Here is a 55,768-nt window from a genome sequence, read left to right on the forward strand (position 1 = left end):
GGCGGAGACGTGTCTCGCCGGCGCCGGTCGATCACGGCCTCCCCGCAGGGGCCCGCCGACGGGGTCCTTCCATGGCGGGGGGCAGGGAGGTCCTCTCTCAGGCGTTCTGCGGGAAGCCCAGGTTCAGGCCGCCGTGGCTGGGGTCGAGCCACCGGCTGGTCACGACCTTGCCGCGGGTGAAGAAGTGCACGCCCTCGGCGCCGTGCGCGTGGGAGTCGCCGAAGAGGCTGTTCTTCCACCCGCCGAAGGAGTAGTAGGCCATCGGCACCGGGATGGGGACGTTGATGCCGATCATCCCGACCTCGACCTCGTTCTGGAACCGCCGGGCCGCGCCGCCGTCGTTGGTGAAGATGGCGGTGCCGTTGCCGTACTCGTTGCGGTTGATCAGCTCGACGGCGTGCTCGTAGGTGTCCACCCGCAGCACCGACAGCACCGGGCCGAAGATCTCGTCGGTGTAGACGCTCATGTGCGGCTCGACGTGGTCGACCAGGGTGGGGCCGAGCCAGAACCCGTCCTCCCCGCCGTCGGGCTGCACCCGGCGGCCGTCGACGACGATCTTCGCGCCCTGCTCCTCGCCGGCGTCGACGTAGGACGCCACCCGGTCGCGGTGCCTCCGGCTGATCAGCGGGCCCATGTCGCAGCCCTTGCGGCCGTCGCCGGTGCGCAGGGTGTGGGTGCGCTCGGCGATCCGGGCGACCAGGTCGTCGCCGATGCCGCCCACGGCGAGCACCGCGCTGATGGCCATGCAGCGCTCGCCGGCCGAGCCGAACCCGGAGTTGACGGCCTGGTCGGCGGCGAGGTCGAGGTCGGCGTCGGGCAGCACGACCATGTGGTTCTTCGCCCCGCCGAGGGCCTGCACGCGCTTGCCGTGCCTCGTGCCGGTCTCGTACACGTAGCGGGCGATCGCGGTGGACCCGACGAAGGACACCGACTTGACGTCGGGGTGCTCCAGCAGCCGGTCGACGGCGACCTTGTCGCCCTGGACGACGTTGAACACGCCGTCGGGCAGCCCGGCCTCCTGCCACAGCTCGGCCATCCACAGCGCCGCCGACGGGTCCTGCTCGCTGGGCTTGAGGACGACGGTGTTGCCGGTGGCGATCGCGATCGGGAAGAACCACATCGGGACCATCGCCGGGAAGTTGAACGGGCTGATGATCGCCACCGGGCCCAGCGGCTGGCGGATGGAGTGCACGTCGACGCCGGTCGAGGCGTTCTCGGTGAACCCGCCGCGGACCAGCGAGGGCACGCCGCAGGCGTACTCGACGACCTCCTGGCCGCGGGAGACCTCGCCGAGGGCGTCGTCGAGGACCTTGCCGTGCTCGGCGGTGATGATCGCGGCCAGCTCCGGCTTGCGGGCGTTGAGCAGCTCCCGGAAGCGGAAGAGGACGGCGGTGCGCTTGGCCAGCGAGGTGTCGCGCCAGCCGGGGAAGGCGGCGGTGGCCGCGGCGACGGCGGCGTCGACCTCGGCGACGTCGGCGAGCGCGACCGCGCCGGTGACCTCGCCGGTCGCGGAGTCGGTCACCTCGCCGGTGCGGCCGCCGGCGCCGTCGCGGCGGGCGCCGTCGATCCAGTGGGGGATGTGCTGGGGCATGGTGCTGCCTCTCAGGGAAGGGTGCTGTCGGGGAAGTGCTTGGTCACCAGCTCGCGGATGGCGGCGAGCATCCGGGTGCCGGACTCGCGGGCCTGGTCGTCCCAGCCGAAGACGCAGGTGGTGAGGACGCCGTCGAAGCCGGCGCCGGCCAGGGCGGCGAACGCGGCGTCGAAGTCGACGTCCCCGCGGCCGATCTCCATGTGCTGGTGGACGCGGATCGGGTTGCCCGGCGGGTTGGTGATGTAGCGCAGCCCGTCGGAGGCGGTGTGGTCCATCGAGTCGGCGACGTGCACGTGGGTGAGCAGGTCGCCGGCGTGCGCGATGATCCCGGCCGCGTCGTCGCCCTGGTGGAAGGTGTGCGGCAGGCAGTACAGGAAGGAGACGTTCGGGCTGTCGATGCCGCGGACCATGTCCACGGCCGGGTGCCCGAGCTCGATGAAGTCGTCCGGGTGCGGCTCGAGGGCCAGTTTCACGCCCTCCCGCTCGAACACCGGCAGCAGGTCCTCCATCGACCGCCAGAACATCGCCTCGGCGAGCTCGGGTGCCTCCGGGCGGCCGTTGAACTCCGAGTTCATCGTGTCCACGCCGAGCTCGACGCAGATCTCGATGGCCCGGCGCCAGTACCGCACCGCCGCCTGCCGCTCCACCTCCCCGGGGCCCGACCAGCGCATCACCGGCAGCACGGAGGTGACGCCGACGCCGGCGGAGGAGAGCCTCGAGCGGAACGCCCGGACCGTGGCGAGGTCGACCCGCGGGTGCTTGAAGAACGGCACGAAGTCCTCGCGCGGCGAGAGCTCCATCCACTCGTAGCCCATCGAGGCGACGACGTCGGGCAGCTCCAGCAGGGGCGTGGCCCGCAGCATCTGCGGGTCCAGGGCGATCCTCATGACGCCCCGCCCTCCCGCGCGGCCAGCCGCACCTCGGTGCGCCGTCCGCTGCGCAGCGCCTCGACACCGGCGGCGCACACGGCCGAGGCGGCGTAGCCGTCCCAGACGCCGGGGCCGTCGATCGTGCCGCGGCGGGCGGCGTCCACCCAGCGCTGCAGCTCGATGTCGTAGGCCCGGCCGAAACGCACCCGGAAGTCGGGGGCGATCGCGGTGCCGCGGGCCGCGCCGCCGGACCCGCCGGAGTGCCGGACCAGGCCGAGGTCCAGCCCGATCGTGGCGCTGCCGTCCTCGGCGACGACCTCGGTGCGCACCTCGTAGCCGACGCCGGTGCTGACGAAGCACTCGACGTCGACGACCCGGCCGCCGGTGGTCTCGAACAGCACCAGCAGCGGGTCCGACAGCCCCTCCCGCGCGTGGCGGGTGGCCCGGGGCTGCAGCACGGTGACCGCCGCGATCTCCTCGTCGAGCAGGAAGCGGGTGACGTCGACCTCGTGCACCACCGAGTCGGTGATCATCATCTCGGTGGTGAAGTGCGGGTGGACGGCGGCGTTGCGGTGCGCGCAGTGCACGACCAGCGGCTCGCCGATCTCACCGGACCCGATGAGCGCCCGCAGCTGCGCGTACTCGGGGTCGAAGCGCCGCATGAAGCCGACCTGCACCAGCCGCCGGCCGGTCCGCTCGGCGTAGGCGTCCTCGGCGCGGGCGACGGCCAGCGAGCTGTCGGCGTCCATCGTCAGGGGCTTCTCGCACAGCACCGGCTTGTCGTGCTCGATGCAGGCCAGCACCTGCTCCTGGTGGAATTGGCCGGGGGTCGCGATGACGACGGCGTCGACCTCGGGGTCGGCGATCGCGGCCAGCGGGTCGCCGACCACCCGGCAGCCGGGCACGGTCGCGGCGACCTCCTCGGCCTTGTCGGCGAAGGCGTCGCTGACGACGGTCACCCGTGCGCCGGAGATCCGGCTGTGCAGGCGGGCCACGTGGTCGGCGCCCATGAGGCCGACGCCCAGCACGGCGACGCGCAGCTCGGCGGCGGGGACCTCGGCCATCTCGGGCAGCACGCCGGCGGCGGTCTCGGTGGTGGTCATGCCCGGGTCTCCTCGACGGTCGGACGGCTCTACGGGGCGCCCAGCTCCAGCGAGGGGAAGCCGCAGGAGCCGATGTAGCGGTGGGTGCGCTGGGCGATCGGGAGGGGCACGTCCGGCGCGCAGGGGTACAGGTCGTGCTCGACGATCGCGAAGACGTCCAGGCCGAGCTCCTCGATCGCCTCGAACAGCGGCGGGTACGCGGGCACGCCGCCCGGCGGTTCGGTCATCGCCCCCATCCGCACCGCCTCGGGCCAGACGATGTCCTCGGCCAGCACGCGGTCGATCACGGCCGGGTCGACCTGCTTGAGGTGCAGGTAGCCGATCCGCTCCGGGTAGCGGCGGATCAGGTCCAGGTTGTCGCCCCGGTAGTAGCTGACGTGCCCGGTGTCCAGGCACAGCGGCACGTACCGCGGGTCGGTGTCGGCGAGGAACCGCTCGATGTCGGCCTGGTACCCGACGTGGGTCTCCGCGTGCGGGTGGAAGGCGATGGACAGCCCGTACTCCTCCTGCACCGCCCTGCCGAGCTGGGTCACGCCGCTGGTCTTCGCCGTCCAGGCCTCGGGGGTGAGGTGGCGGGACTCCACGTCGGCGCCGGTCTTCTGGTCGCGGAAGGTGTCGGGGATGACGACGACGTGGGTGCCGCCCATGGCCGCGGTCAGCGCGGCGACGTCCTTGACCTGGCCCCAGACGGCGTCCCACGAGTCCGGCCGGTGCAGGTGCTCGAACACCGTGCCGGCCGACACCCGCAGGCCGCGGGAACCCAGCTCGTCGGACAGCCGCTCGGGGTCGGTGGGCAGGTAGCCGTAGGGGCCCAGCTCGATCCACTCGTAGCCGCAGGCGCTGACCTCGTCGAGGAACTGCTGCCAGGGCACCTGCTCCGGGTCGTCCGGGAACCAGACGCCCCACGAGTCGGGCGCCGATCCCACTCGGATCCGGGCGCGGCCAGCCGCGGGGTGCTGCGCGGTCATGTCTTCTCTCCTCCGGGGGCGGGCGGGTGGATCAGGGCTGGGGGGTGCCGGTCTCGGACGGCGTCAGGTAGGCCGGTCGCTGCACCGACTTCCAGCGGTCGTAGACGGCGCGGGCGTCCTGCGTGCTCTGCAGCGTGGCGACCTCGCTGACCGGGACGTCCCACCACGACTCGCTGGACGGCGCGTCCACCAGCGGGTCGGTCTCGACGTGCACCACGGTGGCCCGGTCGCCGGCCTTGGCCTTGCGCAGCGCCGCCTCCAGGCTCGGGCCGTCCTGGGCGACCAGGACGTCGACGCCGAGGCTGGCGGCGTTGGCGGCGAGGTCGACCGGCAGGACGTCGCCGTCGAGCCGGCCGGACGCCGACCGGTAGCGGTAGCGGGTGCCGAAGCGCTGGGAGCCCAGCGACTCCGACAGCGCGCCGATCGAGGCGAAGCCGTGGTTCTGCACCAGGACGACGATGATCTTCACGCCCTCCTGGACGGCGGTGACCAGCTCGGTCGGCATCATCAGGTAGGAGCCGTCGCCGACCATCACGAAGACGTCGCGGTCCGGGTCGGCCATCCGGACGCCGATGCCGCCGGGGATCTCGTAGCCCATGCACGAGTAGCCGTACTCGACGTGGTAGCCCTTGCGGTCGCGGACCCGCCACATCTTGTGCAGGTCGCCGGGCATCGAGCCGGCGGCGCACACGACGACGTCCCGGGGGCCGGACACCTCGTTGACCACGCCGATGACCTCGTTCTGGGTCAGCCGGCCGCCCTCGCCCGCGCTCGGGGTCTCCGGGTGGTAGGCGGCCTCGACGGTGGCCTCCCACGCGGCGGCCAGCTCCGCGGTGCGCGCGCGGTACGCGTCGTCGACCGACCAGCCGGCCAGCGCCTCGGCCAGCGCGGTGATCGTCTCGCGGGCGTCGGCCTGCACGGTCACGCCGGCGTGCTTGGCGGCGTCCATCGCGGCGACGTTGACGTTCACGAACCGCACGCCGGGGTCGTTGAACGCGGTGTGCGAGGCGGTGGTGAAGTCCTGGTAGCGGGTGCCGATCCCGATGACGACGTCGGCCTCGCGGGCCAGCGCGTTGGCCGCCGTCGTCCCGGTGGAGCCGATCGCGCCGACCGACTGCGGGTGGTCGTAGGGGAGCGCGCCCTTGCCGGCCTGGGTCTGGCCGACCGGGATGCCGGTGGCCGAGGCGAGGGCGTCCAGCGCCCCGGTCGCGTCGGAGTAGACGACCCCGCCGCCGGCCACGAGGAGCGGCCGGCGGGCGGAGCGGATCACCTCGACCGCCCGCGCCAGGGCGGCCCGCTCGGGCAGCGGCCGGCCCACGTGCCAGGTGCGCTCGGCGAACAGCTCCACCGGCCAGTCGAACGCCTCGGCCTGCACGTCCTGCGGGAAGCAGAGGGTGACCGCGCCGGTCTCGGCCGGGTCGGTGAGCACCCGCATCGCGCCGAGCAGGGCGCCGGGCAGCTGCTCGGGCCGCCAGATGCGGTCGAAGTAGCGCGACACCGGGCGGAAGGCGTCGTTGACGGTCACGTCGCCGCTGTCGGGACGCTCGAGCTCCTGCAGCAGCGGGCCGGCCGAGCGGGTGGCGAAGGTGTCCGCCGGCAGCAGCAGCACCGGCAGCCGGTTGATGGTCGCCAGCGCCGCGCCGGTGAGCATGTTGGTCGAGCCGGGGCCGACGCTGGGGGAGACCGCCCACGTCTGCAGCCGGTCCCTGGCCCGGGCGTAGGCGACGGCGGTGTGCACCACGGCCTGCTCGTTGCGGCCCAGCACGTAGGGCAGGGCGCCGGGCTCGTCGATCTCGGCCTGCAGCAGCGCCTGGCCCAGGCCCGCGACGTTGCCGTGGCCGAAGATGCCGAAGCACCCGGCGAACAGGCGCTGCCGCTGCCCGTCGCGCTCGGTGTGCTGGTTGGCCAGGAAGCGGACGACGGCCTGGGCCACGGTCAGGCGCACGGTCTCGGTCCGTGCCGGCGGCGGGTACTGGCTCACGGTCGGGGGGCTCCGTTCTGCTCGGTGCCGGCGGGGGAGTGCAGGGGCAGGCGGGGGTCGACCGGCTCGTCGTCCCAGGTGCCGCGGATCCAGGCGTGCGCGGGGTCGTCGACGATCCGCCAGGCCCGCTCGGGGCCGGGGCCGGCCATGACGTTGAGGTAGTAGAGGTCGTGGCCGGGGGCGGCGATCGACGGCCCGTGCCAGCCGTGCGGCACCAGGACGACGTCGCGGTCGCGGACCTCGGCGAGGACGTCGATCGGCCGCTCCGGCGTGCCGTAGACCCGGTGGTAGGCCAGGCCCGGCCGGCCCTGCGGCCCGGGGGCGACCTCGAAGTAGTAGATCTCCTCGAGCTCGCTCTCCACGTCGGAGCTCTCGTCGTGCTTGTGCGGCGGGTACGACGACCAGTTGCCGCCCGGCGTGATGACCTCGCAGGCGATGACCGCGTCGGCCGCGAACACGTCCGCGGTGGCGAAGTTGTTGACCTGCCGGCTGCACCGGCCCGCGCCGCGCAGCTCGACCGGGACGCCGGCGGCCGGGCCGTACCGCACCGGGAGCCGGCGCCGCGCCCGGGCGCTGCAGAGCGCGAACCGCCCGCCGTCCCGGCTGGACAGCTCGGCGGTTCCCCCCAGGGGCAGGTAGGCGAAGTCGGTCGGCCGGGCGAAGACGCTGCTGCGCCCGGCCAGGGTCAGCACCTCGCCCTCGCACGCGACGGTCAGCCCGCCCTCCAGCGGGACGACGACGACCTCGTCGGGGCCGGTGTCGAGGGTGTGCCGGCCGCCCGCGGGCAGCTCGAGCACCCGGAGGCCGGAGTGTCCCCAGCCGGCGGACTCGGGGGTCACCTCGAGGGCGTAGGGGCCGGCGGCGGCGGTGCCGGCGGGCAGGTGCAGCGACTGGGTGGTCGCGGTCATCGGCTGGCCCTTCTAGTGGACGAGGGCGACGGCGGTGTCGACGGCGCCGGCCACGTCGTCGTCCGGCGGGTAGAGCAGGGTCCGGCCCACGACCAGCCCGCGCACCGACGGCAGGGCCAGGGCCGCCCGCCAGCCGGCGTAGGTCTCCTCGGGCCTGCGGGAGGGGTCGCCGCCCAGCAGCAGGGTGGGCAGCGTCGTGGCGTCCATGACCCGCTCCATCTCGGCCACCACCGGGAGCTTGAGCCAGGTGTAGGCGGAGGTGGCGCCCAGGCCCTGGGCGATGTGGACGGACTTGATGACCGCGTCGGGGCTCAGGTCGTTGGTCACCCGGCCCTCGACCCGGCGGGACAGGAACGGCTCGAGCATCGCGACGACGCCGGCGCGGGCCAGTTCGGTGATCGCCCGGCCGGAGGTCTCCAGCATCGCCACGGTCCCGGGGTCGTCCAGGTCGATCCGGTTGAGCATCTTGGCCGCGTCGAAGCGGGCCTCGACGACGCCGGCCACGTCGTAGCCGGTCATCCGGTCGTCGAGCTCGAACGTGGCGCCGGCCAGCCCGCCGCGGTTCATCGAGGCGACGACGACCTTGTCCTCCAGCGCCCCGAGGAGCAGGAGGTCCTCGGCGACGTCGGCGGTGGCGAGCAGCCCGTCCACGCCGGGCCGGGCCAGGGCGGTGCGCAGCCGGTCGAGCATCTCGGTGCGGCTGTTCATCGCCGTCGGCCGTCCCTGCGCCGAGAGCGCCCCCCGGGCGGGGTGGTCGGCGGCGATCAGCATCAGCTGCCCGTCCTCCGGCAGGAACGCCGGCCGCCGGGACCGGGCGGCCAGTGCGCGGCGGATGGCCTCCGGGTCGCGGCTGCGCAGCTCGGTCACCTCGGCGTAGCTCCGGCACGGCGCCCGGCGGCCCAGCACGTCGGGAGGGGACAGGGTGGTGTCAGACACGGGTTCCCTCCAGGACCGCCGGGGCGGCGGCGACGTGGGTCTCCACCTCGGCGGCGGTCGGCATCGCGGTGGAGCACTCCAGCCGGGAGGCGACGATCGCGCCGGCGGCGTTGGCGTTGCGGAGGATGCGTTCCAGCGGCAGCCCCGTGAGCAGCCCGGAAGCCAGGGAGCCGCCGAACGCGTCGCCGGCGCCGAGGCCGTTGACCACCTCGACCGGCGTGGGCGGGACGACGACCCGCTCGGACCGCGTCTTGCCGAGCACACCCTTCGGGCCCTGCTTGACGATCGCCAGCTCCACCCCGGCGTCGAGCAGCGCGTCCGCGGCCCGGTCCGGGTCGGTCTCCCCGACGGCGACCTCGCACTCCTCGCGGTTGCCGACGGCCACGGTGACGTGGGGGAGCGCGGCGCGGACCTGCGCGGTCGCCTCCTCGCGGGAGGCCCAGAACACGGGCCGGTAGTCGAGGTCGAGCACGGTGTGCCGGCGGCGCCCGCGGGCCTCCCAGGCAGCGTGGTGCGCCGACCGGCTGGGTTCCTCCGACAGGCCGGTCACCGTCGCCCAGAACAGCCCGGCGTCCCGGATGGCGGCGCGGTCGAGGTCGGCAGGTGTCAGCTGCAGGTCGGGGGCGGTCGGCCGGCGGTAGAAGTACAGGGGGAAGTCGTCGGGCGGGAAGATCTCGCAGAAGGTGACCGGGGTGGGGTGCTCGGGGTCCACGACGACGAACCGGTCGTCCACCCCGAGGTCGCGCAGGGCGCGGCGGACGAACCGTCCGAAGGGGTCGTCGCCGACGCCGGTGACCAGGGCGGTGGAGCGCCCCAGCCGCGCGGCCGCGACCGCGACGTTGGCGGCGCTGCCCCCGAGGAACTTGCCGAAGGTCTCGACGTCCTCCAGTCCGACGCCGACCTGCAGGGGATAGACGTCCACCCCGCTGCGGCCCATCACCACCATGTCGAGGGCGTCTGCCACGGCGCTCCATCCCCTGCGTCGTCGGTCGGTGTCCCGAGAACTGTGCTCCGGGCCACACACGGCTGTCAACACTTTGTCAGGACATACGGGCAACAGGACGTGGCGATGACGTCATGCCCCGTCGAGGTGAGGACAGGGCGGGGGGTGGAGGTGCGACCATGGGCAGGCGGGCGGCCGGCCGGATCCCCTCGGCGCCCGATCCGAGGAGGGACCGGTGGCACCCGTGCTCACGTTCGACATCGACCGTTCCAGCCCCACGCCGCTGTACTTCCAGCTGGCGCAGGCGATCGAGGGCGCCATCGCCGGCGGCGCCCTGCCGGCCGGCTCCCGGCTGGAGAACGAGATCCTGCTGGCCCAGCGGTACGGGCTGTCCCGCCCCACGGTGCGGCGCGCGGTGCAGGAGCTGGTGGACAAGGGGCTGCTCGTCCGCAAGCGCGGGGTCGGCACCCAGGTGATCCAGCCGCACGTCCGCCGCTCCGTGGAGCTCACCAGCCTCTACGACGACCTGTCACGGGCCGGGGAGGCGCCGACCACCGAGGTCCTGTCGCTGGAGCGGCTGCCCGCACCGGCCGACATCGCGGAGGAGCTGGACGTCGCCGAGGGCGACGACGTCGTCGTGGTGCGCCGGCTGCGCCGCTCCCGGGGGGAGCCGCTGGCGCTGCTGACCAACCACCTGCCCGGCCGCTTCCACCCGACGATCGAGGACCTCACCGAGCGCGGTCTCTACCAGTACCTCCGCGCGCAGGGGGTGCACCTGCGGGTCGCCCACCAGCGGATCGGTGCGCGGCTGGCCCGCGCCGAGGAGGCCCGGCTGCTGGACGAGCCGCCGCGGTCGGCGCTGCTCACCATGTCGCGCACCGCGTTCGACGACCAGGGCGTGGCCATCGAGCACGGCCGGCACGTCTACCGCGCCTCCCGGTACGACTTCGAGACGACGCTCGTCGGCCGCTGACGGGTCTCCGTCGGCACGAGTTGCGGACGCCGGGGCGGCACCGGTGGGGTGGCCCCGGCCACATGTGCCAACGGGAGGTGGGGACTCTCACACCGCGGCGACGAGATCTGCCAGTCAGGATGTCAGAACATGGGAGTGCGGCCGGACGCCGCGCACCCACCTCGTACGGAGATCCACCATGACCCTCGCCGTCGCCCTCGGGCGCCCCTCCGCCCTCGGTCGCCGCTCGTCGCTGGGCCGCACCTTCCGCGCCCTCGAGCGGGAGCTCGCCGACTACGCCACCGTCGCCGACCGCGACGAGCTGGCCGCCCTCCTCGACGGCCGCGGCGCCGGCGAGAGCCTGGCCGCCGACATCCTGAGCCGCCAGGCGCAGCGGGACCTGTTCCGCGCCTCCTGACCGCCGCCGCCCGGCCCCTCGCGGGGCGCGGGCACCCGGCACGGCCGCATCACGTGAAGGGGTTCTCGCCGGCCTCGATCAGGGTCGCGAACTCCCGCAGCGCCGCCGGGTCCGGTGTCGCGCCGACCTCCCGCACCGCGGCCGCCAGCGCGGCGAACACCTCGTCGGCGGGGCGGCCGGCCAGGGCGTCGCCGATCTCGGCCAGCCGGGGGGCCACCCGCTCACTGAGCAGCTCGGCCCGCCGGGGCACCGGTGGCTGGAGCAGGCGGAGCAGCTCCTCCTGCACTCCCGTCCTCCGACGCGGCATCGACGTCCTCCCTCGGCCTGCGGACGGAGCCCCGGCGGACCGGTGAGGCTCGGCGGAGGCGACCACGGGGCGCCTCCGCCAGTGGACACCCGGGCCGCCGGCACCGGCAACCGCGCCCGGGTCAGCTCAGGGCCTGCTCCCGGCACCGCGGGCACACGTCGTCGGAGCCCAGCCCCCGCCGCCCGCTCCAGCTGCCCTGAACGACGGCGACCGGCGTGCCGCAGACCGCCACCCACGGCGGCGGGCCGTCGGCGTCGGCGCGGGGGACGGCGTGCGCCCGCATGGACTCCTGCTCCCGGCCGGCCACGTGGTCGCTGCTCGTCATGACGCCCAGCATGACCGGCCACCGAACGCGGTCGACGCGGCGCCCGGCCGCGGGTCACGGTGGGCGGGTGGAACACCGCATCCCCGTGGACGACGGCGTCGAGCTCTGGGCGGACGAGCGCGGCGACCCCGCCTCCAGCCCGCTGCTGCTGGTCATGGGCGCCAACGCCAGCGGCCTCACCTGGCCCGACGCGCTGGTCGACCGGCTGGCCCGGCAGCACCGCGTGGTGCGCTACGACCACCGCGACACCGGCCGCTCCACCCGCGCCTTCGACGCCCGGCCCTACGCGATCCGGGACCTCGCGACCGACGCCGTCCGGGTGCTCGACGCCCTGGGCATCGAGCGGACCCACGTCGTGGGCATGTCGATGGGCGGCATCCTCGTCCAGCTGCTGCTGCTCGACGCCCCCGGCCGGCTGCGCAGCGCCACCCTCCTGTGCACCTGCGCGCTCGGCACCGGCCTGGCGGGGGAGAGCGACCTGCCCGGGCCCGCCGAGCACGTGCTCGCGTACTGGGCGTCGATGGGGCAGGAGCGGGACGCCGAGGCCGAGCTCGCCTGGCGGGTGGAGCACTGGCGGCTGCTCAACGGGAACGGCGTGCCGTTCGACCCCGCGGAGTTCCGCGCGCTGGAGGAGCGGGTCCTCGCCCACAGCGGCACCGCCCGCGGCCCGGTCGCGCACGCGCTGGCCGACCGGTCCGGCCTCGACCGGGGCGCGGAGCTGGCCGCCGTCCGGGTGCCCACGCTGGTCGTCGAGGCGCCGGAGGACCCGGTCAACCCGCCGCCGCACGCCGCGCACCTGGCCGCCGTCCTCGGCTCGGCCCGGCTGGTGACCGTGCCGGGGATGGGGCACGCGCTGCCGGCCGCCGTCGTCGGGCCGCTGGCCGAGCTGATCGCCGGCCACACCGCCGCCGTGGACGCCGGCGGCGGGTGACCCGGGTCCCACAGCCGCCTGGGAGACGACCTCGTCGCCACCTGCACCGCGGCGAAGGACACCGCCTCGCTCGTGCACTCCTCCGCCGCCGTCGAGAGCGGCGCCGCGTACACGGTGTCCACCGGCGGGACGGCGTCCGGGGACGACGTCGGTGGCCTCGCGGCCGGCATGGGCTTCGAAGGCGGCCGCCCCGGCGACCCCGCGGCGAACTGACCGCCCTCCCCACAGCCGGGCCGGGGGTGCCTCCCAGCACCGCCACAGCCGCGCCCCGGACGCTCGGGACCACCCCCACCGACGAGGAGATCCCATGCGCAGGAAGTTCGTCATCACCACCACCACGGCCGGCGCCCTGGCGCTGGCCGGCCTGGCCGTGGCCGTGCCCGCACTGGCCGAGACCGACGGCACCGCGACGGCGTCGTCGTCCGCGGCGGACCGGATCCGGGACGCGCTGTCCGGGCTGGTCTCCGACGGCTCCCTCACCGAGGAGCAGGCGGACGAGGTCGCCAGCACCCTGGGCGAGGCCGGCCTCGGTAGCCGTGGCGACCACGGCGGCCGGCTCGGCCTCTCGGCGGCCGCCACGGCGCTCGGCCTGACCGGGGAGGAGCTGCGCACCGCCCTGGCGGCCGACGGCGCCACGCTCGCGTCGGTCGCCGAGGACCGCGGCGTCGCCCGGGACACGCTGGTCACCGCGCTGACCGAGGCGGCGCAGGAGCGCATCACCGCCGCCGTCGAGGAGGGGCGGCTGACCCAGGAGGAGGCCGACGAGCGGCTGGCCGGCCTGGCCGAGCGCATCGACCAGCAGGTCGACAGCACCGGCCCGGCCTCCCGCGGCGGCCACCGGTCCGGCGGCTGACCGCGCCGGCCGGGCACCCTGTTGCGGTGTTCCGGGTGCTCCTGCGGTCGTGCAGCGCCGCGGGAGCACACGGAACGCCGCGAGAGCGTCAGCGGCTCTGCGAGCCCGCCGCCGGCCGGCACCGGCGACGGCACCGGGCGGCGTCACCCCCCGCGGGGGCGGCGCCGGGCGGCGTCCCGGCGGACGCGTACTGCTCGCGGACCAGCTGGAGGAACGCCTCCAGCCCCGGCGGTGGGCCGCCGGCCCACCAGGCCAGCCACACCTCGACCGGTGGGGCGTCCCGGACGGCGCGGTAGACCACCCCGGGGCGGGGGTGCTGGCGGGCGGTGGCCTCGGCGGTCATGCCGACCGCCTGGCCCGCGGCGATGACGGTCAGCCACTCGTCGACCCCGCGGACGGCGCGCGCCCCCGCCGGGGCCCCGGGGCCGGGCCACAGCTCGCCGGTCGTCGTCCCGGTGAGGGTGTCGAGGGCCACCGTGCGGCCGGCGAAGTCGCCGAGGGTGACGCTGCGGCGGCCGGCGAGGGCGTCGTCGGCCGCGACGGCGGCGTAGCGCCGCTCGGTGCCCAGCAGCGCGGTCGCCAGCCGCCGGTCGGCGACCGGGCGCCGCAGCACGCTGACGTCGGCGGCGCCCTCGGTCAGGCCCGCGGTCGGGCTGTTGGACTGGACGAACACCAGCGCGGCTCCGGGGTGCGCCTCCGACCACCGCCGCTGGACGACGGTGGTGTGCCGGCCCAGCGCCGCCCACGCGTACCCCACCCGCAGCTCGCCGCGGGCCTCGTCGGTGGCGCGCCGCATCGCGGCCACCTCCTCGAGCACCCGCCGCGCGTGACCGACGACGCGTGCCCCCACCGGCGTGAGGGACAGCTCCCGCGTGGTGCGCCGCAGCACCCGGGCCCCGAGGACCCGCTCCAGCGCCGCCACCGTCCGCGACACCGACGCCTGCGAGGTGTGCAGCACCGCGGCCGCCCCGGTGAACGTGCCGGCGTCGACGACGGCGAGCAGCGTCCGGAGGTGCCGCAGCTCGAGATCCATACGCCGACCGTATCGACGGTGCCGGCATCGGCATTTCCCTCGCGGCCGGCGCGTGCCCAGACTCGGTCGGGTGGGTGCGGAGGGCGGGACGCTGCGCGGCGTCGCGACGATGACCGGGAGCGCGCTGAGCAACCAGGTCGGCGCCGGGGTCGGCGCGCACGCCTTCGACGCCGTCGGCCCCGTCGGGGTGGTCGCGGTGCGGCAGGTGGTGGCCGCTGCCGTCCTCCTGCCCGTCGCCCGGCCGCCGCTGCGCCGGATGACCCGGTCGCAGTGGGCGCCGGTGCTCGCGCTGGCGGTCGTGTTCGGGACGATGAACCTCGCCCTGTACACGGCGGTCGACCGCGTCGGCCTGGCGCTGGCGGTCACCCTGGAGTTCCTCGGGCCGCTCGGGGTGGCGCTGGCCGGCTCGCGGTCCCGCCGCGACCTGCTGATCGCGGTCGCCGCGGCCGCCGGGGTCTACGTGCTGGTCCTGCCGGGGTCCTCCAGTGACGTCCCCGGGCTGGCGGCCGGCGCGCTGGCCGGCGCCTGCTGGGCGGCCTACATCCTGCTCAACCGGGTCGTCGGCGCGCGCCTGCCCGGGCTGCAGGGCCCCGCGGTGGCGGTCTCGGTGTGCGCACTGGCCTCCGTGCCGGTGCTCGCGGTGCTGGCCGTCCGGGGGCAGCTCGCCGGGGCGCCGCTGCTGTACGCCGTCGCGGCCGGGCTGCTGTCCTCGGCGGTGCCCTACGCCGCCGACCTGGCCGCGCTGCGCGTCGTCCCGCCGCGGTTCTTCGGGGTGTTCATGAGCGTCCACCCGGTCCTCGCGGCGCTGGTCGGCATCGTGCTGCTGGGCCAGCTGCTGGAGCTGCACGAGTGGATCGGCATCGCCGTGGTCGTGCTGGCCAACGCCACCGCCGTCGCCACCCGCCGGGACCGGGCGCCCGCGCCGCCGGCCGGGGAGGCGCCCGCGCCGGCGACCGGGCTGGTGACCGTGGCGGGACCGTAGCCTCCGCGCATGCCACCCACGGAACTGCAGATCCCCTCGGCGCACGACGTCGCCGTCACCGCCTACCGCTGGGATCCCGCCGGCCCGCCGCGCGGGATCGTGCAGCTCACCCACGGCATGGGCGAGCACCTGCTGCGCTACGAGCCGCTGGCCGCCGACCTCACCGTGGCGGGGTTCGTGGTCGTCGGCCAGGACCACCGCGGGCACGGCGCCACCGCGCGCGACGGCGGGTGGGGGCAGCTGGGCCCCGGCGGCTGGGACGAGCTGGTGCGCGACATCGGCCGGGTCGCCGACCGCGCCCGGGCGGACCTCCCCGGCCTGCCGCTGGTGCTGCTGGGCCACAGCATGGGGTCCTTCGCCGCGCAGCAGTACGTGCTCGACCACGGCGAGGAGCTGGCCGGTCTGGTCCTCACCGGCACCGCGGCCCTCGACCTGCTGGAGCCGGCCCTGGACCTCGACGCGCCCCTGGACCTCGCGGCGTTCAACGCGGCCTTCGCCCCGGCGCGCACCGACTACGACTGGCTCTCCCGGGACGAGGCGCAGGTCGACGCCTACGTGGCCGACCCGCGGTGCGGCTTCGGGCTGTCCCAGGAGGACGGCCGGCAGATGTTCGTCTCGGCGCGGCAGCTGGCCGACCCGGCGCGGCTGGGCGGGCTGCGCGGGGACCTGCCGGTGTACGTCGCGGTCGGTGACCAGGACCCGGTGAACGGCGCCCTGGCCCTGGTCGACGGGCTGGTGCAGCGGCTGCGGGACGCCGGACTGACCGACGTGACGCTGCGGGTCTACGAGGGCGCCCGGCACGAGGTGTTCAACGAGACCAACCGGGACGAGGTCGTCGCCGACCTGCTCGGCTGGCTGGACCGGGTGGTGCCCGCCGCCTGACCGCACGGCGGTGCCCCGGTCTACCGCCGGCGGGAGGGCAGCCGGTCCGGGACCCGGCCGACCGGCCGGTGCGGGGGCGCCCGGGTGCGGGCCGCCGGGGCACCTCACAGGCAGCACCCAGCGAGCGCACCGGGAACGCCGAGGCGGGAGGCGGACCGTGGCGGCCCCCGGGAGGAGAGGTGGGGCGTGTGCCGACCGTGCTGGGGGAGGAGCGGCCGCCGGGTGCGCCGGATGCGGACGGGAGGCGCCTGCTGGTCGTCGTCGGCGGGCTGCCCGGCAGCGGCAAGACCACGCTGCTGCGCCGGCTGCTGGCCGCGGAGGCGCCCGGCGTCGTCGGCCTGGACTCCGAGCGGGTCCCCGGCGGAGCCCGGCCGCGGGTCCCGTACCGGCTGCGGCGCCCGTGGGTGCACGGCCGGCACCGGTGGCGGGTCCTGCGCAGCGTCGGGGGACCGGCTCCGGTCGTCGTCCTCACCGACCCCTGGACCCGGCCGCGGTGGCGGGGCCTGGTGCTGCGGGCCGCGCGGCGGGCCGGCCGGCAGGTGCGGCTGGTGCTGCTCGACGTCTCACCGGAGCTGGCCGCGCGCGGCCAGGTGGCGCGCGGCCGGCGCGTCCCCGCCCGCTCGATGCGGCGCCACGCCGCCCGGTGGGCCGCGCTGCGCGCCACCGCCGGCCCGGACCCGGCGCCCGCCCTCGTCGTCGACCGGGAGCGGGCCGGCCGGCTGACCCTCGCGGAGCTGCTCGGCCGCTGACCGGTCGCCGCCGGGACGGGAGCTCGCCGCACACGGAGGACCGGCCCGGCGCGAGGGGGCTCGCGGGCCCTTGATCGTGCCCCGCCCCGCGGGCAGGCTGTGAGCCACACCACACACACCGGGAAGTGCCGGGAGGCTGCCGTGGAAGCACGAGTCGGGGACAGGATCGTCGTCCACTCCACCCACCAGGGAGAGCCGGAGCGCACCGGCAGGGTGGTCGAGGTACGGGGCCAGGGCGGCGGACCGCCCTACGTCGTCCAGTGGGACCCCGACGGGCACACCGGGGTCTTCTACCCGGCCGGCACCTGCGCCGTCGTCCCCGAGCCGGCGAACGGCTGACCGGTGGCGAAGGACACCGCGACCGCGCCGGCCCCGCGACCGGCGAGCAAAGTGCGCAACGTGGCCCTCGTGGGCCACGCCGGAGCAGGCAAGACCACCCTCGCCGAGGCGCTGCTGGTCGCCACCGGGGCGCTGCCCCGCGCCGGCCGGGTCGAGGACGGCACCACCTGCCTGGACAACGAGGAGGTGGAGGTCCGCCAGCAGCGGTCGGTCTCCCTCGGCGTGGCCACCGTCGAGCACGCCGACCACCGCATCACCCTGCTCGACACCCCCGGCTCGCCGGACTTCGTGGGGGAGCTGCGCGCAGGGCTGCGCGCGGCCGACGCGGCCCTGTTCGTGGTCTCCGCGGTGGGCGGCGTCGACGCCGGCACCGTGCAGCTGTGGGAGGAGTGCGCCGCGGTCGGCATGCCCCGCGCGGTGGTCATCACCCAGCTCGACCGCGCCCGCGCCGACGTCGAGGAGACCGTCCGGCTGTGCCAGACGATGCTCGGCGAGGGCGTCTACCCCGTGCACCTGGTCGAGCGCGGCCCGGACGGCGCCGTCGCCGGCGTGGTCAACCTGCTCGAGCCCGGCGCCAGGGGCCCCGACGCCGACCGCCTGCGCAGCGAGCTGATCGAGGGGATCATCGGCGAGAGCGAGGACGAGGCGCTCATGGAGCGCTACCTCGCCGGCGACGAGCTCGTGCAGGGCGACCTGATGAGCGACCTGGAGACCGCGGTCGCCCGCGGCCACTTCCACCCGGTGCTCTGCGCCGCCCCCCTCGCCGGCATCGGCATCGAGTCGATCCTGTACCTGCTGGTCAACGGGTTCCCGTGCCCCATGGAGCACGGCTGCCCGCCGGCCACCCGGCCCGACGGCTCCCCGGCGCCCGCCCTGTCCTGCGACCCCGACGGCCCGCTGGTCGCCGAGGTGGTCAAGACCACGACCGACCCCTACCTCGGCCGCGTCTCGCTCGTGCGCGTGTTCTCCGGCACCCTGCGCCCGGACGCCCCGGTCCACGTCTCCGGCCACGGCATGGCCGACCGCGGGCACCCCGACCACGACGTCGACGAGCGCATCGGCGCGGTGTCCTCACCGCTGGGCTCGACCCTGCGCCCCGTGGCCGCCTGCCCGGCCGGCGACGTCTGCGCCGTCGCCCGCCTCGCCTCCGCCGAGACCGGCGACACCCTGTCCTCGCCGGAGGACCCGCGCCTGGTCCCGCCCTGGGACCTGCCCACCCCGCAGCTGCCGGTCGCCCTCGAGGCGGCGTCCCGTTCCGACGAGGACCGGCTGGCCACCGCGCTGACCCGGCTGGTCGCCGAGGACCCGACGGTGCGCCTGGAGCGCCGGCCCGACACCGGCCAGCTGCTGCTGTGGTGCGTCGGCGAGGCCCACGCCGAGGTGCTGCTGGAGCGGCTGCGCGTGCGGCACGGCGTCTCGGTCACCACGGTGCCGGTCCGGGTGCCGATGGTGGAGACCCTCGCCGGCCCCGCCCGGGTCACCGGCCGGCACGTCAAGCAGTCCGGCGGCCACGGCCAGTACGCGATCGTGGTGGTGGAGGCCGAGCCGGGCCCGCCCGGGTCCGGCGTCGTCTTCGACCAGCGGATCGTCGGCGGCACGGTGCCCAGCCAGTTCCACGGCAGCGTGGAGAAGGGCGTCCGCGCCCAGGCCGAGCGCGGCGTCTCCGGGGACCGCCCGATCGTCGACGTGCACCTCACGCTCGTCGACGGCAAGGCGCACTCGGTCGACTCCTCCGACGCGGCCTTCCAGGCCGCCGGAGCGCTCGCGGTCCGGGAGGCGGTGGCCGCGGCCGGCACCCGCGTCCTCGAGCCGTGGTGCGAGGTCGACGTCGTCGTCCCGGGGGAGTACGTCGGGGCGGTGATGAGCGACCTGTCCGGACGGCGGGCGCGGGTCACCGGCAGCGACGCCGACCCCGACCGCGACCGGACGACGGTCCGCGCCGAGGTGCCCGAGGTGGAGCTGCTGACCTACGCCGGGGCGCTGCGCTCGGTCTCCCACGGCACCGGCAGCTTCACCCGCCGGCCGCTGGGCTACGAGCCGGCGCCGGCCCACCTGACCGCCGTGCCGGCGTAGGGGCGGACCCGTCCGGCCCGTCCCGGCGCAGGGCCGGGCTGGGCGCGGGGACGGGGGCGGGACGCGGGGGCCCGGTGCGCCGCTGCGAAGGAGTGTCCGATCGGGGCACTAGCCTCGCAGGCGGTGTTCAGCAGGCTGGAGGTCTCGTGACGTCGTCCAACGGTTCGTCGGCGGCTGTCCCGGCACCCCTCGCCGACGGCGAGCCGGCCGGCCGCCTCCCCGACCGGAACGAGCTGCCCGACCGGGTCTGGACGCTGCCGAACGCGCTGTCGGTGCTGCGGCTGCTCGGCGTACCGCTGTTCCTGTGGCTGCTGCTGGGCCCGGAGGCCGACGGCTGGGCGGTGCTGGTGCTCGCGCTCGCCGGGGTCTCCGACTGGGCCGACGGCAAGCTCGCCCGCGCGCTGGGGCAGTCCAGCCGCCTGGGTGCGCTGCTGGACCCGGCCGCCGACCGGCTCTACATCATCGCCACGCTGATCGCGTTCGTCCTGCGCGACGTCGTCCCGGTGTGGGTGGTGGCCGTGCTGGTCGGCCGCGAGCTGGTGCTCGGGCTGGCGCTGCTGGTGCTGGGCCGGCACGGGTACCCGCCGCTGCAGGTGCACTACCTGGGCAAGGCGGCCACGTTCATCCTGCTCTACGCCTTCCCCCTCCTCCTGCTCGCCGACGGCGACGGCCCGGTCGCCGCGGTCGCCCAGCCGTTGGCGTGGGCGCTGACGATCTGGGGCGGGGTGCTCTACGTCCTGGCCGGCGCCTTCTACGTCGTCCAGGTGGTGGGCATCCTCCGCGCCGAGCGCACCGGGACGGGGCCGTGACCTCGACGCTGCAGCGCGGCGGGGGCCCCCGCTCGCTGGGCGCCTCGCTGCTCGACCAGGTGCTGGCCGAGACCCTCGACCCGGCCTACCGGCAGGCCGCCGACGCCGCCGCGGCCCGCGCCGCGGCGGGGGAGGAGCGCTCCCCGCGGCGCCGCCGCTGGGGGCAGGGCGCGGTCGCGCTGGTCATGGCCGTCACCGGCGTGCTCGCCGCGGTCACCTACGACCAGGCCGCCGCCGGTGCCCAGGGCCGGGAGGAGGTCCGCGAGGCGCTGATCGACGACATCGAGGAGCAGTCCGAGCTCACCGACGGGCTGGCCGCCGAGTTCGAGCAGCTGCGCCGCGACGTCAGCGCCGCCCGCGACGACGCGCTGGCCGCCACCGCCGTCGGCCAGCGGGCCCTCGAGGACCTCGCCGACGCCGAGATGGCCGGCGCCCTCGACCCGGTCACCGGCCCGGGGCTGCTGGTCACCCTCGCCGACGCCGAGCCCGACGCCGACGCCGACCCGGTCGGCGGGACGGGGGAGGAGGACCCCCGCGGCCAGGTGATCGACGGCGACCTGCAGGTGGTGGTCAACGCGCTGTGGGCGGCCGGCGCCGAGGCGGTCGGCATCAACGGCCGCCGGCTCGGGCCGACCACCGCCATCCGGTTCGCCGGCGAGGCGGTGCTGGTCGACTTCCGGCCCGTCGCCAACCCGTACCTGATCAGCGCCATCGGCGACCCGGGCACCCTGCGCTCCCGGTTCCTGGCCAGCCCCGAGGTGGTCGCCCTGGCCGGCTACTCCGAGTCCTTCGGACTGCGTTTCGACTTCGCCGAGGAGGACGACCTGTCCCTGCCCGCCGGGAGCTCCATGGAACTCCGATCCGCCGTGCCGCTGTCCGAGGAGCCCGAGGCGCCCGCGACCGACCCCACGCCCGGAGGCTGAGCCGTGATCCCCGTCATCGGTCTGGCGGTGGGCGTGGTGCTCGGCCTCGTCTTCGACCCCACCGTGCCGCTGTGGCTGCAGCCCTACCTGCCGATCGCCGTCGTCGCCGCGCTGGACGCGGTCTTCGGCGGCGTCCGGGCGCGCTTCGACGGCATCTTCGACGCGAAGGTGTTCGTCATCTCCTTCGTGTCCAACGTGGTGGTCGCCGCCCTCATCGTGTTCCTCGGCGACCAGCTCGGCGTCGGCGCGCAGCTGTCCACCGCGGTCGTCGTCGTCCTCGGCATCCGCATCTTCGGCAACGCCGCCGCGATCCGGCGGCACGTCTTCCGGGCATGAGCGCCGAGGACCGGCCGGCCGGCGCGCCGGAGGAGACCCCCCGGCCGCCGGGCGACGGCGAGGCCCGGGAGGCGCCGGCGCCCGGGGTGCCCGGGCCGCGGGCGGACGACGACACGCCCGGGACCGCCGAGCCGGCGGAGACCCCGGCCGACGCCGGGACCCCGCCGGACGCCGACGCCGGGACCCCGCCGGACGCCGGCGCCGGGACCGCGCCGGGGGACGGGGACACCGCGCCCGCTGCCGCCGGGAGCCCGGCCGCGCCCGCCCGCCGCCGGCGGCGCGACCCGCTGGCCGCCCTGGTCATCACCGTGCTGACGCTGCTGCTCGGGTTCGCCTTCGCCGTCCAGGTGCGCAACACCGGCACCGGCGAGGACCTCGCCGGTGCCCGCGAGGAGGACCTCGTGCGCATCCTCGACGAGCTCAACGCCAGCGAGGACCGCCTGCGGGCCCTGATCGCCGACCAGCGCGCCGCGCTGCGGGAGCTGACCAACTCCGACAGCCGGTCCGAGGCGGCCCTCCAGGAGGCCCGGGACCGGGCGGAGGCGCTCGGCATCCTCAACGGCACCGTGGCCGCCCAGGGGCCCGGCCTGGTGATGACCATCCGTGACCCGGAGGGCCGGGTCCGCGTCGCCGACCTGCTCGACGCCGTCCAGGAGCTGCGCGGCGCCGGCGCGGAGACGATGCAGATCGACGACGTCCGGGTCGGGGTCTCCACCGCCGTCACCGGCGAGCCGGGGCAGCTCCGGATCGACGGCGAGGAGGTGAGCAGCCCCTACGAGGTGCTGGTCATCGGCTCCCCGCAGGACCTCCAGACGGCGATGAACATCCCCGGCGGCGTCGTCGACCGGGTGGGCCGCCAGGGCGGCACGGTGGAGATCCAGCAGTCCGACGACGTCGTCGTCGACGCGTTGCGGCCGCTGGACACGCCTCAATACGCTGCGCCGGACGACGACGGCGACGACTGACGCCCGCTCTTCCCCACCCGCGACTGGAGACGACGCCGCATGGCCACACCCGACGACCGCCGCTACACCGACCAGCACGAGTGGGCCCAGCTGCAGGACGGCGGCGGCGCGGCCGTCGTCCGGGTCGGCATCACCGACCACGCGCAGGACGCGCTGGGCGACATCGTCTTCGTGCAGCTGCCGGAGGTCGGCGCGGAGGTGGCCCCGGGCAACCCGATCGGCGAGGTGGAGTCCACCAAGTCGGTGTCCGACGTCTACTCGCCGGTGTCCGGGGTGGTCAGCGCCGTCAACGAGGCGCTCACCGACGCCCCCGAGACCATCAACGCCGACCCGTACGGCGCGGGCTGGCTCGTGGAGATCCGGCTCCCGGACGACGCCGGTGACCCCACCGAGGAACTGCTGGACGCCGCCGCCTACCAGGCGCTGGTCGACGCCGGCTGACGGTCGCACGGGGCGCGGCAGGCAGGCCCGCACCGGCACGCGGGGTCGGCCCGCGCGCCATCGGCCGACCCCGCCGGAGCCCCGCGAAGCGATCACTATGCTCACCTGGGGCGGGACACCGCGGCACCCCACGCAGGCGCCGCGGACCCACCCTGAACGTCCGGTTGACCCTCGGGTCGGCCGACTGGTTCCATGACCCACGGCCCGCCGTGACCCACACGGCGGTCGACCCGCGACGGGCTGTCCGGCCCGTCGTCCGCCGGCCGCCCGCGGCCACTCGACATGGCCCGCGGCGGTGCCACCCCTGCACCGGAGGAGACAGACGTGCACTGCACTCGTTGTGGCCACAACAACCCCGAGGGCAGTCGCTTCTGCGCGCAGTGCGGCGCGGCGCTGTCCCAGGAGCGCATCGGCGAGTCCACCAGCGTCATCCCCAAGGTGGGTGGCGAGGACTCCGCGGAGACCCCCGAGGTCACCGAGACCGAGGCCCACGCCGGCGCGGTGGAGTCGCTGCCCGCGGGCTCGGCGCTGCTGGTCGTCAAGCGCGGCCCGAACGCCGGCAGCCGGTTCCTGCTCGACCAGGACGTGACGACCGCCGGCCGGCACCCCGACAGCGACATCTTCCTCGACGACGTCACCGTCAGCCGCCGGCACGTGGAGTTCCACCGCGAGGGCGGCGGTTTCTCGGTGCACGACGTCGGCAGCCTCAACGGCACCTACGTCAACCGCGAGCCGGTGGACGTCGCCTCGCTGGCCGGCGGCGACGAGGTGCAGATCGGCAAGTTCCGGCTCGTGTACCTCACCGGTCCGCGCACGGGCGAGCCCGCTCCTCGCCCGTGACCCTCCGGGCGCACCGCTCCCGGGGGCCGGCCCCGGCGCCCTCGGCAGCGTGAGCGCGGTGGCCTCGCGCGCGAGCGCGTTCGGGGACGCCGACGACCAGCACACCCCCCGGCTGACCATCGGGGAGGTGCTGACCGTCCTGCGCGACGACTTCCCCGACGTGACGATCAGCAAGATCCGGTACCTGGAGTCCGAGGACCTCGTCCACCCGCAGCGCACGCCGTCGGGCTACCGGAAGTTCTCCTCGGCCGACGTCGCCCGGCTGCGGTACGTGCTGGCCGCCCAGCGCGACCAGTACCTCCCGCTGAAGGTCATCAAGGAGCACCTGGACGCGCTGGACCGGGGCGAGCCGCTGCCCGGGTCCGCGCCGGCGCCGGCCGGAGCCGCACCCGAGCGGCCCTCGGCCGGCAGCCTGCCGGCCGAGGAGTTCGCCCGGGCGGCCGGCCTGGAGCCGGGGCAGCTGGCCGACTGCGTGCAGTTCGGCCTGCTCGCCGCGGACGCCGAGGGCCGCCACCCCACCGCCGACCTGCCCATCGCGCGGGCGGCCGCGGGGCTGGCCCGGCACGGCATCGAGCCGCGGCACCTGCGCGTCTACCAGAACGGGGCCGAGCGGGAGGCCGGGCTGGTGGAGCAGCTGGTCGCCCCCGTCCTGCGGGCGCGGTCGGAGGAGGCGCGGACCCGCGCCACGGAGAAGCTCCAGGAGCTGGCGCAGCTGTCGGCGCAGCTGCACAGCGCACTCCTGGAGGCACGGCTCCGGGATCTCCTGCGTCCCTGACTCCGGCGTACCGTGGTCGCCGTCGGACCCCCCCGCCTGGGGGTCGGCACCCGACCCGTCCACCAGCCGCCCGACCGATCCACCGCCCCTAGCGGGCCCGCAGCTGAGGGAGCCCCACCGTGCAGGAACTCAGAGTCGTCGGGGTCCGGGTCGAGCTGCCCGGGAACCAGCCGATCCTGTTGCTCAAGGAGGCGCAGGGGGAGCGGTACCTGCCCATCTGGATCGGCGCGGTGGAGGCCGCCGCGATCGCCTTCGAGCAGCAGGGGGTGCGGCCGGCCCGGCCGATGACCCACGACCTGCTCAAGGACGTCGTCCGTGCCCTGGGGGCCACCCTCGAGGCGGTCAACATCACCGAGATGCGCGACGGCATCTACATCGCCGAACTGGTCTTCGGCAATGACCGCGTGGTCAGCGCCCGCCCGTCGGACGCCGTCGCCCTCGCCGTCCGCACCGGTGCCCCGATCTTCGGCGCCGAGGACCTGCTCGACGAGGTCGGGATCGAGATCCCCGACGAGCAGGAGGACGAGGTCGAGAAGTTCCGCGAGTTCCTCGACCAGATCTCCCCGGAGGACTTCGGCGCCGGTTCCGGCTCCGGTGGCACCCCCTGACCCGCCTCTCCCACCTCCGTGGTCACTCCAGTCACACCAGCCACGGGCGTACCGGAACGGCTCAAGTCCGCCGCACCACCTGCCGATACCCCTCGGAAGGATGAGTGCGGCGACACGCCGCCCGCCTCAGTTGACCGACCCCTGGGCCCGGCTTACGGTCGGCGAACAACACCGGTGTGACACCTGGGACGTGCAGTGACACGGACGACGGTGCGCCCGCCGGGTCACCGCGGCGAACGCTGCGGGACGCAGAGGAGGACGCTGACGTGAGCGACCAGAGCAACGGCTCCCAGGGTCAGCTCTTCAGCGACGCCGCTGTGGGGGCGCCGTCCTACGACGAGGTCGACAGCGACCTGGTCGGGTACCGCGGCCCGACGGCGTGCGCCGCTGCCGGCATCACCTACCGCCAGCTGGACTACTGGGCCCGTACCGGGCTCGTCGCCCCCTCGGTGCGCAGCGCCACCGGCTCGGGCACACAGCGGCTGTACTCGTTCCGCGACATCCTCGTGCTCAAGGTCGTCAAGCGGCTGCTGGACACCGGGGTCTCGCTGCAGAACATCCGCAAGGCCGTCGACCACCTGCGCAACCGCGGCATCAAGGACCTCGCCAACGTCACCCTCTTCTCCGACGGCGCCACGGTGTACGAGTGCACCTCCGCCGAGGAGGTCGTCGACCTGCTCGCCGGCGGCCAGGGCGTCTTCGGGATCGCCGTCTCCGGCGCACTGCGCGAGCTGTCCGGCGAGCTCGCCGAGCTGCCGGCCGAGCGCATCGACGGGGGCACCGTGCACCCGGCCGACGACGAGCTGTCCCTGCGCCGGCGCCGCCGCGCCGCGGTCTGACCGAACGCCTCTCCACGCGCGAGATCGCCGATCTCGTTGCGTCGCGCGCCCTGAAGGCCGCGAGATCGCCGATCTGGCCGGGGCCGGAGCGCTGGTAGCGTCGATGTAATGGCGGACCGTGCTCCTGAGTCCCTGCCCGCACTCTCCGCGCTGGACCCGTCGGGGTCCTTCGCCGCCCGGCACATCGGCCCACGGCCGGACGAGACCGAGGCGATGCTCGCGGCCGTCGGCCACCCCTCGTTGCAGTCGCTGGTCGATGCCGCGCTGCCCGAGGGGGTGCACGACCGGACGCCGCTGGACCTCCCCGCGGCCGCCGACGAGGCCACGGTGCTGCGGGTGCTGCGGGAGCGCGCGGCGGCCAACGACGTCTACACCTCGATGATCGGGCTGGGCTACTCCGGCACCGTCACCCCGGCGGTCATCCAGCGCACCGTCCTGGAGAACCCCGCCTGGTACACCGCCTACACCCCGTACCAGCCGGAGATCAGCCAGGGCCGCCTCGAGGCGCTGATCAACTTCCAGACGATGGTGGCCGACCTGACCGGGCTGCCGGTCGCCGGCGCCTCGATGCTCGACGAGGCCACCGCGGCCGCCGAGGCGATGACCCTGGTGCGCCGCGCCGGACGGGCGAAGGCCGACGCCGTCTTCGTCGTCGACGCCGACACGCTCCCGCAGACCCTCGCCGTCCTCCGCACCCGCGCGGAGCCGCTCGGCATCCGCCTGCACGTCACCGACCTGTCCGCCGGGTGGCCGGCCGACCTGCCCGAGGCCGGCGCCTTCGGCGTCCTGCTGTCCTACCCCGGGGCCAGCGGCGCGGTCCGGGACGACCGGGCCCTGGCCGCCGCGGCCCACGACGCCGGCGCGGCCGTGGTCGTGGCCGCCGACCTGCTCGCGCTGACCCTGCTGGAGGCGCCGGGGGAGTGGGGCGCCGACGTCGCCTGCGGCAGCAGCCAGCGCTTCGGCGTCCCCATGGGGTACGGCGGGCCGCACGCCGGCTACCTGTCGGTGCGCGAGGGGCTGGCCCGCCAGCTCCCCGGCCGGCTGGTCGGGGTGTCGGTGGACGCCGACGGCGACGTCGCCTACCGGCTGGCGCTGCAGACCCGCGAGCAGCACATCCGCCGGGAGAAGGCGACCAGCAACATCTGCACCGCGCAGGTGCTGCTCGCCGTCATGGCCGGGGCGTACGCGGTCTACCACGGCGCCGAGGGGCTGACCGCGATCGCCGCCCGCGTGCACCGCAGCGCGCAGACCCTCGCCACCTGGCTGCGCGCCGGGGGTGTCGAGGTGGTCGCCGACCGGTTCTTCGACACCGTCCAGGCGCGGGTGCCCGGCCGCGCGGCCGAGGTGGTCGCCGCCGCGGCCGAGCGGCGGGTCAACCTGCGCCTCGTGGACGCCGACACCGTCGGGGTGGCCTGCGACGAGACGACGACGCTGGACACGCTGCGCCTGGTGGCCGCGGCCTTCGGCGTCCCGGCGGACGACGCGACCGCGGACGACGACGGTGCCGACGCGCTCCCGCCCGAGCTGCGCCGCCGCACCCCGTTCCTCACGCACCCGGTGTTCTCCGCGCACCGCTCCGAGACCGAGCTGATGCGCTACCTGCGGTCGCTCGCGGACAAGGACCTCGCGCTCGACCGCACGATGATCCCGCTGGGCTCCTGCACGATGAAGCTGAACTCGGCGGTCGAGATGGCCGCGATCACCTGGCCGGAGTTCGCCCAGCTGCACCCCTTCGCCCCCGCCGAGCAGGCCCGCGGCTACCGGCAGCTGATCGACGAGCTGTGCACCGGGCTGGCCGAGATCACCGGCTACGCCGCGGTCAGCGTGCAGCCCAACGCCGGCTCGCAGGGCGAGTTCGCCGGCCTGCTCGCCATCCGCAGCTACCACCACTCCCGGGGCGAGGCGCACCGCGACGTCTGCCTCATCCCGTCGTCGGCGCACGGCACGAACGCGGCGAGCGCGGTGATGGCCGGCATGCGGGTCGTGGTGGTGGCCTGCGACGACGCCGGCAACGTCGACGTCGCGGACCTGCGGGCCAAGGTGGACCAGCACGCCGAGCGGCTGGCCGCGATCATGATCACCTACCCGTCGACGCACGGGGTGTTCGAGACCGAGATCCAGGACATCTGCGCGGCGGTCCACGACGCCGGCGGCCAGGTCTACGTCGACGGCGCCAACCTCAACGCGATGGTGGGGCTGGCCCGGCCCGGCCGGTTCGGCTCCGACGTCAGCCACCTCAACCTGCACAAGACGTTCTGCATCCCGCACGGGGGCGGCGGTCCGGGGGTCGGGCCGATCGGCGTCCGGGAGCACCTGGTGCCGTTCCTGCCGGGCCACCCGGTCGTCGACACCGGCGCGCAGGGCCCCGCGGTCTCCGCGGCGCCGTGGGGCTCGGCGGGCATCCTGCCCATCTCCTGGGCGTACCTGCGGTTGATGGGCCCCGACGGGCTGACCCGCGCCACCGAGCACGCCATCCTGGGGGCCAACTACCTGGCCGCGCGCCTGCGCGAGCACTACCCGGTGCTCTACGCCGGCGCCGGCGGGCTGGTCGCCCACGAGTGCATCCTCGACATCCGGCCGCTCACCAAGGCCACCGGCATCACCAACGACGACATCGCCAAGCGGCTGGTCGACTTCGGCTTCCACGCCCCGACGATGAGCTTCCCGGTGGCCGGCACGCTGATGGTCGAGCCGACCGAGAGCGAGGACAAGGGCGAGCTGGACCGGTTCGTCGACGCGATGGTCGCCATCCGCGCCGAGATCGGGAAGGTAGCCGCGGGCGAGTACGACCGCACCGACAACCCGCTGCGCAACGCCCCCCACACGCTGAAGATGCTCGCGGGGGAGTGGGACCGCCCCTATCCGCGCGAGGACGCCGTCTTCCCCGTGCCGGCGCTGCGCGGACGCGGCTACCTGTCACCGGTGCGCCGCATCGACCAGGCCTACGGCGACCGCAACCTGGTGTGCTCGTGCCCGCCGCCGGAGGCCTTCGAGGAGCCGGAGCCCGCGCCGACGGTGGAAGCCCGCGTGCCCGGGCGGGCCGAGGGCTCACCGGACGACATGGGCACCGCGGCCGACGCCCTGCCCGCCGGCGCCCAGGCCTGACGCGGCACCGCCCGAACGGCTGACCGGAGGGCCGCGACCCAGCCGACCGGTGCCCGGATGCACCAGGATCCGCACCGTGGCCCGCCGGGAGCAGCGCGACGTCGAGGACCGCACACCGCCGCCGGGGTTCGGGCGGGTCGGCACGCGGACGCTGGAGATCGCGGAGAACGTGGTCTACGCGGGGATCGCGGTCCTGCTCATCGTGGGGTCGCTGCTCCTGCTGGTCGTGGCCGGGCTGAAGACGGTCGCGCTGCTCGAGGACTTCTCGCAGGCGCCGCTGCTGGAGATGCTCGACGTGCTCCTGCTCGTCTTCATCTTCGTCGAGCTGCTCTTCGCCGTGCGGGCGACGGTGGAGCGGCGGGAGCTGGTGGCCGAGCCGTTCCTGATCATCGGGATCATCGCCTCGATCAAGGAGATCGTCGTCCTCTCGGTGGAGGCGGCCGGCGTCGTCGGGCGCGGGGACGAGTTCGTCCACCGCATGGTCGAGATCGGCGTCCTGGGTGTGCTCGTGGCGCTGCTGGGCGTGACGTCCTGGCTGCTGCGACGCAAGGAGCGCGAGCCCGAGGAGGGGTGAGCGGGCTGCTCCGAGCGGGTGCGCCGGCCCTTCCCGACTACCGTTATCCCCAACACGGCGCCGATCATCCGGCGCGGGCGAGAGCAGCGACGACGGGAGAGCGGCCGGTGCCCGCGCCGGGCCTCGCGGGCACCGGCGCGGTCAGTGCGCGGCGAACTGGGGGGCGAGCCAGGCGCGGTGGTCGGCGACCACGCGGCCGTCGGGCAGCAGCTCGCCGTCGTCGTCGAACAGGACGACGCCGTTGCACAGCAGGCTCCAGCCCTGCTCGGGGTGGCTGCTCACCACCGCGGCGAGGTCGCGCAGGTCGCTGGTCGCGTCAGGGCAGGGGGATACGTGGGAGCACATCGGGATCTCTCCGTTCGGCCCGGCGGGGGCCGGGTTCACTGAGTGTGGTGATCCGGTGACCGGACGATCCCGAGTGTGGGCGCCGTCCCCGCCGCTGTCAGGTGACGAACCTCACGACCTCATCCCATCGGGTCGTCAGGAGTCGCCATGGCCGGCCGGGCGCGTCAGATCTTGCGCAGCAGGACGCGGCGGACCTTGTGGTCGGCGGCCTTCTGGAGCACCAGCCGGGCCCGCGAGCGGGTGGGGGCGATGTTGCTGCGCAGGTTGGGGCCGTTGACGGCGGCCCAGATGCCCCGCGCGGTCTCCCGGGCCTGCTCGTCGGTGAGGTCGGCGAACCGGTGGAAGTACGCCGAGCTGTCCTGGAACGCCGTCCGGCGCAGGGCGAGGAACCGGTCGACGTACCACTGCTGGATGTCGGGTTCCGCGGCGTCGACGTAGACGGAGAAGTCGAAGAAGTCCGACAGGAAGACCTCGGCGGTGCTGCCGTCGGCCCGCCGGCCCGCCTGCAGCACGTTGAGGCCCTCGAGGACGAGGATGTCGGGGCCGTCCACCACCTGATGGCCGCCGGGGACGATGTCGTAGGTCTGGTGGTCGTACAGCGGGGCGGTGACCGCGCCGCGGCCGGACTTCACCGCGGCGAGGAACCGCAGCAGCGCGCGCCGGTCGTAGCTCTCCGGGAAGCCCTTGCGGCCCAGCAGCCCGCGCGCCTCCAGCTCCGCGTTGGGCAGCAGGAAGCCGTCGGTGGTGACGAGGTCCACCCGCGGGGCGCTGGGGCCGGCCGCGAGCAGGGTCTGCAGCAGCCGGGCGGTGGTGCTCTTGCCGACGGCGACGCTGCCGGCCACGGCGATGACGTAGGGGACCTTGGCCGTGGAGTCGCCGAGGAACTCGCTGCGGGCGGCCCACAGCCGCCGGCTGGCGTCGACGTGCAGGTGGAGCAGGCCGGCGAGGGAGAGGTAGACCGTCGCCACCTCGTCGAGATCGATGCGGTCGCCCAGCGAGGCCAGTCCGCGCAGCTGGCCCTCGTCCAGCGGCGGCGCCGCGCCCGCGGCGAGGGCCCGCCACGAGTCGCGGTCGAACACCGCGTAGGGCGAGACCTGGGGTCGTGTGCCTGCCGTCACGGCACCATCGTGCCGGGCAGGCGGGGGCGCTCACCCGCCCGGGGGTCGGCGGAGCCGGCTGGACCGGTCCGGCGACCCGGCCCGTCTAGGGTGCCCGTGTGCCCACGTCACCGGGGCTGCTCGAGTGCATCGAGCGGTACTTCGCCGCCGCGCCGCTGCCCGATGCCCGGATCGAGAACGCCGGCGCCCTCGACGTCCCGGTGGGCAGCCCCGACTGGCCCTACCCGGCCCGGCCGCGCCAGGGCGAGAAGGTCACGGCCGACGACGTCCGCGCCGCCGTCGGCGTGCAGCGCCGCGCCGGCCTGCCGGTCGCGCTGGAGTGGGTGTGCGAGTCCACCCCCACGGCCGCCGCGGCGGTGCGCGAGGCCGGGCTGGCCGTGGAGGAGTCGCCCCTGCTGGTCGCCGCCGACCCGGTGGACCTGCTGCTCCCGTACGGGGTGCGGCTGTACCTCGTGGGCGCCGAGGACCCCGAGCTGCCCCGCTACCAGCGGCTGGCCTCCATCGCCTTCGCCCACCCGGGCCCGCGGGCCGAGGTCGGCGACGCCTCGGTCGGGGCGGTGCCCGAGTCGCCGCAGACGGCGCTGCTGCGGGAGCGGATCGCCACCGGCCGCACCGTGATGATGGTGGCCGTCGAAGGCGGGGAGCCGGTGGCGGTCGGCGCGCACCACCCAGTCGACGTCGGCGGTACCGAGGTCAGCGAGATCACCGGCGTGGCCACGCTGCCGCGGCTGCGGGGCCGCGGCCTGGGCGCCGGCCTCGCCTCGGCCCTGGCCGCGCACGCCCGCGAGACCGCCGACCTGGTCTTCCTCGTCGCCGGTGACGACGACGTGGCCCGCGTCTACGAGCGGATCGGCTTCGCCCGGCTGGCCACCGTCGGGGTGGCCGACCTCCCGGACGGCGAGCCGCCGGCCGCCGTCTCCACCGCCACCGGCCTGCCGGGCTGAGGACGGCGCGGCCGCCGGCGGCTCAGCGGCCGGACGGCGCCGCGGCCGCAGCGGCGGTGAGCGACGCCCGCGCGGCGTCCCAGCCCACCGCGGCCGGCACCTCGCTGAGCAGCACCACGACGTGCGTCCCCACGACGCCCACCGAGTGCAGATGGCGCATCCCGCCCAGGCAGCACATCCAGCCCTGCTTGACCGCCGCGCCGGCCGGGACGGCGCCCAGCACCCCGAACCGCTGGTCGAAGCCGTCGGCCGCCGCGGGGGCCGGCTCACGCATCCAGGCGGTCAGGGCCGCCGCGTCGTCCGGGTGCGCGACCACCGGCAGCCGGGCCAGGAAGCTGGCGAGGTCGCGCGCGGTCGTCGTCGTCTCGCCCCACTGGCCCCGCACGGGGGGCGGGGCGGTGGCGCGCAGCCCGTAACGGGCGGCGACGTCGCGGACCAGCCGGTCGCCGTCGAAGCGGACCCACAGGTCCGAGGCGATGGGGTCGGAGGACCGGCGGACCATCTCGGCCATGCGGTCCCGGTCGTCGGGGGTGAGGGTCACCGCCCCCTGCCGGGCCAGGTGCAGGAGGTCCTCGGCGATGAACAGCTTGACCAGCGAGGCGGTCGGGAGCGGCCGGCCGGCGAGGTCGTTGCCGGCGGCGGCCGCCGCCAGCTCGGCGCTGCGCGCCTCGGCGGCGCGCGGGGAGAGCCCGGTGGCGCGGGTCTCCTGGGGGGCAACGGCGACGGCGACGGTGCCGGTCGTCCCGTAGGCCGCGGTGACGGCCGAGACGACGTCGGCCTGTGCCGCGGCCGCGGTCCCGCCCGCCGACGCGGGGCCGGCGAGCAGCGGCAGGGTGAGCACCAGGAGCAGCGCGACGACCGCCAGGGCGCCCGCGGTCCGCGGGCGGGAGCGGTGCGACGCTGCTGTCGCCATGAGTCCATGGTGCCCACCCGGCGACCAGGAACTTCAGGCTTCAACCACAAGACGCGTGTCGGTGGCCGAGCGCGAACGCGGGCTCGCGCAGCGTCGAGCCCGCCTCACCCGGACGGGTCAGGACTGCTCGTAGGTCGCCACCAGCGTCGCGCGGGCCAGTGTGTGGCCGAACAGGTTGAACCCCAGGACGGCGGGGGTGGTGTCCGGCGTGACGTCGAGGGCGTCGGTGTCCACGGCGTGCACGGTGATGAGGTAGCGGTGCGGGCCGTGCCCGGCCGGCGGAGCGGCGCCCACGTACCCGGCGAACCCGGCGTCGTTGCGCAGCTGCACCGCGCCCGCCGGCAGCCCCGTGCCGCCCTGGTCGCCGGCGCCGCTGGGCAGCTCGGTCACCGAGGCCGGGATGTTGGCCACCGCCCAGTGCCAGAAGCCGCTCTGGGTGGGGGCGTCGGGGTCGTAGACCGTGACGGCGAAGCTGCGGGTGCCCTCGGGGAAGCCGGACCAGGACAGCTGCGGCGACCGGTCCTCACCGCCGGCGCCCATGACCCCGCTGACCAGCGGGGGGTCCAGCGGACGGCCGTGGGCGCAGTCGGTGCTGGTGACCTCGAAACCGGGCACCTGGGGCAGGAAGTCGAACGGACTCGGCGGCGTCGGGCGCTCGGCCATGGTGGTCCTCTCCTCGGCTCGGACGGCGGGACACGGCGTCCCGCGGGAGGCGGCGCGCGGGGCGCGCCCCGGTCCCGACCCTAGGCAGCGGGGACCCCGGCCGCGCGTCGGTGAACAGCACGTTTCCCGGCCCGGCAGGCGGCGGCCGGCGCCGGTAGCGTCGCACCGTGCTCGGACTCCCCGCCTCCATCCGCGCCTGCCTGTTCGACCTCGACGGCGTCCTGACCCGGACCGCGACGGTGCACATGGCGGCCTGGAAGCGCACCTTCGACGAGTTCCTCCACCGCCGCGACCCCGCTGCCGCGGAGTTCACCCAGGACGACTACAACCGCTACGTCGACGGCAAACCGCGGCTGGACGGCGTCCGCGACTTCCTCGCCAGCCGCGGCATCACCCTCCCCGAGGGCGCCGACGGCGACCCCACCGACGCCGAGACCGTGCACGGGGTCGGCCTGCGCAAGAACGAGCTCGTCCTCGCCGAGCTGGCCGAGCACGGCGTCGAGGTGTACCCCGGCTCCCTGCGCTACCTGCGGGCGGTCAAGGACGCCGGGCTGGCCACCGCGGTCGTGACCGCCTCGGCCAACGGGGGACAGGTGGTGGCCGCCGGCGGGTTCGCCGACCTCGTCGACACCCGGGTGGACGGCGTGGTCACCACCCAGCGCGGGCTGCGCGGCAAGCCCGCCCCCGACACCTTCCTCGCCGGCGCCCAGGCCCTGGGCGTCGAGCCGGCCGAGGCCGCGGTGTTCGAGGACGCCCTGGCCGGGGTGGCCGCGGGCCGGGCGGGGCGGTTCGGCTTCGTCGTGGGCGTGGACCGGGTCGGGCAGGGCGAGCAGCTGGCCGCCTCGGGCGCCGACGTCGTCGTCACCGACCTCGAGCAGCTCCTGGAGGGCCGGCCATGACGGAGGGGCGCCCCACCTTCCCGGTCGAGCCGTGGTCGCTCACCGAGATCGGCCTCGACCACGCCTCGCTGGCGGTGCACGAGTCGGTGTTCGCCCTGGCCAACGGGCACATCGGGATGCGCGGCTCGTTCGAGGAGGGGGAGCCGATCGTCGTCCCCGGGACGTACCTCAACGGGTTCTTCGAGGAGCGGCCGCTGCCCTACGCCGAGGCCGGCTACGGCTTCCCGGAGCAGGGGCAGACCGTCGTCAACGTCACCGACGGCAAGCTGATCCGGCTGCTGGTCGGCGACACCCCGCTGGACCTCGACTACGGCGAGATCGTCTCCCACCGCCGGTCCCTCGACCTGCGCCGCGGCGTGCTGCGCCGCACCACCGAGTGGCGCTCGCCCAACGGCCGCACGGTGCGGGTCACCAGCACCCGGCTGGTCTCGCTGCGCCGGCGCTCGATCGCCGCCATCGAGTACGCGGTGGAGTGCACCGACGGCCAGGGCGACCTCTACGTCGCCCTCCAGTCGGACCTGCTGGCCAACGAGCCGGTCGACAGCGGCAGCGAGGGGGATGACCCCCGCGCCGCCGCCGCGCTCGCGCGCCCGCTGGTCAGCGAGCTGGCCGTGGGCCGCGGCCAGCGGGCGGTGCTGGTGCACCGGACCCGACGCAGCCGGCTGCGCATGGCCGCCGGCATGGACCACGTCATCGAGGTGCCCGACACCTACACCGAGGACATCGAGGCGGGGGAGGACCTCGCCCGGTTCACCCTCGCCGCCCGGCTGCCGCAGGGCTCGGCGGTGCGGCTGGTGAAGTACCTGGCCTACGGGTGGTCCTCGCGGCGCTCGTCGGCCGCGCTGCGCGACCAGGTCGAGGGCGCGCTGGCCACGGCGAAGCTGGCCGGCTTCGAGCGGCTGCTGCGGGAGCAGCGCGAGGTGCTCGACGCCCACTGGCTGCACGCCGACGTCGAGATCGAGGGCGACGAGGAGCTGCAGCAGGCGGTGCGGGTCGGCGTCTTCCACCTGCTGCAGGCCGGCCTGCGGGCCGAGCGGCAGCCGATCCCGGCCAAGGGGCTGACCGGCCCGGGCTACGACGGGCACACCTTCTGGGACACCGAGACCTACGTCCTGCCGGCGCTGACCTACATCGCCCCGCAGGCCGCGCGCGACGCGCTGCGGTGGCGGCACTCGACCCTGGAGCTGGCCCGGGAGCGGGCGCGGGTGCTCGGGCTGCACGGCGCGGCCTTCCCGTGGCGGACCATCCGCGGCGAGGAGACCTCCGGGTACTGGCCGGCCGGGACGGCTGCGTTCCACATCAACGCCGACATCGCCGACGCCGTCGTCCGGTACCACAACGCCACCCTCGACGAGGAATTCGACCGCGACCACGGCGCGGAGCTGCTCATCGAGACCGCGCGGCTGTGGGCCTCGCTCGGGCACTTCGACGACGAGCACGGCTTCCGCATCGACGGGGTGACCGGCCCGGACGAGTACACCGCGGTCGTGGACAACAACGTCTACACGAACCTCATGGCGCAGCGGAACCTGCGCGAGGCGGCCGCGGCGGTGGAGCGCCAGCCCGACGTCGCCGGCCGGCTGCAGGTGACCGCCGACGAGGTGGCGGTCTGGGAGCGGGCGGCCGCCCTGATGGCCGTGCCGTACGACACCCGGCGGGGCGTGCACATGCAGTCCGACGCGTTCACCCACCACGAGGAGTGGGATTTCGAGAACACCCCGCCGGAGTGCTACCCCCTGCTGCTGCACTACCCGTACTTCGACATCTACCGCAAGCAGGTGGTCAAGCAGGCCGACCTGGTGATGGCCCTGCACCTGCGCGGCGACGCCTTCACGCACGAGGAGAAGGTCGCCGACTTCGCCTACTACGAGGCGCGCACGGTGCGCGACTCCTCCCTGTCGGCCACCCAGCAGGCGGTGGTCGCCGCCGAGACCGGGCACCTGGAGCTCGCCTACGACTACTGGGGCGAGGCGACGCTCACCGACCTGCAGAACCTGCACGGCAACTCCGGGCACGGGCTGCACATCGCCTCGCTGGCCGGGGGCTGGACGGTGGCGGTGGCCGGGTTCGGCGGGATGCGCGACCACGACGGGCGGCTGCAGTTCGCCCCGCGGCTGCCCGAGCGGATCACCCGGCTGCGGTTCCGGCTGAACTACCAGGGTCGCTGCCTGCTGGTGTCGGTGAGCCCCGGCGAGGCGACCTACCGGCTCTCGGAGGGCGACCCGCTCGACGTCCACCACCACGGCCGGTGCATCACCGTCGGGGAGCGGGAGGTCGTCGCCGAGATCCCGCCGGCGCCGGAGGTGGAGCCGGTGTCCCAGCCGGAGGGCGCCGCGCCCCGTCGGCGCGGGCGCAAGTGAGCCGGCTCAGCCGGTCCAGCGCGCCCCGAGCAGCCACCAGGTGCCCAGCAGCAGCGCCCCGACGTCGGCCAGCAGGAACAGGCCGACCCACAGCACCGCCGGCAGGCGGGTGAGCCGAGCCAGCTGGTCGGCGTCGGAGTCCGGCGCGGCGCGGCGCCGCCGGGCCCGCTGCAGCTCCAGCACCGTCTTCGGCGCGGCCAGCAGCAGGAACCAGGTGCCGGCGGCGGCGAAGGCGGCCTGCCCGTCAGGCGGCAACCACTCGGTCACGGCGAACACCACCGCGGCGGTGGCCAGCACCGACCACAAGCCGAACCAGTTGCGGATCTGCACCAGCAGCAGCGCGAGCAGGGCCAGCAGCGCCCACAGCAGCCCGACGGCGTGCCCGGCGGCCAGCAGCGCGGCGGCGCCGAGCCCGAACAGGCCGGGGCCGAGGTAACCCGCGGCGCAGGTCAGCACCATGCCCGGGCCGGACGGCCGGCCCGCTGACACCGTCAGCCCCGAGGTGTCCGAGTGCAGCCGGATGCCGGCCAGCCGCCGCCCGGTCACCAGGGCGGCCACCCCGTGGGCGCCCTCGTGGGCGATGGTCACCACGTTCCGGGCCGGCCGCCACAGCGCCGGCGTGCCGACGACGACCGCGGCCGCGACCAGGGCGGCCAGCAGGACCGGCGTCGGCAGGTCGGGCACGGGGGTGGTGACGCGCGCCCAGAACCCCTCGACGACGTCCACGGCCGGGAGTCAACCGCACGAGGCTGGGAGCCGGTCGCGCGACGAGCCGGTCATTCGACCGTTATCCCCAACACAAACGCGGCAGAGCCGCTCGAAGAAGAACCCACATCGAGGAACAGGGGAGGGGACGAGCGGCGGCCGCGCAAACCGGTCGCCTCGTGCCCCGCCAGGCTGCCACCATCGCGGCGTGGACCTGCTCGGGTCGCTGCCGGCGTTCGTGCTGGCCGTCCTGATCATCTCGGCCTCGCCCGGGCCGGCGATGGCGCTGATCCTGCGCCGGGCGGCCCTCCGCGGCCTCGGCGGCGCGGTGCCGACCGTGCTCGGACTGGAGCTGGGTCTCTACGCGTGGGCCCTGTTCGCCGGCGCCGGCTTCGCCGCCCTCGTCGCAGCGTCCGAGGTCGGCTTCCTGGTGCTGCGCGTCGTCGGCGCCGCCGTGCTGCTCGTGCTCGGCGTCAAGGCCTGGCGGACGGCGGTGGGGGAGCGCCGGGCGCCCGACGTCCCCGCGCCGCCCGCCGCGCCGCTGGGCCGGCGGCGCTGGTGGACGGCGTTCGGCGAGGGGCTGGTCGTCCAGCTGGTCAACCCCAAGGCCGCCGTCTTCATGATCGCCTTCTATCCGCAGTTCGTTCCCGCCGAGGGCCCGGTGTTCGCCACGACCGCGACGCTCGGCCTCCTGCAGATCGCCCTGGAGACCGGCCTCTACCTCGGGCTGGCGGCGGGCGTGGCGCGGGCCGGCGCCTGGTTCCGCCGGCCGCGGATCCGGCGACGGCTGGAGGCGGTCAGCGGCACCGTGTTCATCGCCCTCGGCGTCCGGGTCGCCGTCTCCAGCCACTGAGGCCGTCGGGCACGCGGCGGGGGCTGCGGACGGGCGGGCCACCGTGACCTTCCCCACCGGACGGGAGGGCGCCGAGCCGGCCAGGCGCCACCACTCGCTGCAGCGGCCCCGAAGACCCTCGGTTAGCGTGTCGGGGCCGACACGCTGGAGGTGCCGTGACCGAGCACGTGAACGAGGCCGCCGACCCTGACGCGGGTGTGGTCCTCCGGGTCCCCGGCACGGAGGACCGGGTGGCGGCGCCGGGGGGAGCGCCGAGTGTCAAACCCGTCGCGCTGCCCCTGGAGGCGGAGTGGCACAACCCGGAGCCGTGGTGGTTGCGCGGCGGTGTCCGGCCCTACCTGGTCCTCGGCGACGTGCTCGCCTTCGTCATCGCCACCCTCATCACCCGGCCGACGTCCCCCCTCCACATCGCGGTGCTGGGCGTGAACCTGGTGGTGTTCTACGTGGCCGGCCTCTACCGGTCGCGCCTCAACCTCTCCCTGCTGGACGACCTCCCGTACCTCCTCGCGGCGTCCGTCGTGGGCTTCGCGATCAAGCTGGCGCTCATCCCGGTCTTCCCGAGCGTCGACCCGCCGCTCCGGCAGGTGGTCCACGCGCTCGTCCTGCTGGCCGCCGTGCTGGTGGTGCGGCGCCTCGCCTACACCGTCGTGCGACGGGCCCGACGCCGGCAGAGGGTCCGTCACCGGACGCTCATCGTCGGGCTGGGGCAGGTGGGCCTCCGGCTCGCCAGCACCCTGCAGGACCGCCGGGAGTACGGCCTCGACCCGGTCGGCTTCGTCGACTCGGCGCCGCCACCACACGAACCGGCCATGCTCCCCGCACCTGTGCTGGGCGGTTACGAGCAGCTCGGGCGCGTCATCCGCGACCACGCCATCCGCGACGTCATCGTCGGCTTCGGGTCGGCCGCGGAGGACGAGCTCGTCGACATCCTGCGGACCTGTGACCGGCTGGACGTCGAGGTCTTCCTGGTGCCCCGGTTGTTCGAGCTGCACAACGTCAACCGCTACGTCGACGAGGTCTGGGGCATCCCGCTGATCCGGGTCCGCAGAGCGGTCTTCCGCAGCCCGTGGTGGAAGATCAAGCGTCTGGCCGACATCGTCGTCGCGGGGACCGCCCTCATCGTCCTGTCGCCGGCGATGGCCCTCTGCGCGCTGGCGGTCCGGTACGAGGGCGGACCCGGGATCATCTTCCGGCAGCAGCGGGTCGGCGTCGACGGACGGCCGTTCGACGTGCTCAAGTTCCGGTCGCTGAAGCCCGTCGACGAGAGCGAGTCGCAGACCAACTGGAACATCAAGCACGACGACCGGCTGGGCCCGGTCGGCCGGTTCATCCGCGCCACGTCGCTGGACGAACTGCCGCAGCTGTGGAACATCCTGCGAGGGGACATGAGCCTGGTGGGGCCCCGTCCCGAGCGGCCGCACTTCGCCGAGCAGTTCGCCACGCACATCCCCCGCTACACCGCCCGCCACCGGGTGCCCGCCGGCCTCACCGGCTGGGCGCAGGCGCACGGGCTCCGTGGTGACACGTCCATCGAGGAGCGCGCCCGCTTCGACAACTACTACATCGAGAACTGGTCCCCCTGGCTCGACATGAAGATCGTGGCGAAGACGGTGGGCCAGGTCCTGCGGCGGCAGGGAGGTTGACCGCGCACGTGCCCGCCGCTCCGGCCGTGCCGGAGCCGGCCGAGCAGCGCCGTGTTCGGGCAGCAGGCGCCAGGCTGCTGCGGGTCGCCCTGGTGGCCACACTGGCCCTGGCCCCGCTCGAGGGCTACGTGCAGGAGGTCGACGCGAACCTCGGCAAGCTCGCGCCGACGTTGTTCCTGGTCACCTGGCTGGGCAACCGGCTGGTCCGCGACCGGCCGATCGGTGTCTCGCACCCCGTGACCTGGTGCGCCGTCGGGCTCGTCCCGCTGGTCCTCGCCTCGACCGCGGTCAACCTCGACAACGGCTACGCCCTGATGTACGCCGTACGCTGGCTGCCCTTCCTGCTCCTCGTCGTCGCCCTCGTCGACGTGCTGACCCGCGACGTCGGTCCGTGGGTCGCCCTGTACGCGCTGGTCGCCGGCGCGGCGGCCAGCGCTCTCGGTGCCGTGGTCAGCTTCGCCTTCCTCGGCTCACCGCGCGCCACAGGTCCCCTGGAGGACCCCAACGACCTGGCCTACGTGATCACGGCCGCGGTCCCCATCGTGCTGCTGGCGGTCCGCAGGGCCGGCAGGCCCGCGGCGGCGGCCGCATGGGGAGCCGTCCTGGCGCTGCTGCTGGTGGGAGCGGCGGCCACGCTGTCCCGCGGCGGGATCCTCGCCATCACGGCCGTCCTCGTCTGGGCCCTGGTGCGGGGGCTGGTCCCGGCGCGCTTCCTCGCTGCCGCCGGGGCGCTGCTGGCCGCCCTCGCGGTGCCCATCCTGCTGCTGGCGCACGACGTCGTCCGCCAGGCACTGGACCAGAAGCAGTACATCGCCGCGAGCAACGTCGACACCCGCTTGCTGCGGTGGCAGGCGGCGGCGCGCATGCTGGCGGACAACCCGCTGCTCGGTGTGGGCCCGGGGGGCTTCCGCGGCGGCTACGTCGAGTACTCGGGCTTCGCCGAGCTCGCCGAGCTGACCCCGGTCGCCCACGAGATGTACCTGGAGGTCGGCGCCGAGCTGGGGGCACCGGCCCTGCTGCTCTTCGTCGGTGGCATCGTGGCCGCGGTCGTCGCGAGCGAGCAGGCGATCCGGCGGCGCCGGGCCGAGGGGGCCGCGGTCGGCGACACTCGTGTCCTCGCCGCACTCGCCGTCCAGGGCAGCCTGCTCGCCGTGTGCGTGAGCTCGGTGTTCCTGTCCGAGCAGTACTACATGCCGCTGTGGGCCGGGCTGGCGATCGCGGCAGCGGTCGACCTGCGCAGCCGCAGCCGGGAGAGGAGCGCGTGAATGCACGTCCTGCACGCCATTGGTGAGATGGGCACGGGCGGGGCGGAGTCCCTGGTCGTCGAGCTCGTCCGACGGGGACCCGAGGTCGGGTGGCGTTCGTCCGTGGCGAGCGCCGGGGGGTCCCGGGAGGACGAGCTCGTGCGCGACGGGCTGGCCGACGTCCACCGCGTGCCGCTGTCGCGTCGCCGGCCCGCCGGGCTGGCCCGCGCCGTGGTGGCGACGCGCCGCGCGCTCGTGGACGCCGCGCCCGACATGGTGGTCGCGCACAACGTCGGGGTGACGGCGGCGGTGACGCTGGCGCAGCTGACCCGGCGGTCGCGCGTGCCGGTCGTGACCGTGTTCCACGGTGTGTCCGCCGAGGACTACCCCACCGCCGCGCGGCTGCTGAGCGCCGCGCCCCGTGCCGTGGTGACGGTCAGCGAGGCGATCGCCGGCCGGCTGCGGGCCGCCGGGCTGCGGCGCTCACCGGTCGTCATCCCCAACGCGGTGACCGCGCCCGCCCTCCCGGACCGGGCGGAGGCCCGTCGGGAGCTGGGCCTCGGGCCGGACGCCCCGGTCGCCCTGTGCGCGGCGAGGCTCGTGGACCAGAAACGCCACGACGTCCTCCTGCGGGCGTGGGTGCGCGTGCCTGAGCACTGCGTCCTCCTCGTCGCCGGCGACGGGCCCAACCGGCCCGCGCTGGAAGCCCTGCACGCCGAGCTGGGGTTGGGCGACCGGGTGCGGCTGCTCGGCAACCGCACCGACGTCCCCAGGCTGCTCGCGGCCGCGGACGTCGCCACGCTCGCCTCGGACTGGGAGGGCCTGCCCGTCTTCGTGCTGGAGGCGATGGCGGCCGGGCGGCCGATCGTCGCCACGGAGGTCGACGGCCTCACGGAGACCCTGCGCGACGGCGGGGGGCTGCTGGTTCCGCCGGGCTCGCCGAACGCGCTCGCCGCAGCCCTGGACCACCTGCTCACCGACGCGCCTGCCCGGTCGGCCGCGGCCGAGGCGGCGAAGCAGCGGATCGCCGCCGAGCACGACCCCCTCCGCATGGCGCGGCGGTACGACGCACTGTTCCGCGACCTGGTCACCGCGGTGGCGCCCGCGGCACCCGGGGTGACGCGGTGACGCGATCCCAGGCCCTGGCGGCGCTGCGCCGAGCGCTGGTCCCCGCTCTGCTCGCCGCCGCTGTCGCGATGGCGCTCGTGCTGTCCGTGCTGCTGACCCGCGCCCCTGTCTACCAGGCCCGTGTCGGTATCGTGGCCACCCCCGTCGCCGGCACCACGGCGGCAGCCCCCGAGTACGGCGCGGTCGTGAGCTCGGTCATGCCGGCGCTCCCCGAGGTCGCGGTGTCGACGCCGGTGCTCGACCGCCTGGCCACCCGACTGCCGGACGTGGACGCCACCACGCTCGCCGAGTCGATCGCGGTCGAGCTGGTCCCCGCCTCGGGTGTCGCCCGCGTGACCGTCACCGGGGACAGCCCCGAGACCACGACGGCGATCCTGCGGGCGGTGGTCGGGCAGATCCAGGACAGCGCGTTGCTCGCGCCGGTGGCGACGTTCACCGTGCTCGGTGACGTCGACGTCGCACCCACGCAGGTGGAGCCGGACCTGCTGCTGGCGGGGGGCCTGGGCGTGCTGGCGGCGGTCGTCGCAGGGCTCCTCGCGGTCGCCGCCGTCCAGGTGCTGCGTCCCCGGCTGCTCACCGTCGGCGACGTGGAGCAGGTGGTACGCACCGTGGCCACGCCGGAGGTGCCGGTGGTCGCCGTCGGGCGCGGCCAGCAGGGGGTGGACGTCCTGGTCTCGCGGCTGGCCGCGTGCGCCCCGGCAGCCACCCGGATCCGCTCCTTCCCGGCGGGTCCGGGCACCGAGGACGGCGTCGTGACCGCGATCGACGAGCGGCTGGCCCGGCGCGCCGCCGAGCGCGCGCCCGGGCCGGTCACCGCGGCCCCTGACGACGGGGCGCCCGCGAGGGGCACCGCCCGGGTGACCACCGCCGCGGGCCCCCGCGTCCGTGATGCGGTGCAGGCCGAGCCGGCGGTGGTCACGGTGCGGCTGCGGCGCACGACCCCGGAGGAGCTCACGTCGGCCCTGCTCGCGGCCCTGGACTCCGGCCACGAGCTCGGTGCGGTGGTGGTGCGGTGACCGCCCCGGCCGGCGCGCCATGGCAGCGCCACGCTCCCCGGCACCGCCACGGTCGGCGGGGCCGCCCGTGACCCGGGGCCTGGCGGGCGCAGCCTCGCGCGGAGCGCTCTGGCTCGGGCTGGTCAACCTGCTGAGCAAGGGATCGCAGGTGGCGGTGACCCTCGCCCTGGGGGTGTTCCTCACCGCCGGTGAGCTGGGGACCGTCACCGTCACCGTCGCGGTGGTGAACCTCGCGCTGGTCCTGCAGTCCGCGGGTGTGTACGACGTCGTCTCCCGGACCTCCGAGGCCCCCCGCAACTTCGCAGGCACGGTGGCCTCGCTGTCGGTCGGCGCGGGCGCCGTCATCGCCCTGGTGACCGCGGCCCTGGCGCCCCGGATCGCCGGCCTGGTCGGCGCGCCGGGCGCGGCGGACCTCCTGCGGGTCGCGGTGCTGAGCCTCCCGTTCACCGCCCTGGCCGGGGTGCAGATGGCCTACCTGCACCGGAACCTCGACTTCCGGCGACGTCTCGTCCCCGACGCCGGGAGCGCGCTGGTCGGCGCGGCGGTGACCGTTCTCGCCGCCGCGGCGGGCCTGGGGGAGTGGTCGCTGGTCGCCGGGCTCGTGACCACCGCCGTGCTGGCCCCGCTGCTGGGCCTGGCCGTCGGGATCAGGGTGCCCCTGCGCTGGTCGGCCCCCCACGCCCGTAGCACCGCCCGGTGGGCGGCGGTGACCGGGCCGGGGGCGGTGCTCGGCCTCGTCCTGCTCAACCTCGACTACGTCGTCATCTCCCGTGCGCTCGGGGAGGCGGCGACCGGCGTCTACTCCTTCGCCTTCCGCATCGCCTTCGTGCCCTACGTCATGGGTGCCGTCGTGCTGGGGGGCGTTGCCTTCCCGCTGTACGCCCGGCTCATGGCCTCCGGGGGCGAGCGAGCGATGTCCCCGGCCGTGCTGCGCTTCCTGCACGTGCTGCTGGCGACGACCGGCGGGGCGTACACCGCCGTCGCGCTCCTCGCCGACCGCATCGTCGTGATCAACCCCCGGTGGGCGGAGTCCGCGCCGGTGCTGCGGGTGCTCTGCCTGTACGGCGTCCTCCTGGGGGCGGTGCTCATGGGACACGAGGCACTGCGGGCCTCCGGCCGCCCCGGCCTGTACCTCCGGGCGCAGATCGTCCACGTGGTCGTCCTCCTGGCCGCTGCGATCGCACTGGTCCGGTTCGGCATCCTGGGAGTCGCCTGGGCCCAGGTCGGCGCGGTGGCGGTCGCCGCCGTCGTCGTCGCGGTGATGCTGGCCAGGGCCGGGCTCCTGGAGGCCGGCCTGGGACGTGCCGTGCTCCCGCCCCTGGTCGCCGCAGCCGTCGTCGCGGGCCTGCACGCGGCGGCCGCCTGGGCGGACCTCCTGCCGCCGGCCGGATCACTGGCTGGGGGTGCCGTCACCGGCGTCGTCGTCCTGGCGGCCTACGGCGGTGTCCTCGTCCTCCTCGACCGGCCGCTGGTCCGCGACCTGCGCGCGGCCGCGGCGCGGTGAGGGTGTTGCCGGTGACCGGATCGACCGAGGGGACGCGACCATGAGCAGTGGACCGGTCCGGGCCCGGAGAGTCGCCTACCTCCTCACCCAGGACCGGGGTGGGCCGGTGGACGTCACGGTGGAACTCGCCCTGGCGCTGAGCCAGGAGCCCGGGTGGGAGGTGCGGCTGTTCGGCCCCCGCCCGGCCCGGGGCGCCGAGCGGGTCGCGCGCCTCCACACCGAGGTCCTGGTGGGGGGCAAGGGCGCCGCCGGAGCGATCCGCCGGGCCCGCCGCCGGATCCTCGCCTGGCAGCCCGACGTGGTGCACGCCCAGGACCGCCGCTCCGGCCTCGTCTGTGCCGGCGCGGCCTGGGGCCCACTGTGGAGAGGCCGGCCCAGGGCGGTCGTGCACACTTACCACGGGGTCCCCGACGACGTGTCCGAACCGTGGTTCCGCGGCGGGCGGGTGGACGGCCCCTCCCGGTACACCCGCACGGTCCTGGCCGCCGACGCCCTCGTCGCACGGGCGGTGACGCGCACCGTCGTCCCGGCGTCGTCGATGGGCCGGTTCCTGCGGGAGCGGCTCCGGGTCCCGGCCGACCGGGTCGTCCACATCGACAACGGACTTCCCCTGCCACCGGCCACCGTGCCTCGCGGGCCGGTGCGACGGCTGCTGTTCGTCGGGCTGCTCGTGCGCCGCAAGGGTGTCCACGTCCTGCTCGAGGCCATGGCCGGGGCGGCCCTTCCCCCGGACGTGACGCTGCAGATCGCCGGTGACGGCCCCGAACGTGCCGCGCTGGAGGCGCTCGCCGAACGGTCGGGCCTGCACGGGCGGGTCGAGTTCCTGGGCTTCCGCACCGACGTTCCCGCCCTGCTGGCCGCAGCGGACGCCTTCGTGCTGCCGTCGGCCATGGAGCAGCAGCCGCTGGTGCTCATCGAGGCCCTGGGAGCCGGTAAGCCGGTCGTCGCGACCGACGTCGGCGGAGTCGCGGAGATGGTCGCCGGCGCCGGGATCCTCGTACCCGCCGGAGATGCCGCGGCACTGGGACGGGCGCTCGAGCAGCTGACCACCGGCCAGGACGCCGTCCAGTGGGGTGGGCGAGCGGCGACCGTCGCCCGGGAGCGGTACTCGGTGGAGACCGCGCGGGACCGCCACCTGGCCCTGTACACGGAGCTCCTGGGGGAGAAGTCGTGACCGACCACGTGGTGCACGTCGCCCAGCCCACCACCGAGGGCGTGGCCCGATGCGTCGTGGGGCTGGTCCGGCACCAGGTGGCAGCCGGGCTCGAGGTCACCGTCGTCTGCCCGGACGACGGGTGGCTGGCGTCGGAAGCCGTCGCGGGCGGGGCGCGGCACGTCCCCTGGGCGGCCGGCCGGAACCCGGGACCGGCCGTCGCCCGGGAGACGGCCGCCCTCCGCCGGATCCTGAGCGACCTGCGCCCGTCGCTGGTGCACCTGCACAGCGCGAAGGCGGGGCTCGCCGGCCGGCTGGCGCTGCGGGGGCGGGTCGCCACGGTCTTCCAACCGCACGCCTGGTCGTTCCTGGCGGTGCAGGGAGCCCTGCGGCGGGCCACCCTGGCCTGGGAGATCTGGGCGCTGCGGTGGTCCCGGCGGGTGGTCTGCGTCAGCGAGGCCGAGCGTCGCGACGCCGTCGCCCTGGGCGTACCACTGAACGGCAGGGTGCGCGTCGTGCCCAACGGCGTGGACACCGACCGGTTCCGGCCCCAGGACCGCGCCGACGCCCGCGCCCGGCTCTGCCTCGGGGACGGGCCGGTCGCCGTCTGCGTGGGCCGGCTCAGCGAGCAGAAGGGTCAGGACGTGCTGCTCCAGGCCTGGCCGGCGATCCGGGCGGCGGTGCCGGGGGCTCGGTTGGTGCTGGTGGGGGAGGGGCCGTGGCGCGAGCGGCTCGCGGCGGTCGCGGAGCCGGACGTCGTCCTCGCCGGCAACAGCGGGGACCCGCGGGACTGGTACGCGGCCGCCGACGTCGTCGTGGTCCCCTCCCGCTGGGAGGGGATGGCCCTCGTCCCGCTCGAGGCGGGGAGCAGCGGGCGCAGCGTCGTGATGACCGACGTCGCGGGAGCCCGGGAGGCCGTGTCGCCAGGGACGGGGGCGGTGGTGCCGGCCGAGGACCCCGCCGCGCTCGCCGAGGCGGTGCAGGTCCGGCTGCGGGACCGGGCGGCGGCCGATCGGCAGGGGGCTGCTGCTCGTCGGCACGTCGTGGAGCACTTCAGCCTGTCCGTCAGTGGTGTCCGGATGCAGGCCGTGTACCAGGAGCTGCTCGGAGGGCATCGACGAGACGATCGGTACTGATCTCCCCGGCAGTGGCGGCCGTCTTCTCCCGGGTGATCGAGCAGCCGTCCCCTGCCTGGCCAAGGTCCTGAGGCGGGCTTCGGCGCAGGACCGGAACGCATCAGCGCGGCGACCGGTCGCTGGGAGGCTGCTCCCGGCTGACAGGTGGACGGCCGTTGCCACGGGGAGCGGCTCCGGTGGAGATCGGATCCGACCAGGTCCGGAACTCCGAGGCGGACGCACGGGCCGATGCCTTGGGGAGGGGGTGTGAGGCGGGGGCGGCGACGGCCACCGGCGGGTGGCCCGCCCGAGGAGCCGGGACCGCCGGCGCGTCACCCGGACGGGTCATCGAGGAGAGGCCCCCACGCGCCGAAACCTGAGGATGTGAACCGTCTGCTCAGGTCCCGACGAGTGTGGCGCGCGGCGGGTGCGGTCCTGTCGGCTGCGCTCGTCGTCGTCCCCAGCGCCTCCGGCTCCGGCCCCGTGACGGACTCGTCGGCGTCCGCGACCTGCCGCCCGTCCGCCGGAGGCGCCGTCGCGGAGCCCATCGTGCGGCGTGGTTTCTGGTACGCCATCGGTGACCGGCCGACGGAGCAGGAGATCGACGACGCGGCATCCCGGTACGGCGTCGTGGTCCTCAACCCCTGGGAGACGTGGGCCCTCGAGCGGCTCAAACAGCGGGATCCCTCCGTGGTGGTGCTCGTCTACAAGGACCTCGCCAGCACCCGCAGCTACCACACGGGCCCGCTCCCGCCGACGGGTGTGGGCTACGGCGAGGCCGACGCCTCCTGGTTCGCCGTCGACGACGCGGGGCAGCGGATCGAGTGGGACCCCTACCCGGGGCACTGGCAGATGGCCGTGTGGGACCCGGCCTACCAGCAGCGCTGGGTGGACAACGTGGTCGAGGAGGTCCTCTCGGCCGGCTGGGACGGCGTTCTCGCCGACAACGACCTGGCCACTCTGCGGTGGTACGACTCGGCGCTGCTCGCGGGCACGGCGTCGGCAACCGAGACCGACGCCCGCCTCCAGGAGGGGCTCGAGGGCCTCGTGACCCGGGCGGGGTCGGCGCTCCAGGACCGGGGAAAGCTCCTCGTGCCCAACACCTCGGACGCCCGCCTGCAGGACGGGCGCTGGGAGTCGCGCGCGGCCTTCGGCGGTGCCATGGAGGAGAACTTCGTGCACTGGGGGGCCGACCCGGGGAGCGGGTTCCTGTGGGACTGGGGACAGACCGGCTGGCTGACCCAGACCGCGCAGCTGACGGCCCCCGGCCTCGCCCTCACGGTGACCCGCGCGGCCCCGGGGGACCTCCGGCCACTCTCGTACGGCTACGCGAGCGTCCTCGTGCGTGGCGACGCTGGCGACTACTGGACCCCGTCGACCACCCGCCTCGGGGACTACACCCAGCCGGAGTGGGTGCCGGAGATGGCCGTCCCCATCGGCGCAGCGACGGCCGAGGCCGTGCGCGAGTCCTCCGGGGTCTGGACCCGCCGGTTCGCCACGGGGTGGGCAGCGGTCAACCCCACCCAGGCGTCGGTCACCCTCGCGACGCCCCGCGGCACGGTGGACCGTGCCGGCAAGCCCGTCCGGTCGGTGACCCTGCCGCCGACGTCCGGCACGGTCCTCGAGATCCCCTGCAGCCGCTGACCGTGCTCGCGCCTCGGACCACGCTGGTGCTGCGAAGGTCAGAGCGTGCGGGTCAGGTTGACGACGTTGCCGTCGGGGTCCTTGATGTGCGCCACCCGCTGTCCCCACGGCATGTCGTTGCCCTGGTCCGGCGCCTCGCCGCCCAGCTCCCGGGCACGGGGGAGCAGCGCGTCGACGTCGTCGACCTCGATGCTGAGCAGCATGCGGCCGGGGGCGCCGGGCACCACGGAGGCGTCGGCGGACAGGCCGAGCTCCGAGTTGCCGAGCTCCAGGCCGACGTAGAACAAGGGGCCGTCCTCGGGGAAGCGCATGAGCTCGGTCGCGCCGAGGAGACCGGTGTAGAAGCCGAGCAGACTGTCGAGGTCGGCGGTCACGATGATCGGGCGGATGGTGCTCGGCACGAGTGCTCCCTGGGTCCGCGGCGGTGTCGACGGTCCGACCGGCACGGCTCGCGCGATTCATCGTCACCGTGACGAAAGGACGGCGGCGTGCCCGGTGGGAGGCGACCGGGGTTGACTTAGTCCGACTTGGTCATACCCTTGGCGCATGGGCCAGACGGTGAACGTGCACGAGGCGAAGACGCACCTGTCCCGCCTGCTCGAGGCGGTCGAGCGGGGGGAGGACGTCGTCATCGCCCGGGCGGGCAGGCCGATCGCCCGGCTCGTCCCCGTGACGGTGCGCCGCGAGCCCCGCGTCCCCGGCAGCTGGCGAGGCCGGGTCGTCATCGCCGACGACTTCGACGAGACGCCGGAGAGCGTGCTGGCGGCCTTCCGTGGCGAGAGCGGCTCGTGACGCTGCTGCTCGACACGCACGTCCTGCTGTGGTGGCTCGCCGAGGACGACCGGCTCACCCCGACGATGCGGGAGGCGATCGCCGACCCGGGCGCGGCGGTGGCGGTGTCCGCGGTCTCGGCGTGGGAGATGTCGATCAAGGCGGCCCTCGGCAAGCTCGCGGCGCCGGACGACCTGGTCGCGGAGTTGGACCACCACGGCTTCGAGCCGTTGCCGGTCACCGTCGAGGACGGCCTGGCCGCCGGCGCCCTGCCCAGGCATCACGACGATCCGTTCGACCGGATGCTCATCGCCCAGGCCCGGCGGCGCCGACTGGTCCTGGTGACGGCGGACCGCCGCTTCGCCGACTACGACGTGCGGACGCTCGCGTAGGCCGGTGGGGGACGCCCTCCCGCCGGACTGGTTGACATAATGTTCATTATCGGCGGCACGGGTCCAGGCGGCGAGAAGGGGCTGGAGCACCTGCTGGCCGGCCTGTGGATCGGTCGGCCGCGGGGTCGTGCGTCCGTGCCGTCTCGTCGTCGTACCGGCGCGTCGTCGTCGCGCCGGGTCTCCGCGGCGGCCGGCGACCCGCGGTGTCCTCGGCGTGCGGCCGGTGTGCGTCGGCGGCCGGCACTCCGCCGGCCGCCGGTCACCGCCCCCATGATCATGTCCGGCCGACAGTCGGGATGATCATGAACGGCACGGCCCGGCCACGCGGGTCGTCGCGTGCCGCCCGGGTCGACCAGCCCCTCCGACCCCTTTCGTCCACCCCTTCCCCGACCCGCTGACCCATCCCTCATTCCGTCACTGTGACGTAAACAGGGGCGGGTCGCCGGTCTCGACGGGCGGTGTTCCCGGGCGCTGCATAGGGTCGAGGACATGCAACTCCGACGCCCGATCGCCGCACTGATGACCGCCCTGGCGCTCTTCGGAGGCGGCGCGACGATGACCGCCTGCCAGGCAGCCGGGCAGGACCAACGGGACGGCACCAGCGACGACGAGAGCGTCAACACCGAGACCAACGAGGAGTCCGACGAGTCGCAGGACAACGTGCCGGACAACTCCGACCAGCAGGACGGCGCGGGCGAGGACCAGAACGACGACCAGCAGGACCCGGACTGATCGCCGGGCGGCTGGTCAGCCGGCGCGCTCGGTGACCCAGAGCCGGTCGAGCCGGCCGGTGGAGCGCACGAGGTCGGACAGCGACCGTTCCAGCTCGGCCTTGGTGGGGCGCTCGGTCAGCAGGGTCTGCACGTCCTCGAGGGCGCAGCGCAGCTGGTACAGCCGGTCCTGCAGGCCGTCGAGCTCGGCCCGGGTCACGAGGACGACGTCGCCGGACAGGCCGGCCTTGGCCGTCGCAGATCGCTGCTCGTAGGCGCGCTGCCGGCACGCCTGACCGCAGTACTGCCGCGGGCGGCCCACCGAGCCCTGCTGCGGGAGCACCCGGCGGCACCAGCCGCAGCGGCGCTCGGCTCCGCTCCCCTGCCGGGGGCTGGGGAGCCCGGTACCGGTCGTCGCCTCCTCGTCGGTCACCTGGGTGGTGTGCTGCTTGGCCACGCTGCGCACGGTAGACGTCACCACCGACAGCACCGAGGGACACGCCCGACACGCGGAGGCGGGGGGCGGACGGAGGCGGCCGGAGCCGGAGGCGGGCGTCGCGCGCCCGACCGCCGTGCGCACGGGGCGGAGGGGGCGGGTGTGGCCGGTGCACCGAGGCCCTGACCAGCCCGGCGACGCGCGGCGTTAGCGTGTCGGCGTGGTCCCCGCCCGGTACGCCTTCCTCGACGGGCCGACCCCGATCGCCATGGCCCACCGCGGCGGTGCGATCGAGCACCTGGAGAACTCCATGCCGGCGTTCGAGGCCTGCGTGGCGCTGGGCTACCGGTACCTGGAGACCGACGTCCGGGTGACTGCCGACGGCGTGCCGATCGTGTTCCACGACGCCATCCTCGACCGGGTCACCGACCGCACCGGACGGGTCGACCAGCTGCCCTGGTCGGAGGTGTCCGCCGCCCGCATCGGCGGCCGGGAGCCGATCCTGCGGCTGGAGGAACTGCTCGGCGCCTGGCCGGACATCCGGTTCAACCTCGACATCAAGGCCGCCGGCGTGCTGGCCCCCCTGGTCCGCACGGTGCGGCGGCTGAAGGTGGAGGACCGCATCTGCCTCGGCTCGTTCTCCGACGCCCGCGTCGCCGCGGCGCGCCGGCTGTTCGGGCCGTCGGTGTGCACCTCGCTCGGCCCGCGCGGAGTGGCCGCGCTGCGGCTGTCCTCCTACTCCCCCCGCGCCGCGGGCCTGGTGCGCATCCAGGCCGGCTGCGCCCAGGTGCCGCTGCAGCTCGGCGGCCGCGCCCTGGTCGATGAGCGGTTCCTGGCCGCCGCCCACGCCCGCGGCCTGCAGGTGCACGTGTGGACGGTCAACACCGTGGAGGAGACGACGACGATGCTGGACCTCGGCGTCGACGGCGTCATGACCGACCGCCCGGCCATGCTGCGCGAACTGCTCGAGAAGCGCGGCCAGTGGACGCCGCGGTGAGCGGGCCGGGCCGGCGGATCCGGGCGTGGCGGCCGAGGCCGCCGCGGCTGCCGGAGGACGTCGCGCACCTGGTCGGCCCCGACGACCCGGAGTGGTTCGCCCGGGAGCTGGCCATCGCGGCGAGCCCGCCGTGGTGGTTCTGGCGGTTCGCGCTGCGCTGGCTCTCCTGGCTGCCCAGCGTCTTCGGCCGGCTGCAGGTCACCGGCTCGATCCGCGAGGACTGGCTGAAGGGCCCGCTGCTGCTGGCGGCCAACCACATCGGCGACTTCGACACGTTCGTCGTCGCGGTGGCGCTGCACAAGGCCGGGGTGACGCCGCGGTTCCTGGCCACCGGCGGCATCATGCGCTCGCCGGTCGCCGGCCCCCTGCTGGAGCGCTCCGGCGGGATCCGGGTCGACCGCGGCACCGACGTCGCCGCGCACGCCCTGACCGTGACCCGGGTGGCGCTGGCCCACGGCGGCCACGTCGTCGCCTATCCCGAGGGCCGGGTGGGCCTGTCCCCCGACGGCTGGCCCGAGCGTGGCCGTACCGGGCTGGCCCGCATGGCGCTGGCCGCCGACGTCCCGGTGATCCCGGTCAGCCAGTGGGGTGCCCACGAGGTGCTCCAGTACGCCAACGACTGGGGCAAGCTGCGCACCCTGCTGTGGGCGTTCTGGCGGCAGCCCGCGCTCAAGGTGCACATCGGCCCGCCGGTCTTCTTCGAGGACCTGCAGCCCGGCCGGGTGGGCGACGCCAACCGGGCCCGCACCCGCATCGCCGCCGCGATCACCCGCGGTCTGGTCCCGCTGCGGGCCGGGGAGCCCGCCGACCGCCCCGCCTACGTGGACCCGACCCGGCCGACGACGGCGACCGCGGCGTTCCCCGGCGGCGTCGTCCCCGACGACATCCCGTGACCGGCTCGTGACGCGATCCGCCCCGCGGTGCTGGACCGGCCCCCGTCCGGCTGACACCCTGCGCCCGTGACGACGGCCGCCCACCCGACCGCCCCCGCCGCCGACCGGGCCCTGCGCCGCGAGCGGTTCGGCTGGTACTCCTACGACTGGGCGATGTCGGTGTTCAACACCAGCGTCACCACGGTCTTCCTCGGCCCCTACCTGACCTCGGTCGCGGAGGACGCCGCCGGCCCGGACGGGCGGCTGTCGGTGCTCGGCCTGTCCATCCCGCCGGGCAGCTGGTTCTCCTACGTGCTGTCGCTGTCGGTCGTGCTGCAGGTGCTGGTGCTGCCGCTGACCGGCGCGGTGGCCGACCGGACCGGTGCCAAGCGGCAGATGCTCGCCGGGTTCGCCGCGCTGGGCGCGCTCGCCACCACCGGCCTGTTCTTCGTCGCCGACGGCCGCTACCTGCTGGGTGCGGCGCTGTTCGTGCTGGCCAACATCAGCTTCGGCGCGGCCACGGTCGTCTACTACTCGTGGCTGCCCGACCTGGCCGGCCCCGACGAGCGCGACGCCGTCTCCAGCCGCGGCTGGGCGTTCGGCTACGTCGGCGGCGCGCTGCTGCTCGCCGTCCACCTGGGGCTGGTGCTCGGGGCGCCGTCCCTGGGACTGACCACCGGTGAGGCGGTGCGGATCTGCCTGGCCACCGCGGGGCTGTGGTGGGGCGGGTTCACCGTCTTCACGGTGTCGCGGCTGCGCAACCGGCCGGTCCGCGCCTCCGCCGCGGTCTCGGGCAGCGGCTTCCGGCAGCTGGCCACCACGCTGCGGGAGATGCGGGCGTTCCCGCTGACCCTGTGGTTCCTCGGCGCGTACCTGCTGTTCAACGACGGCGTCCAGACGGTGATCGCGCTGTCGGCGACCTACGCCACCGAGGAGCTGGGCCTGGACCAGTCGGTCCTCACCGGCGCCATCCTCATGGTGCAGGTGGTGGCGATCGCCGGGGCGCTCGGGCTGGGCCGGCTGGCCGGCCGGTACGGCGCCAAGCGGGTCGTGCTGGGCAGCCTGGTGGCCTGGATCGGTGTGCTGCTGGCCGCCTTCTTCCTCCAGGAGGGGGCGGTCGCGCAGTTCTACGCCCTCGCCGCGGTCATCGGCCTCGTGCAGGGCGGCACGCAGGCCCTGTCGCGGTCGCTGTTCAGCCAGCTGATCCCGGCCGGCAAGGAGGCCGAGTACTACGGCTTCTACGAGATCAGCGACCGCGGCACCAGCTGGCTGGGCCCGCTGGCGTTCGGCCTCACCTACCAGCTGACCGGCTCCTACCGGTACGCGATCGTCAGCCTGGTCGTGTTCTTCGTGGCCGGCTTCGTGGCGCTGGCCGCCCTCCCCATCCGCCGCGCCGTCGTCGCGGCCGGCAACACCCCACCGGAGCGCCTGTGAGTCCCCTGCCCGACGTCGAGGCGGGCACCGAGCGGCGGGTGTCGGTCGTCCCGGTGGCCGGCGACCGCCGCCGGCACCCGGCCCCCGCGCACCTGCGGTTCTTCCACGGGCCGATGGACTGCGGCAAGTCGACGCTGGCGCTGCAGGTGGACCACAACCACAGCCGGCAGGGACGGCGCGGGCTGCTGCTCACCCAGGGCGACCGGTCGGCGCGGCCGCTGATCAGCTCCCGGGTGGGGCTGTGCCGGGAGGCGACCGAGGTCGGCCCGGGCACCGACCTGCGGCTGCTGGTCCGCGCGCAGTGGGCCGAGGGGCACCGGGTGGACTACCTGATCGTCGACGAGGCGCAGTTCCTCACCGCCGACCAGGTCGACCAGCTCGCCGAGCTGGTCGACGACTCGCACGTCGACGTCTACGCCTTCGGGCTGACCACCGATTTCCGGGCCCGGCTGTTCCCGGGCACCCAGCGGCTGCTGGAGGTCGCCGACGACGTCCAGCGCATCCAGGTCGAGGTGCTCTGCTGGTGCGGCCTGCCCGGGCTGCTCAACGCCCGGGTGGTGGAGGGCGCGATGGTGCGTGAGGGCGAGACCGTCGTCGTCGCCGACACCGCGCCCACCCCGGCACCGGACGAGACCGGCCCGGAGCCCGAGGTGCACTACCAGGTGCTCTGCCGGCGCCACCACGTGCTGGGCCAGCTGGGGCCGGCCGCGGTGGGCCCGGGACAGCTCGCCCTGCCCTGACCTCACCCCTCGGGGGGTGCCCCGCGGGTCGTTTACCACCCCATGCGATGATTGTGAACCGACTCAGCGGAATCTCTCCGCGAAATCCGTCGTTGGTTCTTTCGACCCCGTCATCCGGTGGGTATCCCCGCCTGCGACGACGAGATCCGACCGACACCACCAGCACGAGAGGACGGTGTGCCATGGGCGAGCGTTCCCTGCGGGGCAGCCGACTGGGCAGCGTGAGCTACGAGACCGAGCGGAACACCGCGCCGATCGAGCGTCAGTACGCGGAGTACCGGTGCCCTTCGGGCCACCTGTTCACCGTGCCCTTCGCTGACGACGCCGAGCTCCCCGACACCTGGGAGTGCAAGTTCGACGGTTCCGCGGCCAAGCTGGTCGGTGGCGCCGAGCCGGCTCCCAAGAAGGTCAAGCCCCCGCGGACCCACTGGGACATGCTGCTCGAGCGCCGTTCGGTGGAGGACCTCGAGGAGGTCCTGGCCGAGCGCCTCGAGGTGCTGCGTGGCCGGCGGACCCGCGCCAGCTGAGGCACCACAGCACGTCGGAGCGGCCCCGGTGGGATGTCCCACCGGGGCCGCTCCGCGTCCGGGACGAGTTCGTGGCGGGACGCGGCGGACCTGGGGGCCGTGCAGGCCGAGACGCCGCGGCCGGTGTCGATCACGGGCGTGGCCCCGGGCCGCTCGGCGAATGTCGCCGGCACCGACCCCGTGATCGACGACGAGTGCCGGGGTCAGCGACCGGGAGCCTCGTCCCGGACGACCTCGCCCTCGATGACCAGCGGTCGCCCGCCGCGCGGGGTGCCGTACCCCGG

At 75.3% G+C, this 55,768-nt stretch carries 60 protein-coding genes (1 of these 60 cut by a window edge); 41 read left to right on the top strand and 19 right to left on the bottom strand.

All coding sequences use genetic code 11. The features are described from left to right. Positions 1 to 97: 97 nt before the first annotated feature. Genes ACI78Q_RS13895 through iolC form a run of 8 tightly spaced genes read right to left on the bottom strand, consistent with a single transcriptional unit; the run spans position 98 to position 9,320 of the window. Positions 98 to 1,591 (bottom strand): CoA-acylating methylmalonate-semialdehyde dehydrogenase, encoded by a 1,494-nt coding sequence (locus ACI78Q_RS13895; RefSeq protein ID WP_456923980.1) that lies wholly within the window; start codon positions 1,589 to 1,591, stop codon positions 98 to 100. An 11-nt stretch (positions 1,592 to 1,602) separates the two neighbouring features. Then, entirely contained in the window at positions 1,603 to 2,478 is an 876-nt protein-coding gene (locus tag ACI78Q_RS13900) for a sugar phosphate isomerase/epimerase family protein (RefSeq protein ID WP_456923981.1), read from the bottom strand. Continuing rightward, positions 2,475 to 3,563, bottom strand: a complete 1,089-nt coding sequence (locus tag ACI78Q_RS13905) for a Gfo/Idh/MocA family protein (protein ID WP_456923982.1) — start codon at positions 3,561 to 3,563, stop codon at positions 2,475 to 2,477. Before ACI78Q_RS13905 ends, ACI78Q_RS13900 begins: the two co-directional genes overlap by 4 nt. A 29-nt stretch (positions 3,564 to 3,592) precedes the next feature. Beyond that, the gene (locus ACI78Q_RS13910; RefSeq protein WP_456923983.1) at positions 3,593 to 4,531 is read right to left on the bottom strand and encodes a sugar phosphate isomerase/epimerase family protein; all 939 of its coding nucleotides are present in this window, start codon (positions 4,529 to 4,531) and stop codon (positions 3,593 to 3,595) included. A 31-nt stretch (positions 4,532 to 4,562) separates the two neighbouring features. After that, the gene (gene iolD / locus ACI78Q_RS13915; RefSeq protein WP_456923984.1) at positions 4,563 to 6,512 is read right to left on the bottom strand and encodes a 3D-(3,5/4)-trihydroxycyclohexane-1,2-dione acylhydrolase (decyclizing); all 1,950 of its coding nucleotides are present in this window, start codon (positions 6,510 to 6,512) and stop codon (positions 4,563 to 4,565) included. Continuing rightward, positions 6,509 to 7,420, bottom strand: a complete 912-nt coding sequence (iolB, locus tag ACI78Q_RS13920; RefSeq protein ID WP_456923985.1) for a 5-deoxy-glucuronate isomerase — start codon at positions 7,418 to 7,420, stop codon at positions 6,509 to 6,511. Before iolB ends, iolD begins: the two co-directional genes overlap by 4 nt. Before the next feature lie 12 nt (positions 7,421 to 7,432). Then, on the bottom strand, positions 7,433 to 8,356 hold the full coding sequence (locus tag ACI78Q_RS13925; protein ID WP_456923986.1) for a class I fructose-bisphosphate aldolase: 924 nt from the start codon (positions 8,354 to 8,356) through the stop codon (positions 7,433 to 7,435). Then, complete coding sequence (gene iolC, locus ACI78Q_RS13930) at positions 8,349 to 9,320, bottom strand: 5-dehydro-2-deoxygluconokinase (RefSeq protein ID WP_456923987.1); 972 nt, start codon at positions 9,318 to 9,320, stop codon at positions 8,349 to 8,351. The genes ACI78Q_RS13925 and iolC overlap by 8 nt, the downstream gene beginning before the upstream one ends. 214 nt (positions 9,321 to 9,534) lie before the next feature. Between iolC and ACI78Q_RS13935 the strand changes: the two genes are divergently transcribed. Both ACI78Q_RS13935 and ACI78Q_RS13940 read left to right on the top strand, forming a co-directional pair. Further along, positions 9,535 to 10,272, top strand: a complete 738-nt coding sequence (locus tag ACI78Q_RS13935; RefSeq protein WP_456923988.1) for a GntR family transcriptional regulator — start codon at positions 9,535 to 9,537, stop codon at positions 10,270 to 10,272. 178 nt (positions 10,273 to 10,450) lie between these two features. Continuing rightward, on the top strand, positions 10,451 to 10,669 hold the full coding sequence (locus ACI78Q_RS13940) for a hypothetical protein (protein ID WP_456923989.1): 219 nt from the start codon (positions 10,451 to 10,453) through the stop codon (positions 10,667 to 10,669). Between the two features lie 49 nt (positions 10,670 to 10,718). On the opposite strand, the gene ACI78Q_RS13945 is transcribed toward ACI78Q_RS13940, so the two are convergent. Together ACI78Q_RS13945 and ACI78Q_RS13950 are read right to left on the bottom strand one after the other, a co-directional pair. After that, on the bottom strand, positions 10,719 to 10,976 hold the full coding sequence (locus tag ACI78Q_RS13945; RefSeq protein WP_456923990.1) for a hypothetical protein: 258 nt from the start codon (positions 10,974 to 10,976) through the stop codon (positions 10,719 to 10,721). A 121-nt stretch (positions 10,977 to 11,097) separates the two neighbouring features. Continuing rightward, positions 11,098 to 11,301 carry a hypothetical protein gene (locus ACI78Q_RS13950; RefSeq protein WP_456923991.1) on the bottom strand — a complete coding sequence of 68 codons (204 nt, stop codon included), beginning with the start codon at positions 11,299 to 11,301 and terminating at the stop codon, positions 11,098 to 11,100. A gap of 67 nt (positions 11,302 to 11,368) precedes the next feature. Here ACI78Q_RS13950 and ACI78Q_RS13955 point away from each other — a divergent pair, with 67 nt between their 5' ends. The 3 genes from ACI78Q_RS13955 (at position 11,369) to ACI78Q_RS13965 (ending at position 13,085) form a co-directional block, all read left to right on the top strand. Further along, positions 11,369 to 12,232 (top strand): alpha/beta fold hydrolase, encoded by an 864-nt coding sequence (locus tag ACI78Q_RS13955; protein WP_456923992.1) that lies wholly within the window; start codon positions 11,369 to 11,371, stop codon positions 12,230 to 12,232. Positions 12,233 to 12,304: 72 nt separating this feature from the next. After that, positions 12,305 to 12,445 (top strand): hypothetical protein, encoded by a 141-nt coding sequence (locus ACI78Q_RS13960; RefSeq protein ID WP_456923993.1) that lies wholly within the window; start codon positions 12,305 to 12,307, stop codon positions 12,443 to 12,445. Positions 12,446 to 12,539: 94 nt separating this feature from the next. Beyond that, a complete protein-coding gene (locus tag ACI78Q_RS13965) occupies positions 12,540 to 13,085 on the top strand; it encodes a hypothetical protein (protein ID WP_456923994.1) in 546 nt (181 codons plus the stop codon). An 88-nt stretch (positions 13,086 to 13,173) separates the two neighbouring features. On the opposite strand, the gene ACI78Q_RS13970 is transcribed toward ACI78Q_RS13965, so the two are convergent. Next, positions 13,174 to 14,118, bottom strand: coding sequence for a LysR family transcriptional regulator (locus ACI78Q_RS13970; protein ID WP_456923995.1), 945 nt, complete (start codon positions 14,116 to 14,118; stop codon positions 13,174 to 13,176). Positions 14,119 to 14,188: 70 nt separating this feature from the next. Here ACI78Q_RS13970 and ACI78Q_RS13975 point away from each other — a divergent pair, with 70 nt between their 5' ends. From ACI78Q_RS13975 to ACI78Q_RS14050, 16 genes are all read left to right on the top strand, one after another. Next, complete coding sequence (locus ACI78Q_RS13975; RefSeq protein WP_456923996.1) at positions 14,189 to 15,100, top strand: EamA family transporter; 912 nt, start codon at positions 14,189 to 14,191, stop codon at positions 15,098 to 15,100. A 9-nt stretch (positions 15,101 to 15,109) separates the two neighbouring features. Next, positions 15,110 to 15,982 (top strand): alpha/beta fold hydrolase, encoded by an 873-nt coding sequence (locus ACI78Q_RS13980; RefSeq protein WP_456923997.1) that lies wholly within the window; start codon positions 15,110 to 15,112, stop codon positions 15,980 to 15,982. 188 nt (positions 15,983 to 16,170) lie between these two features. Then, the gene (locus ACI78Q_RS13985) at positions 16,171 to 16,731 is read left to right on the top strand and encodes an AAA family ATPase (RefSeq protein WP_456923998.1); all 561 of its coding nucleotides are present in this window, start codon (positions 16,171 to 16,173) and stop codon (positions 16,729 to 16,731) included. 141 nt (positions 16,732 to 16,872) lie between these two features. Further along, a complete protein-coding gene (locus ACI78Q_RS13990) occupies positions 16,873 to 17,070 on the top strand; it encodes a DUF1918 domain-containing protein (protein ID WP_456923999.1) in 198 nt (65 codons plus the stop codon). A 3-nt stretch (positions 17,071 to 17,073) separates the two neighbouring features. After that, a complete protein-coding gene (locus ACI78Q_RS13995; RefSeq protein ID WP_456924000.1) occupies positions 17,074 to 19,143 on the top strand; it encodes an elongation factor G-like protein EF-G2 in 2,070 nt (689 codons plus the stop codon). A gap of 146 nt (positions 19,144 to 19,289) precedes the next feature. Next, positions 19,290 to 19,952, top strand: coding sequence for a CDP-alcohol phosphatidyltransferase family protein (locus ACI78Q_RS14000; protein ID WP_456924001.1), 663 nt, complete (start codon positions 19,290 to 19,292; stop codon positions 19,950 to 19,952). Beyond that, positions 19,949 to 20,875 carry a DUF881 domain-containing protein gene (locus ACI78Q_RS14005; RefSeq protein WP_456924002.1) on the top strand — a complete coding sequence of 309 codons (927 nt, stop codon included), beginning with the start codon at positions 19,949 to 19,951 and terminating at the stop codon, positions 20,873 to 20,875. Before ACI78Q_RS14000 ends, ACI78Q_RS14005 begins: the two co-directional genes overlap by 4 nt. A 3-nt stretch (positions 20,876 to 20,878) precedes the next feature. Further along, entirely contained in the window at positions 20,879 to 21,211 is a 333-nt protein-coding gene (locus ACI78Q_RS14010; RefSeq protein ID WP_456924003.1) for a small basic family protein, read from the top strand. Then, positions 21,208 to 22,176: a DUF881 domain-containing protein gene (locus ACI78Q_RS14015; RefSeq protein ID WP_456924004.1), complete on the top strand. Its 969-nt coding sequence runs from the start codon at positions 21,208 to 21,210 to the stop codon at positions 22,174 to 22,176. The genes ACI78Q_RS14010 and ACI78Q_RS14015 overlap by 4 nt, the downstream gene beginning before the upstream one ends. A 39-nt stretch (positions 22,177 to 22,215) precedes the next feature. Beyond that, positions 22,216 to 22,617, top strand: coding sequence for a glycine cleavage system protein GcvH (gene gcvH, locus ACI78Q_RS14020; RefSeq protein WP_456924005.1), 402 nt, complete (start codon positions 22,216 to 22,218; stop codon positions 22,615 to 22,617). Positions 22,618 to 22,941: 324 nt separating this feature from the next. Next, positions 22,942 to 23,457 carry an oxoglutarate dehydrogenase inhibitor Odhl gene (gene odhI / locus ACI78Q_RS14025; protein WP_456924006.1) on the top strand — a complete coding sequence of 172 codons (516 nt, stop codon included), beginning with the start codon at positions 22,942 to 22,944 and terminating at the stop codon, positions 23,455 to 23,457. Positions 23,458 to 23,515: 58 nt separating this feature from the next. Beyond that, positions 23,516 to 24,232 carry a transcriptional regulator FtsR gene (gene ftsR / locus ACI78Q_RS14030; RefSeq protein ID WP_456924007.1) on the top strand — a complete coding sequence of 239 codons (717 nt, stop codon included), beginning with the start codon at positions 23,516 to 23,518 and terminating at the stop codon, positions 24,230 to 24,232. A gap of 119 nt (positions 24,233 to 24,351) precedes the next feature. Further along, positions 24,352 to 24,840: a bifunctional nuclease family protein gene (locus ACI78Q_RS14035; RefSeq protein ID WP_456924008.1), complete on the top strand. Its 489-nt coding sequence runs from the start codon at positions 24,352 to 24,354 to the stop codon at positions 24,838 to 24,840. 266 nt (positions 24,841 to 25,106) lie between these two features. Then, complete coding sequence (locus tag ACI78Q_RS14040; RefSeq protein WP_456924009.1) at positions 25,107 to 25,679, top strand: MerR family transcriptional regulator; 573 nt, start codon at positions 25,107 to 25,109, stop codon at positions 25,677 to 25,679. 108 nt (positions 25,680 to 25,787) lie between these two features. Beyond that, a complete protein-coding gene (gcvP, locus tag ACI78Q_RS14045) occupies positions 25,788 to 28,784 on the top strand; it encodes an aminomethyl-transferring glycine dehydrogenase (RefSeq protein WP_456924010.1) in 2,997 nt (998 codons plus the stop codon). Between the two features lie 76 nt (positions 28,785 to 28,860). Continuing rightward, positions 28,861 to 29,358, top strand: a complete 498-nt coding sequence (locus ACI78Q_RS14050; RefSeq protein ID WP_456924011.1) for a phosphate-starvation-inducible PsiE family protein — start codon at positions 28,861 to 28,863, stop codon at positions 29,356 to 29,358. 141 nt (positions 29,359 to 29,499) lie between these two features. Here ACI78Q_RS14050 and ACI78Q_RS14055 read toward each other — a convergent pair whose 3' ends face one another. Beyond that, positions 29,500 to 29,703: a DUF5999 family protein gene (locus ACI78Q_RS14055; RefSeq protein ID WP_456924012.1), complete on the bottom strand. Its 204-nt coding sequence runs from the start codon at positions 29,701 to 29,703 to the stop codon at positions 29,500 to 29,502. 164 nt (positions 29,704 to 29,867) lie between these two features. Continuing rightward, positions 29,868 to 30,821 carry a type I pantothenate kinase gene (gene coaA / locus ACI78Q_RS14060; RefSeq protein ID WP_456924013.1) on the bottom strand — a complete coding sequence of 318 codons (954 nt, stop codon included), beginning with the start codon at positions 30,819 to 30,821 and terminating at the stop codon, positions 29,868 to 29,870. Between the two features lie 98 nt (positions 30,822 to 30,919). Between coaA and ACI78Q_RS14065 the strand changes: the two genes are divergently transcribed. Then, positions 30,920 to 31,765 carry a GNAT family N-acetyltransferase gene (locus ACI78Q_RS14065; RefSeq protein WP_456924014.1) on the top strand — a complete coding sequence of 282 codons (846 nt, stop codon included), beginning with the start codon at positions 30,920 to 30,922 and terminating at the stop codon, positions 31,763 to 31,765. Positions 31,766 to 31,787: 22 nt separating this feature from the next. Here ACI78Q_RS14065 and ACI78Q_RS14070 read toward each other — a convergent pair whose 3' ends face one another. Beyond that, a complete protein-coding gene (locus tag ACI78Q_RS14070) occupies positions 31,788 to 32,678 on the bottom strand; it encodes an LppW family protein (protein ID WP_456924015.1) in 891 nt (296 codons plus the stop codon). Positions 32,679 to 32,795: 117 nt separating this feature from the next. Beyond that, positions 32,796 to 33,341: a YbhB/YbcL family Raf kinase inhibitor-like protein gene (locus ACI78Q_RS14075; RefSeq protein WP_456924016.1), complete on the bottom strand. Its 546-nt coding sequence runs from the start codon at positions 33,339 to 33,341 to the stop codon at positions 32,796 to 32,798. 167 nt (positions 33,342 to 33,508) lie between these two features. On the opposite strand from ACI78Q_RS14075, the gene ACI78Q_RS14080 reads away from it, so the two are divergent. Both ACI78Q_RS14080 and ACI78Q_RS14085 read left to right on the top strand, forming a co-directional pair. Then, positions 33,509 to 34,240, top strand: a complete 732-nt coding sequence (locus ACI78Q_RS14080; protein ID WP_456924017.1) for an HAD family hydrolase — start codon at positions 33,509 to 33,511, stop codon at positions 34,238 to 34,240. Next, on the top strand, positions 34,237 to 36,600 hold the full coding sequence (locus tag ACI78Q_RS14085) for a glycoside hydrolase family 65 protein (protein WP_456924018.1): 2,364 nt from the start codon (positions 34,237 to 34,239) through the stop codon (positions 36,598 to 36,600). The genes ACI78Q_RS14080 and ACI78Q_RS14085 overlap by 4 nt, the downstream gene beginning before the upstream one ends. Positions 36,601 to 36,606: 6 nt before the next feature. Here the strand turns inward: ACI78Q_RS14085 and ACI78Q_RS14090 are convergent, their stop codons facing one another. After that, positions 36,607 to 37,326, bottom strand: a complete 720-nt coding sequence (locus tag ACI78Q_RS14090) for a M50 family metallopeptidase (RefSeq protein WP_456924019.1) — start codon at positions 37,324 to 37,326, stop codon at positions 36,607 to 36,609. Positions 37,327 to 37,513: 187 nt separating this feature from the next. Here ACI78Q_RS14090 and ACI78Q_RS14095 point away from each other — a divergent pair, with 187 nt between their 5' ends. From ACI78Q_RS14095 to ACI78Q_RS14135, 9 genes are all read left to right on the top strand, one after another. Continuing rightward, entirely contained in the window at positions 37,514 to 38,158 is a 645-nt protein-coding gene (locus ACI78Q_RS14095; protein ID WP_456924020.1) for a LysE family translocator, read from the top strand. A 155-nt stretch (positions 38,159 to 38,313) separates the two neighbouring features. Then, positions 38,314 to 39,801 (top strand): sugar transferase, encoded by a 1,488-nt coding sequence (locus ACI78Q_RS14100; protein ID WP_456924021.1) that lies wholly within the window; start codon positions 38,314 to 38,316, stop codon positions 39,799 to 39,801. A gap of 8 nt (positions 39,802 to 39,809) precedes the next feature. After that, positions 39,810 to 41,066 (top strand): O-antigen ligase family protein, encoded by a 1,257-nt coding sequence (locus ACI78Q_RS14105; RefSeq protein ID WP_456924022.1) that lies wholly within the window; start codon positions 39,810 to 39,812, stop codon positions 41,064 to 41,066. Further along, positions 41,067 to 42,173, top strand: coding sequence for a glycosyltransferase (locus ACI78Q_RS14110; RefSeq protein WP_456924023.1), 1,107 nt, complete (start codon positions 41,067 to 41,069; stop codon positions 42,171 to 42,173). Beyond that, entirely contained in the window at positions 42,170 to 43,189 is a 1,020-nt protein-coding gene (locus ACI78Q_RS14115; protein ID WP_456924024.1) for a hypothetical protein, read from the top strand. The genes ACI78Q_RS14110 and ACI78Q_RS14115 overlap by 4 nt, the downstream gene beginning before the upstream one ends. 67 nt (positions 43,190 to 43,256) lie before the next feature. Further along, the gene (locus tag ACI78Q_RS14120) at positions 43,257 to 44,693 is read left to right on the top strand and encodes an oligosaccharide flippase family protein (protein WP_456924025.1); all 1,437 of its coding nucleotides are present in this window, start codon (positions 43,257 to 43,259) and stop codon (positions 44,691 to 44,693) included. 40 nt (positions 44,694 to 44,733) lie between these two features. Beyond that, positions 44,734 to 45,867, top strand: coding sequence for a glycosyltransferase family 4 protein (locus tag ACI78Q_RS14125; protein WP_456924026.1), 1,134 nt, complete (start codon positions 44,734 to 44,736; stop codon positions 45,865 to 45,867). After that, on the top strand, positions 45,864 to 46,982 hold the full coding sequence (locus ACI78Q_RS14130) for a glycosyltransferase (protein ID WP_456924027.1): 1,119 nt from the start codon (positions 45,864 to 45,866) through the stop codon (positions 46,980 to 46,982). Before ACI78Q_RS14125 ends, ACI78Q_RS14130 begins: the two co-directional genes overlap by 4 nt. A 528-nt stretch (positions 46,983 to 47,510) precedes the next feature. Then, positions 47,511 to 48,605 (top strand): putative glycoside hydrolase, encoded by a 1,095-nt coding sequence (locus ACI78Q_RS14135; RefSeq protein ID WP_456924028.1) that lies wholly within the window; start codon positions 47,511 to 47,513, stop codon positions 48,603 to 48,605. Positions 48,606 to 48,643: 38 nt separating this feature from the next. Here ACI78Q_RS14135 and ACI78Q_RS14140 read toward each other — a convergent pair whose 3' ends face one another. After that, a complete protein-coding gene (locus ACI78Q_RS14140; protein ID WP_456924029.1) occupies positions 48,644 to 49,006 on the bottom strand; it encodes a VOC family protein in 363 nt (120 codons plus the stop codon). Positions 49,007 to 49,151: 145 nt separating this feature from the next. Between ACI78Q_RS14140 and ACI78Q_RS14145 the strand changes: the two genes are divergently transcribed. The 3 genes from ACI78Q_RS14145 to ACI78Q_RS14155 all read left to right on the top strand — a co-directional run bounded on the left by ACI78Q_RS14145 (position 49,152) and on the right by ACI78Q_RS14155 (position 50,500). Continuing rightward, positions 49,152 to 49,397 (top strand): type II toxin-antitoxin system Phd/YefM family antitoxin, encoded by a 246-nt coding sequence (locus tag ACI78Q_RS14145; RefSeq protein WP_456924030.1) that lies wholly within the window; start codon positions 49,152 to 49,154, stop codon positions 49,395 to 49,397. After that, complete coding sequence (locus ACI78Q_RS14150; protein ID WP_456924031.1) at positions 49,394 to 49,768, top strand: type II toxin-antitoxin system VapC family toxin; 375 nt, start codon at positions 49,394 to 49,396, stop codon at positions 49,766 to 49,768. Before ACI78Q_RS14145 ends, ACI78Q_RS14150 begins: the two co-directional genes overlap by 4 nt. A gap of 489 nt (positions 49,769 to 50,257) precedes the next feature. After that, positions 50,258 to 50,500 (top strand): hypothetical protein, encoded by a 243-nt coding sequence (locus ACI78Q_RS14155; protein WP_456924032.1) that lies wholly within the window; start codon positions 50,258 to 50,260, stop codon positions 50,498 to 50,500. A gap of 15 nt (positions 50,501 to 50,515) precedes the next feature. Here the strand turns inward: ACI78Q_RS14155 and ACI78Q_RS14160 are convergent, their stop codons facing one another. Beyond that, a complete protein-coding gene (locus ACI78Q_RS14160; protein WP_456924033.1) occupies positions 50,516 to 50,935 on the bottom strand; it encodes a hypothetical protein in 420 nt (139 codons plus the stop codon). A gap of 199 nt (positions 50,936 to 51,134) precedes the next feature. Between ACI78Q_RS14160 and ACI78Q_RS14165 the strand changes: the two genes are divergently transcribed. From ACI78Q_RS14165 to ACI78Q_RS14185, 5 genes are all read left to right on the top strand, one after another. Beyond that, positions 51,135 to 51,911, top strand: coding sequence for a glycerophosphodiester phosphodiesterase family protein (locus tag ACI78Q_RS14165; RefSeq protein ID WP_456924034.1), 777 nt, complete (start codon positions 51,135 to 51,137; stop codon positions 51,909 to 51,911). Further along, positions 51,908 to 52,804 (top strand): lysophospholipid acyltransferase family protein, encoded by an 897-nt coding sequence (locus ACI78Q_RS14170; protein ID WP_456924035.1) that lies wholly within the window; start codon positions 51,908 to 51,910, stop codon positions 52,802 to 52,804. The genes ACI78Q_RS14165 and ACI78Q_RS14170 overlap by 4 nt, the downstream gene beginning before the upstream one ends. A 66-nt stretch (positions 52,805 to 52,870) precedes the next feature. Then, entirely contained in the window at positions 52,871 to 54,217 is a 1,347-nt protein-coding gene (locus ACI78Q_RS14175; protein ID WP_456924036.1) for an MFS transporter, read from the top strand. Next, positions 54,214 to 54,957 (top strand): thymidine kinase, encoded by a 744-nt coding sequence (locus tag ACI78Q_RS14180; RefSeq protein ID WP_456924037.1) that lies wholly within the window; start codon positions 54,214 to 54,216, stop codon positions 54,955 to 54,957. Before ACI78Q_RS14175 ends, ACI78Q_RS14180 begins: the two co-directional genes overlap by 4 nt. Before the next feature lie 182 nt (positions 54,958 to 55,139). After that, on the top strand, positions 55,140 to 55,484 hold the full coding sequence (locus ACI78Q_RS14185) for an RNA polymerase-binding protein RbpA (RefSeq protein WP_091322337.1): 345 nt from the start codon (positions 55,140 to 55,142) through the stop codon (positions 55,482 to 55,484). A gap of 203 nt (positions 55,485 to 55,687) precedes the next feature. Here ACI78Q_RS14185 and ACI78Q_RS14190 read toward each other — a convergent pair whose 3' ends face one another. After that, positions 55,688 to 55,768, bottom strand: partial view of an FxsA family protein gene (locus ACI78Q_RS14190; RefSeq protein WP_456924038.1) — the end only. 447 nt of this gene lie beyond the right edge of the window; only the last 81 of its 528 coding nucleotides appear in the window; its start codon lies beyond the right edge, outside the window; the stop codon is at positions 55,688 to 55,690.

It is taken from the genome of Geodermatophilus sp. SYSU D00705 (assembly GCF_054050135.1).

Coding starts and splice junctions, on each gene's coding strand:
- ACI78Q_RS13895 (WP_456923980.1), bottom strand. CDS start 1,591: ATGCCCCAGCACATCCCCCACTGGATCGACGGCGCCCGCCGCGACGGC.
- ACI78Q_RS13900 (WP_456923981.1), bottom strand. CDS start 2,478: ATGAGGATCGCCCTGGACCCGCAGATGCTGCGGGCCACGCCCCTGCTG.
- ACI78Q_RS13905 (WP_456923982.1), bottom strand. CDS start 3,563: ATGACCACCACCGAGACCGCCGCCGGCGTGCTGCCCGAGATGGCCGAG.
- ACI78Q_RS13910 (WP_456923983.1), bottom strand. CDS start 4,531: ATGACCGCGCAGCACCCCGCGGCTGGCCGCGCCCGGATCCGAGTGGGA.
- iolB (WP_456923985.1), bottom strand. CDS start 7,420: ATGACCGCGACCACCCAGTCGCTGCACCTGCCCGCCGGCACCGCCGCC.
- ACI78Q_RS13940 (WP_456923989.1), top strand. CDS start 10,451: ATGACCCTCGCCGTCGCCCTCGGGCGCCCCTCCGCCCTCGGTCGCCGC.
- ACI78Q_RS13945 (WP_456923990.1), bottom strand. CDS start 10,976: ATGCCGCGTCGGAGGACGGGAGTGCAGGAGGAGCTGCTCCGCCTGCTC.
- ACI78Q_RS13950 (WP_456923991.1), bottom strand. CDS start 11,301: ATGACGAGCAGCGACCACGTGGCCGGCCGGGAGCAGGAGTCCATGCGG.
- ACI78Q_RS13965 (WP_456923994.1), top strand. CDS start 12,540: ATGCGCAGGAAGTTCGTCATCACCACCACCACGGCCGGCGCCCTGGCG.
- ACI78Q_RS13970 (WP_456923995.1), bottom strand. CDS start 14,118: ATGGATCTCGAGCTGCGGCACCTCCGGACGCTGCTCGCCGTCGTCGAC.
- ACI78Q_RS13980 (WP_456923997.1), top strand. CDS start 15,110: ATGCCACCCACGGAACTGCAGATCCCCTCGGCGCACGACGTCGCCGTC.
- ACI78Q_RS14015 (WP_456924004.1), top strand. CDS start 21,208: ATGAGCGCCGAGGACCGGCCGGCCGGCGCGCCGGAGGAGACCCCCCGG.
- gcvH (WP_456924005.1), top strand. CDS start 22,216: ATGGCCACACCCGACGACCGCCGCTACACCGACCAGCACGAGTGGGCC.
- gcvP (WP_456924010.1), top strand. CDS start 25,788: ATGGCGGACCGTGCTCCTGAGTCCCTGCCCGCACTCTCCGCGCTGGAC.
- ACI78Q_RS14055 (WP_456924012.1), bottom strand. CDS start 29,703: ATGTGCTCCCACGTATCCCCCTGCCCTGACGCGACCAGCGACCTGCGC.
- ACI78Q_RS14070 (WP_456924015.1), bottom strand. CDS start 32,678: ATGGCGACAGCAGCGTCGCACCGCTCCCGCCCGCGGACCGCGGGCGCC.
- ACI78Q_RS14075 (WP_456924016.1), bottom strand. CDS start 33,341: ATGGCCGAGCGCCCGACGCCGCCGAGTCCGTTCGACTTCCTGCCCCAG.
- ACI78Q_RS14085 (WP_456924018.1), top strand. CDS start 34,237: ATGACGGAGGGGCGCCCCACCTTCCCGGTCGAGCCGTGGTCGCTCACC.
- ACI78Q_RS14110 (WP_456924023.1), top strand. CDS start 41,067: ATGCACGTCCTGCACGCCATTGGTGAGATGGGCACGGGCGGGGCGGAG.
- ACI78Q_RS14125 (WP_456924026.1), top strand. CDS start 44,734: ATGAGCAGTGGACCGGTCCGGGCCCGGAGAGTCGCCTACCTCCTCACC.
- ACI78Q_RS14145 (WP_456924030.1), top strand. CDS start 49,152: ATGGGCCAGACGGTGAACGTGCACGAGGCGAAGACGCACCTGTCCCGC.
- ACI78Q_RS14155 (WP_456924032.1), top strand. CDS start 50,258: ATGCAACTCCGACGCCCGATCGCCGCACTGATGACCGCCCTGGCGCTC.
- ACI78Q_RS14185 (WP_091322337.1), top strand. CDS start 55,140: ATGGGCGAGCGTTCCCTGCGGGGCAGCCGACTGGGCAGCGTGAGCTAC.